Origin of the sequence: Legionella sainthelensi, assembly GCF_900637685.1 — a bacterium.
Classification (GTDB): domain Bacteria; phylum Pseudomonadota; class Gammaproteobacteria; order Legionellales; family Legionellaceae; genus Legionella; species Legionella sainthelensi.
In genome coordinates this window covers 1,415,858-1,473,528 of record NZ_LR134388.1, presented here as the reverse complement: position 1 = coordinate 1,473,528, position 57,671 = coordinate 1,415,858, and the positions used below count along the sequence as shown (strand labels likewise).

Below are 57,671 nucleotides of genomic sequence, written 5' to 3'. Positions count from 1 at the left end.
GGCTATCAAACAGGTGAATTTAGAAGATAAAAGTGATCATTGTTTGTCAAAATTATCCGGTGGACAGCAAAAGCGGGCTTGGATAGCTATGGCACTTGCTCAAAATAGTGATGTTTTGTTACTCGATGAACCTACCGCTTTTTTAGACATACGCCACCAATTAGAAACTTTGTTGCTGTTGCAAAAATTAAAAAAGGAGTTAGGGAAAACTATTGTGGTTGTCTTACATGATATCCCACAAGTCATTCAATTTGCTGATTATTTGATAATTATTGATCAAGGCAGACTGATGCATCAGAGCACAATTCAGTCTAACCTCGATCCCCAATTATTTGAAAAAGTGTTTGGCATTCAGGTAGAACTCAAACACAACCCATTTCAGGGAACATCATTAACCATACACGGAGTAGCAGAAACCCAAGGCAGTTAAAAACCGTCTCTATTCAGAAATGGTCAAAACTAACTGTCACACTTAAGTACGATTGAGAGTCTATAAATATGTTGCAATTATCAAGCTATTCTACCAAACAATTATTTGCTGTAGTTATTATTGGTACCATGATGATGATGGAAAGCATTGATACCAATATTTTAAATGTAGCAATCCCGGCCATGGCGCAATCATTAGGTGTCCCCACTCTGAGCTTAAAACTCCCTATTACGAGTTATTTAATTAGTTTGTCTGTTTTTATTCCCATTAGCGGCTATTTAGCAGATAAATTTGGTACTAAAATCATTTTGATGATTGCAATTTTTTCCTTTGGCTTATTTTCTTTATTATGTGGTTGGGCAACTTCTTTACTCCAACTTACTTGCTTTCGTGCTTTACAGGGCATTGCAGGAGCCTTATTGGTCCCTGTAGGCCGGTTATTGATGTTACGAGTATTTTCCAAACAAGAATTAGTCAAAGTTTATATGTTCATTTCTATGCCTTTGCTATTAGGCCCTTTATTAGCCCCTTATATTGGAGGATTATTAGTCTCTCATTTAAGCTGGCGCTTTATTTTTTATGTCAATATTCCCTTTGCACTTTTGATGTTGTTTGCAACCTTGCGCTTTGTTGACAATTACACTCAATCAACGCAGCCCTTCAATTGGCCTTCTTTTATTCCATTAGCTCTATTTTTGGCAATTACAGCTTATTGGTTAGATACTACCTCCGAAATCAACAGCATCCGTGATCAGTTGATAATGATCATACTTATCCTAATCAGTTTTATTATTTATCTGCTTATCGAACGCAAATCAACACATCAGATAATCCATTTTAAATTATTTAAAATTAGAACTTATAGGCTGTGTTTTTTTAGTAGTGCTATAAGCCGCATTACTTTGGGCGCACGGGCATTTATCATGGTATTGTATTTCCAGCTTGCATTGACCATGTCACCAACTGAAAGCGGATTATTAATTTCCTCTATGGCTATCGGATACCTATTTAGCCGAATTTTTATTGCGCGATACCTAAAAAGATTTGGCTTTAAAAAAACACTCCTTTGGTCTAACTTTGGAACATGTCTTGCTACTGTGCTGTTATGCTTCATTGAACAAGCGAATGTGTTTGCATGGTCGATAATGATTTCACTAGGATTTTTTTCTGCCATTATTCTATTATTACTCAACGTATTATGTTTTTCAGACATTGAAAACGAAAAATATGCTGCGGCAACCAGTTTAAACAGCACGACCCAACAACTATTCGTGTCGCTTGGAATTTCTATCGCTGCTTGGAGCATGCATTTATTTAATTATTCATTTGGCTCTTTTACTATGACTTCCTTTCACGTAACGTTTATCTGTATCGCGGTGATTAGTTTAATTGGGCAAATTCCTTTTTTAAAATTACAAAACTCCGATGGGAATAATTTACTTTGAGGTATCCAAAAAGAACTGCAAGTACCGCAACTCAAACAAACTGAGGTATCTCCTGAATGAGGCATAGCCACTGTGCCACAAATTATGCTTTCTTAAAAATTGTTTTAGCAAATTGTTGTTTTTCGTAGAACATAACGAATTACTAAGGCGCCAAACTGGCAAAAACCACCATTCTTCAATGTTCATACCCGAAAAACACTTTTTTATTCTAAACTTTGAATAATAAGCTGTGATTAAGAAGAGAAGAATGTCTGCAATTACAAAAAATTTACAAACACAATTAACCATTGATCAACAAACTATAGAATCAATCGAAAACGCTTTAAAAGCAAAAAAAATTAAATGTCTAGTACAGGCTTATTTCTCCGAGTTGGATACAATTCGCCTTCAAAAACATGTCAGCGATAATGAAAAACAAGAAATTGGTCGTGCTAAAAAAGTCGAAATAATTGCTCAAATTATGGAGCTCGCAAGTCAGGGCAATGAAATTACCAAACTTTTCGGTGAGATTGCTGATAACGCCCATACACTCATTCACATTCCTGAAGAAGCATCTAAGTTATTGATCCATGGTGGTGGAATTGGCGCATTGGTAACAGGGATACTTGGGTTTACCACTATTCCTCTTTTATGTGCTTTAGAAAAGCGAAAACCTAAACCTAACGAGGCCATACTTATGGGTCTTTCTGTTGCCACTATTGTGCTTGGCTCATTAGCCATTGCTGCAGTAGGAGGACCTGTAGGAGTAGGTGCTTTTGTATTAGCAATTACTACTATAGGCTTAGGTAGAACCGCATTTAATTATTTTCATGAATGGCGGGAAAGAAAAGCGTTGGAAAAAGAAGTCCATCAATTAGAACAACAACTAAATGATTTAGAAAACTCACTTGATCAGGATGTCAATAAGATTTCAAAGCTCAAAAAGAAACTCATGCATGAGCTCGATCAGCCTCCCTTAACAATTGATCCTAAAAAAATTGAAAGCCTAAAAACAGAACTCAAAAAAACATCGGAACATTTAGAGTCTGTAATTAAAGAGTTAGACAATAAAAGCATTGTTTTTGCCAATAAGAGCTCTAAACTTTTAGAACTCCAAGAAAAACGAACCAGTCGATGGGAACTTGCAAGAAAAGGAATATATGTTAGCGCGGGTATTCTAGCCGTAGTAGGTGCAATTTTAATGTTAACTCCTGCCGCCCCCATAGGAGCAACATTGATGTTGGCGGCGAGCGCTATCACTGTCACTACACTTGTCAGCTCATTTGCAGTCAACCGAATTAAAAATTATCAAGCCCAAAAATCTCAGGCTAATGCGAAACAGTCTTTACATCAAGCACAAAATATTGACACCAACGTAGGACATAGTTCTGAATATATTATTGCTCAATCTCTCACTCCCGAAGGTGAAAAGGTTCAACACACATTACAAAAGGAAATCGAAAATGCATCTAATTTGCATGAGATTAGCAAAGAAGATAAAGATTCTAGTCTCTTAAAATTGAAGCAAGAAAAGACGTCAATTCCCAAAAAAGCTCCTCAAATTGAAGCATCTGAGGATAGCTTTTTGGAGAAAAGCAAAGCAACTCATCAAGATGGAATTAAAACACCTAAAACTCCCGAAGATGAAGACAGTGAAAGCTCTAGAGATGGAGTCTCACCTGGCTAAAGAATAGATCCACCCTTGCCTTGCAGTAGACAAAATTAACTCACAAAGAGTTATTTATGCTCCCCTCTGCTCGTTTGGCAATAACCCGTTTATCCATAATCCGTCGCCATAAAGGAGGGAAAAGTGCTAGAATCATCATTCCTAAATACCCGGAAGGCAATTGCGGACTTGAATCAATATGCCTTAATATCTGATAAGGACGAGCACCATAGGTATGGTGGTCAGAATGTCTCTGCAAATGAAAAAGAAGCATATTACTGAGCCAGTGATTCGCATTCCATGAATGTTGCGGAGAAACTTTCTCATAGTACCCATTTGCTAGTTTCTTACGCTCTAACCCATAATGCTCAACATAGTTAATGATCTCCAGCAGTAAAATCGCTGTCACCGCTTGAAGAACAAAGAAAAAAAGAGCGCGCCAACCCCCGTAACAAAAAATAGCCAACGCCAAAATAATTGGGGTACTAATTATCCACCAGAATTGATTCTTTAAATGATAATTTGGATATCCTAAACGTTCCAAACGTTTCCGTTCAATTAACAAAGAAGATTTAAATGAACCAACAAGTGTTCGTGGCAAAAACTGGTATAAACTTTCGCCTAATCGCGATGTTGCTGGATCTTTAGGGGTAGCAACATGAACATGATGCCCACGTACATGCTCAATAAAAAAATGGCCATAGCCTACAGTTACTAATAAAATTTTACTTAGCGTTTGATCAATGATCGAATTTTTATGCATCAGTTCATGGGCAAGAGTAATTCCTATTCCCCCAGTCAAAAGACCTATTGACACACTAAAACCAATCAGCTCAATAAAACTTAAAGTATAATGAACAACAAGATAAACTGAAAAAATCAAAACGCAGCATTGCAAGGGAACGTAGAACCACGTAAGAAGTTTGAAATAGCGTTCTTGTTGCAATTCTTGTTCTTCAGTAGTGCTTGGATTACTTGGATCAACGAACCAATAATCAATGGCAGGAACCACTGTAAATAATACAAAAAAAGGAAGAAATGTATAAAAATTACCGTAATAAAAACCAATAAAAGGCAGTAGTACCAGTAAATAAGCTAACATAAAACACAATTTTTTAGATAATTTCATGGATCAACACCTTCTAGATCTTCTCTATAAAATAGAGAGAATACCCATAATAAAATAATAGCAACAGTAAAGCCAAGTATAAAGGTTTACAATCTTAACAAAAAGATTTTATAACAATCATTTGGCTGTTCTCAAATAAAACTGAAAAACGAATACCCCTGATTATTCACAAGAGATTGTCACATCATCCAATAATACAATTACCAGTGCTGATGCACACGTAACCTTAAAAATAACACTATAATTTATATCAATGAACTATTTAAAGCGATAATCGCTCTTCAAAGGATGGAATCAAATGGCTACAAAAGGTCTTGTAAAAAAAAATACATCAACCGATAAACAACCTGTTTTCCAAACAAATGTAGTGAATACCGAAAGTTATTCTGAGTATATGAATAAAATTGATGATTTTTTTTATTACATTAATAAATTATATCAGGCAAATCTAGGCAAGATTACCATGGGGATGAGTCCAGCAGTAATAGGAACCTCTCATTGTGCTTGGCTTTTGCAATTAGCTCAATCACCAGGACATCTCTTAGGGCTAAATTTTTATCCAATAATGCATACCCCAGAATTTTTGACTCATTTAATTTATGACAGACAACCCGCGCAAGGAAAAGATGTTCGGTTTCATAAGGAAAATTGGCAATTATTGCCCTGGCGTTTCTATGCTGAAGTTTTTCTCCATATTGAAGATTGGTGGCAACATGCTACAACAAAAGTACCTGGACTATCTAATCGTTCGGAGCGCACCGTTTCCTTTTATATCCGTCAATTACTTGATGCTTTATCACCCTCAAATTTTGTCATGACTAATCCAGATCTTTTTAATGAAACACTTCGCTCAGGCGGTGTAAATTTGATTCGTGGTACTCAAATTGCATTTGAACATTTGTTGAGAAGATTAGCTGGTTTACCTCCACCAGGAGCTGAAAAATTCAAACCAGGGAAAAATGTTGCAATTACCTCAGGCAAAGTGGTATTCACAAATCACCTGATTGAATTAATTCAATATAAGCCACAAACTAACACGGTATTTAAAGAGCCAATTTTAATAGTCCCAGCCTGGATTATGAAATATTACATTTTAGATTTATCTTCAAAAAACTCATTAGTTAAATGGCTTGTTGAACAAGGACATACTGTATTTATTATTTCATGGCGTAATCCAGATGAAAATGACCGAGACTTAGGAATGGATGAGTACTACCGTCAAGGTGCAATGGCAGCAATTGATACGGTTAACGCTATTTTACCTAAAACAAAAATTCATTTAATGGGATATTGCCTTGGCGGAACACTCGCTATGATTGTGGCTGCGGCCATGGCAAGAAATCATGATAATCGCCTTAAAAGCCTTTCTTTACTAGCAGCACAAGGAGATTTTACGAAAGCTGGTGAGCTCATGCTGTTTATCAACGAGAGCGAAATAAATTTTCTCAAAAATATGATGTGGGAGAAAGGCTATCTGGATCCCAAACAGATGGCAGGTTCTTTTCAGATGTTACGTACCTACGATCTGATATGGTCAAAAATGATTGATGATTATATGACAGGGACAAACCGAGGAATGATTGATCTACTTGCCTGGAATGCTGATGCAACCCGGATGCCCTATAAAATGCATACAGAATACCTTGATAAGCTATTCCTTCATAACGAATTTGCAGAAGGGCATTTTCGTGTAGAAGATGAAATAGTGGCACCTAGTAATATTCATTTGCCCATTTTTGCAGTAAGTCCTGAAAAAGATCATATCGCGCCTTGGGAATCTGTATATAAAATACATTTAATGATACATACTGATATCACCTTTGTACTAACAAATGGCGGCCACAATGCAGGAATTGTTAGTGAGCCTAATCATCCTAGACGCATTTATTTTATTCATGAAAACAAAAAGAATATGCCGTATATTGGCCCCAAAAAGTGGTTGAATAAAGCAAAAAAAAGAGAAGGTTCGTGGTGGATAGCATGGCATGATTGGTTAGTACATAACAGTTCCCATAAACGCGTCTCACCACCAGATCTAGACCCCTCTCTTCCTGAGGCGCCAGGAAGATATGTGCATCAAAAATAAATTAATTTTTTAATTGTTGCCTCACTACTGACAACTTACTCGCTTTAGAAGCTGAGGTACAATGACCAGAGGCAAAATAAACATGAGCCAATCTGCATTATTCAAATGATTATGAAAAACGAAAATTTCTAACCAAAAAGTAGCTCATATTACACTAACTAATAAGAGCTACTCGTATTATTTAAAAAGAGGGAAGTAAGCTTTTACCTGTTACTGGTGGAGTATAGACTCCGCTCTCATATTGTTGCCAGTTCGCGGCGGGTTTAATACCACACTTTTTTGAAACCATGTGCCATCCCGGTTGATTCTTATAACATGCTGCTTGGGTAGGTCCTACTGCTAGAATCATAGCAGTAGCGATTAGTAATCCAGCTGCAGATGATTTGATCTTCATTTAAATCTCCTTATCACTTGCCACATTAAAAGACTCAATGTGAGTCAATATGATTATATTATGTACAATGAAGATGTGCAAATTAGTTCCGCTTATTATCATACTATCCTAAATAACCATTTTTAGACTTATGCGGCATCGATAGACGCAGAGTCTCGCTTTAAGATGGTTACCACGCTCGGTTATAAAGATTGTATTATGCTCTCCTTCTCTGGCGTTACGGTATGCAGAGAAGTTCGTACCTTTTTAAGGTATTTTTTTAATTTTTTAACATAAAAATAAGCTGAATTACTGCTAATATCAACAAGCATATAAACACCCGCAATGCCACAAGGCGTCACAGATGTTGGGATATAATTAGGATGATTACCCAAAGCAAAATAATAAGACCATGCTGAAAAAACGGTACCTAGAAACTCTAAATAATAAGTGACAGCAAACATAGTTAAATAAAATAAAGGTTTTTTTCGTTGCCTAAGAATACCAAGAAAAAACAAATAACCTAAAAAACCAGCGACATCATTTAATAAAATTAGGGACATAAAACAGACAATAAATGCAAATTTGCGCAAAAAATTCTCAAAATCCACATGATACTTCCATATAAATGGTTGACGAGATATTTGAAATACGATGGCATACGTGACTGCATGTCCTAGAGGAATAAAAGGAGGAATATTATCCAAATGATACCGATATAGAGTTAATATTTTTGATCCAATTACTTCTGCGCAAAAGCTCGCAACGATCATAATTAACATCAACCAATGTAATCTGCGACCAGCAAAATAGAATATCCAACCATACATAAGGAACATAATTACATTATTTATATCTTGTCCCACAAAAAAATGATTTGCAAACCAAGGGCTGTCCAAAAATACAAAAATAGGAGCACCCAACAAAACTGCAATAATTTGCATTTGAATGATGATATTTTTATTCAAAATTTGAAAACCCCTCGTATGAACAGTACAAATTCAAACTCACTTCACGGTGAAAAAATATCCTATTATTACTAGGCGCACAATACAAATCAAAAGTGGAACAACTCAATTTGTCCTGTATCATGCATCAATCTCCAGAGAACATACAGTCAAGTATAGAACACCACTTGTATTGAATAAAGCAAGAGAGCTACTTCGATAAAGATTAGATTGTCAATAGATACCATTATTGTTAAATTAACGTGAGCTTTGTATAAGAGAACGTGGTTTTACTTTTAACCATTAGGGCTAAACAGCACTGCGCTTAACTTAAGAGTTTCGTTATTTTCATGAAAGCGGAAATCCATTTTTTGGGAGCATTGAGCCTCCATCAACTTGGATACCGCTTTTATGAGGACGACTACAAGCCCATTGAGTCAATCGCAGTGCTGCTTAGCCCAATAGTTCGAGATGGAGACTGGATCTGAATAGATTCTTTAGCCGAAACTCACGTAAAATTAATAACATTAGAATGTATGGGATTTCTAGCTATCATGAATATGAGCATTGAAAATGGTTTTCTATTTCTTCTAAATCTTTTAAAAAATCCTAATTTATATGTTGCAGCCGTCGTAGGCTCCGTTCCAGGAGGGATTACAGGGGGTGCCGTTGGTGCTTTATCCGGTGCTTTTATTACCCCTCTTTTTGGATTGTTTACCGGATATAAAGATTTTCAGTTTGGCATTGATGTAAATTTCATTGTTGGGAGCGCTTTTGGTTTTATTATTGGAATGTTCCTTGGAGGCGCGCTAACCGGAAGCATAGCAATTTTTAAAATCTATAAAAACAAAAGTGAAATTGAGACCCTTTCTAAAGACAATATTGCCGATATTTTCCTTCCTGCACTTGGAATTAGCATTGAACTATCCATTGGCATGGCTGTAGGCGCAGTAATTGGTAGCTTAAAGTTGCTTGGTATAGGAACTGCTGTTGGGGCAGCCATAGGTACTGTCTTGATACTTATTACAACAGAAATAATAAAGATGAATGAAAAGAGAAAATTAAGAAAGCATTGAGTGGAAATTACATTTTCCAAGAAAGCATCACGTTTGTGATTATAAATTTTTGCATTCCATACAGCACGATATTTTATTGTTAATAAGCCAAGTCTAATTAGTAAGTTGTTCACATTTCTCAAAATGTCATCACTCTAATTATATTTTAAATGGAAGATACATGGTTAAGAGAGTATTCGTTGTAATTAAACGTTCACTCAGTACTTTTGCGACATTATAAGAAATCAATAATGCATCCAGTTCCTTTGAGTAAATACGTATCCTAAAGTCTTCTCCTTCAATTTTTAATAGTCGAGAATCGACCAACGCGCGAACTGATGCGGAACGTTTTTGTTGACCAAATACACATAGTTCCCCGATTAAAGCCCCCCTTTCACGCGTGCCAATCACTTGCGGTTTCTGGGAGTCCGATTTTACTATGCCTTGATCCAATACAACTTCTAATTCACCCTGTTCCACAATATACATTGCATCGCCAATTTCATTTTGATGAAAAAGAAACTCACCTTGAGGAAGTTCAACAAGCTCACAACCTGCCAAAAATTCATCAATATATTTTTCATCTACTCCTCTAAATAAGGAACAATTGTGTAAATCAAATTCTTCCATGCGACAATCCTTAATCTCTTGCTAATCCATCATTGACCGATTTTCAATGGGATTTAAAATTGATAATATGTGCCGAATGCAATCGTTTTGTTGTAAGGTAAACAATAAAACTGAATATCAGGTACAGCATTACGTATCATGAGAGAAAATAAATGTTTCTGCCATAAGCACATACCTCTTAGTCTTTCTCTTGTCATTTCGACAAAAACAATCTCTATAAAATAAAGTAATTTATTTTTACTGATTTCAAAAGGTAAGTGAACTCTTTGAAACATTTCGTCTAGGATATTAGGTAAATTAATATTTTCAGTAAATCCAAAATGAATATGGATGAGATAAAATCCTTTTGCTTTCGTAATGAGTTCAAATTTATTTTCCAGCGGAATATAAGGTTTATTTTCAATTTTGATACTTAAAAAAACCATATTCTCTGAAAAAATACGGTTAAGTCGCAAATGGTGTAAAAGACTTTCTCCTTCATAATCATAAGGATCAATAATATAGAACCCTGTTCCGGGCTGTCTTGAAATTTTATTTTGGTTTAATTCATCAATGATAAATGCATCCATTAAAGCATCTCTATGATGTAATTCACGTAGCTTCTCAAAACCGCAATGCCAAGTATACATCACAATAATACCAATTAATGCGATAAAAATGGGAATCCAACCTCCGGTTAAAAACTTAGAGCTGTTTCCGGCCAAAAACCCAAGTTCAATAATCAAAATTAAAGGGAAAATGGTTAATTTGAGCACATTCCAATGCCAACAGCGATACGCGATAATACCTACTAATACAGTCGTGAGCAGCATATCTAAATTAACAGCAATTCCGTAAGCATCTGCAAGGCTTGATGAGGATCTAAAAGTTATCACCAGCGCACATGTACCCAAAGCTAAAATAAAATTTATAAAAGGCAAATACACTTGGCCTTTTTCAATTTTGGATGTATATACAATCTTAAGCCTTGGAATGAGGTTAAGTAATGCTGTTTGCTTTAAAATAGAAAATGCCGCAGAAATAATTGCTTGTGAAGCAACAATCGTTGCGGCCGTAGCCAAAATCACCATTATGGGCAAAAACCAATGGGGGGACAAACTGTAAAATGGATAGCTAATATCTTCAGGATGCATTAATACAAGAGCACCCTGGCCAAAGTAACATAAAAACAATCCAGGAAGAACTATAGAAAACCATCCTATTCGAATAGATTTTTTGCCAAAATGACCTAAATCAGCGAATAATGCTTCCCCCCCAGTCATCACTAAAAATATTCCACCCAACATAAAAAAAGCAAACTGCTTATGTAATATAAAAAAATGGATTGCATAATAAGGATTAACTGCCATAAGTACTTCAGGGTTCTGAATAATTTGTAAAAAACCCAAAGTGCCTATTGTGATAAACCAAATCAACATAATAGGGGCAAAAAAAACGCCAATCATCCCAGTGCCTACTCGTTGCAACTTAAATAGCAGCACTAAAATAATTAAAGTAACAGGTAGAATGTACTTGGCTAAATGAGGAGATAATGGTTCGAGTCCCTCTACCGCACTTAATATGGATATTGCTGGAGTTAATATTCCATCCCCTATAATAAGCCCTATTCCAATAAGGGTAATAAATAACAGCCAAGCCCCTGTTTTTTTCATTTTCTGCCTTAGGATGCCCGCTAAGGCCATAATTCCGCCTTCGCCATCATTATCTGCACGAAAAACAATCAGGAGATATTTAAAACTGATTATGATGAGCAAAGACCAAAAAATGAGTGATAAAATCCCATAAACATTATAATCGCTAATTGGTAAATACGTGATTACTTGGCTAAATGCATAAAGAGGGCTTGTCCCTATATCACCAAAAACTACTCCCAGGGCCGCAAATGATAAGTTGAATTGATTTGTTTTCTCTGGTGAGGACTCATCCATCATTTAGGCCTACTCCAATTTCAATACCAGATCCTTTGTTATTAAATTGAGTATAGTACTATCTAAGATAAAAAAGTAAATTTTCTCAAGATATCATATACCTAGTGAGTGATTTATTAATTTCTATGTGTCACTAAGGTTTGCACTCGGTGTTTGCTCACAGGGAACAGACTCTCTATCCGCTTTTTTCATTTTGATTAAAGCTAATGTACTTAAACACAGCATAGGTATAGCAAGAATCAATGGATCAGGAGTCCATTGAGTAATCAGAATACCCACTAAACCCGAAAGGCCAAACTGACAAGCACCCAACAAAGCGGTGGCAATACCCGCTTGTTGTTTGTAATCTTTTAACGCAAGAGCAGTTGCAGCCCCCATACTAAGGCCAATACCAAAAGTCAAAGAAAGCATAGGCATCATGAAACGAACTGTACTGAATTCATGAAAATTAAGAACTATCATCAAAAAGGATGAAATAATTATCAAAACGAGGCCACAATATACTGTTTTTTCTAAAGGAAACGAATAAGTGAGTCGGGCAGCAAGAAGGTTTGTAAAAAATACGGTCATTGCATTTAGGCCAAACCATAAACCATATTCAGTCGCGCTAAGATGAAGCTGGGTCATGAGAATACCCGAAGAAAGGGCACAAAATAAATACAGACCAAGCAAGTTTACTGAGGCAATAAAGGTGTAAAGCCGAAAACCAGGATGTTTAAAGATATTTTTTGTACTATTAACCAGCGAAAAGTTAGATAAATTCTGCTTACAGTACTCATAATCAGGAATATAACGGAATGCAATCAGACACATAAAAAGGCCAAGTATGATTAAAAAATAAAACTCACTATGCCAATCATGAGTCTGATCCAGTAACAGCCCACCAATGACCGGAGCAGAACTTGCAATTAATGAATTGGTTCCACACAAAACACTAAAGAGGCGTGCACAAACCGTAGTTGAGTAATTATCTCTTACTATAATAAAGCAAAGCAAATAGGTGCCACAGGCTCCTGCTGCCTGAATCATTCGTGCAATAATGAGTAAGTGTATTGATAAGGCAAACACCGCAAGAACGGAACCGATTAAAAAAAGAAATGCAGAATATAAAGCGATTCGTCGTCGTCCAAAACGATCTGCTAACGGCCCTACCAACAATTGCCCAAAAGCGACTGTCAGCATAAATACATAAAGACTAGCCTGCATCACAGCGCTATTCGCTTTAAAAAAATAACTCATTTCCGGAATTGCAGGAACAAAAACATCCATAGCAAAAGAGATACTAATAATCAACGGAAATAAGTGCAAAAGACATTGTCTTTCTGTCCAACGAATTACATTCAATTAATGATATTCCTGTACGATACTGTTTAATAACAAAATAGGAACAAATAGAATTTAATTATAACAGATCAACTCAAAATCTAAATACTCATTCAGTGAGTCATTTAAAAATCAAAATTTTATGGTTGTTTCATTTTTGACATAAAAAGCGTAAAATTTAACCATACTGATTCATGTGATGATGTACTATGCCATCAAATATTAAAAAATTTACTTTAACTTATAATTTAATTCCTAAAGTATTTTCTTTACCTGAGCAACTTTATCTAAACTACGAAAAAATAGCTTCCTCAACTCCCGCAAATGTTTTGGAACAAACCGCAGAGCAAAAAGAATATATAGCTTCGACGATAAAACAAATCGATCTGGATGCAGACAGAACATGTTATGTTGACTTCACAGGTCTTAAAGTATCTCAATTAAAAGCAGAATGGTTAACAAGAAACCTTGCTGATGAAGTAAGAATAACCCCGGGAGTTTTCCCAACATTCACTCAAGGAGATAACACGAGTGCGTGCATTAGCGAAATTCTCCATACCATACAAGTGATATCACCACTTTCCACACAAAAGAGCGACTCCCTAGTACAATTAATGACGTCTACTAAAAGAATTTGTTTTGCTTATCGAACTGATAATGGAGAATCCGCTGGTTTTTCATTAATTGCTTCTCCAAGTGGTGATGCGGATGGGAACCATAAAGGTTGGATCATCTCCACAATTCAAAATACCACCGGTCAGTACAACAAAAGAAAGATCACTGTGTTGGCATCCTCTAATTATGTGGGCACCAAAACAGCTATGATGATTGCCATGGACAATCCTACGAGTATCGAGACTGAGTTAAAAGATGCAATACATAATGATAAAGTAGTTAAATTAATCAAGCGCATTTTTAATCCAGATGGCTCGCTCAATGAAATAGAGATGAAGCGATTAAAATCCAGAATTCACTCATCCATCAATATTGACGATCGCAATAGAAAAGAAGCTCAATTCAATTGCTTACATGAATGGTTACAACAAAGAAGCAATACTGACTTACAAGTTGATATCGCCACGGAAGATATTGATTTTTTTCAAGATGGAATATATGAGTTTCATTTAAAGAAAAAATTAGGCACTCTTGCTGCTGTATTGCACCAAAATTCAAATATAACCAAAACGATTAGCGAACTGACACTCATTCTAAACAACATCTCTGCACGTGTTGCTCATTTTGAAATGCTTGCTGAAGAATCTTATAGAAACATAGAATTGGCTAACACGTATAAAGCACTTGCAAAACGTATTAAATTAGAAACAGCAAGCGTGACATTTGATGGGACTCAAGCAGATGAAAATAAAATAACATGGCTCAGCCAACTGGATATTACTCAATTAGATAAAAAAATAAAAAAATTTTATGCCACTAATCCGACCGTAAAAAAATATTACGAACATAAAAAACTATCAAATCAAAAAGTACAAGAAAAACTTACCCAAATTCCTAATCCTGAGAATAATAGTTTCCTTAGCCGAAACAGTTTCTCGCTAGGATTTGGCGCGTCAAGTGGTTTATTCACTGCAGCTGCACTAGGATTTATACTCTTTGAGCTATTTCCTCCATTAACACTTGCTCTAATACTTGTCGGAACAGCAATAGTTATTGGTGGCGTCTTATCTGCTGTTGATATTTACATCAATGAAAAAGAACATGCCGAAAAAACCATTGAATATCAGGATAAAGTTTCTAAAATCACATTAGAACATAATCAACAATTACAGATTGCAGAACAAAACCTTCAAAAAAGAATAAACCTTGACGAATTATGGGAGCCTGACAAGCCTGAGTTTTTATCCACCTTAAGGACTTCAAAAAGAAAACCGCTAACTCCTGAAAAAGTAGCCCATGCTTTATGGTTAAATGATAAAGATGCAAAAACCACGTCAATAGCAAAAAATAAATTTGCCTTATGGGCTGCAACACATGAAGAACTTGGTTTTGGAATTGTAGAGGTCAACCATGTGATTCAGAGTCAATATGAAATGCACTCTTAAATCAATATAATCTAAATAGTAAATCTCATTGAATGTTTTACTTCGATTGCTGCTTGATATAGCCCAATATCATCATTTTCCGAGAAGACAACGTGGTTACATGCTTCAAATGCAACTCCACTTTTTCAGGCATAACCAGGAACTTCGCGCCCAATTAGATTGAATTATTATCTTTTTGATGATATAATGTTCAGCTCGTGCGCTCGTATGTTTTTCCAAGGAGACAGTAATGTGGTTTACTTTTGCAATTTTTGCTGCCATTTTATGGGGATTCAATTACGCATTAGCTGAAAAAGTATTACGTAGTATATCACCCGTGACTTTATTAGCATTGGAAATGATCATTGGCGCTTTATTATTTACCGGTATTTCTTTTTTTACTACGATGAAAAAAGATGTTCAGATTTTAGCCTCTGACTCAGGTCTTTTATGGTTAACGATTGCAGAAATTGCTGTTCTACTTCTTGCAAGCTTTTTCATTGCGACATCAATTAACCTAAAAAATGCCACAATTGCAGGTATATTGGAATTGATCTATCCTTTATTCACCATCATTTTTACTTGGTTTTTGTTTAATGAAACCCATGTGAATTCTTCAGTCATTATTGGTGGCTTTTTAATTTTCGCGGGTGTAATCGTAATAAGCCTGGCCTAAAAATGGGATACGCTATCGGTCGTATAGTCAGCGAGACCCTGGTTGATGAAAGCCCAATGCGACTATAGATAGAAATGGATTTCCGCTTCGCAAAAATGTTACATTGTGTTGAAGCTTCGAAACTGGGTACGCGCATCTAAATATAACTCTTTGCTTAAGATCTAAAACAACATCCACCGAATAGGCAAAGACTTTAATCTAGTCAGGCTGGGGAATGCTACTTACCGCCTCTAGTTGCCTCACCGGCTTATGCGAAAAAAAAGAGCCTAAATAACTCAAAACTGACGAACGATTAGAGCTTGTTTCGTCTTTCTTTTCAACTTCTGTTGTTTCCAATGGAGGATACACACTCTCCTGTACCATTTTAAATCCTGAAAAAATACTTTTCAAAACCAGAGGCAAAAGGCTCAACATAATCAACATGCTGGTTAAATTGGTCGACTCATTAAAAAGAGCATAATTCGCCAATGATTGAAAAACAGCTATAGTCAAGGCAATTGCCATGGTATTGGAAATCAGCCTTGAGGCATTTATATTGCGATTATCCATAGGTAAATCAGCACTTTCATTAATTTCATAAAATGAAATCCACAACCATAGTAAATCAAAGACAACACTATACCAATGCTGCTGATTCATTTCGGTAACATGTGCGCCTACAGTTTTGGCTAAATCAAAAGTCATTTTTCCACTTTTAAGAGCCAAAGCCATTGTTGGTTTTTCTTGTGAATTTGCTAAAGGAGCAAATTGTTGTACAAACAAACTTTTTGGAAGATTAATATCAAAAAGCTCATAGAAAGTTTTCTGTGAACCAAACAATCTTCTTAACTGTTCTTCACTTATATTCGACAAAGAATCGACCCCCGGAGCAAAAGCACCATCATCTGAATGATGTGCTATAACCATGTTTGAATTTTTCATCATCATTACATCATTGGTGCCATCGCCATTGGCAACAACAAAATAATGATGGTCTTTAAGATAGCGAGCGAGTATCCCTTTACCCTCTGTACTCATTTCTGCAAAAATAATTACGGGACGCTTCGTAGGTTCTCTATCCATCAGTTTCTGAAATCGCGCCAGGATTGCTTCATTAACTCCTGAAAATATGACCGTCGAATCTGCTGGATAATTTTCCGCAGTTAAAAACTCAAGGGGATTTTCTTTTACTTGCTTTGCACGAATAGTAAGAATCTTCTTTGCATTTTTCGGGCATAATACCTTGGCAATATTTTCGGCTGCCTTAGCGGTATCGCCAGTGGCAACAAATACAGGAATGGATACTTCTCGACATTGAGCAATAAATTTTTCCGCACCTTTTTTTATGGGATTATCAATAATAAAAGTACCGTAATACATCATATTTTTAAGTAATGCAGGTCTTTTTAAAATAAAATGTTCGATTTGCTCTTTATCATCCTTATCCATTAACTCGCGTAAAGCAATAAACTCATCGCCATGGAGTTTACTTCTAGCAATACACCAATCACGGGATAATACCTCAGTACGGCTTTGCATCATGGTATAGGCCTGCAACACGGGAGTTTCTTTAAATGAATCTTGATTAGGAACCCCGCAAAAGACTAGAAAATACTCATTACCCTCCTTTACCAAGGTTAAACGTCCACCAAAGGTGCGATATAACCCCAAATGAAATGTCTCCATTTCTTTCTTCTTGTCTTTAATAGTAAGTACTTTTTTAAAATGATTAGTACCATAAGTAGTCACATCCAAGCATTGTTGATTGTTCAACAAAGACTCGAATAGATCCAAGATAGCGTGTTCTTCAGGTTCCAATTCTTTTTTATTGTTGGTATACGCTTCGCAAAATACCTCAAGAGACTTAAGCCATTGTGCTTCTTGCGGTAAAAGCAAACCATCCTTCTCTTTCAATATCTGTTGCACATCAGGAGCCATATCAGTAGTCCATAAACCCAATACGTCCATTCCAGTAGTAGTAAGCGTTCCTGTCTTATCTGAAATTACAGCGACACCATTTGGAAAGCGATCATGATAATATCCACCTAATGCATTGCATAAATCCACTACACGAAGCGCATCTATAGTCTCTAAAGGTTGATCTCCTAAATTACTATTTAATGCTTTCATCAAGCGACTATTTACCGTTTCTCTTAAAAAAGCTTCAGAAAAAGGAATCATTGTTTGGAAAAGAGTGAACATAAGTTTTATTGTTTCCGCAGGCATTAAAGTAATATCTCTTTGTAAAAATGCCGCCATGATGATAGAACCTAGAATAGAATATAAAACACTTCTTTGCTTACGTTCTGCAATAACTTCATTGATCACAGACTTTTTCTCATAATTACTACTTAATAAAAGCTCTTTTTCAGGTTTAATTTGAATAAAAATATTATCATTGCCATATAAATTTAATTTATCTCCGACCAACACCCCTGCCTGTTTCCCCTCTCTAACCGCATACAAATCTATTTTTTTATAGTTTGAAGTAAAATTAGGTTTTGTCTGATGTTCGATCCAAACATCTTCACCATTTTGTGCTTTAAGATTTACACTAAATTTTTTCTCTTCTACTACCTGAGTGAAATTTCCTTTCCCATCTTGTTTTAAAGCAACGAGCTCACCAGATACAGGCACACAAGCCAAATCAATGCTGTTGTCACAATAAACCAAATCACCCGTACGTAATTGATATCTAGGAACACTAACAAACATTGATCCATTTGATGTAAATTTCAAAACTTGGTGTAACTTATGGTTATACTCATAATCATGGTCAAGTTTTTCTTGCTGCACACTCATTTTTTTTAAGGTAGATGGAGCCAAATCAGCTAATAATGCCGGCAAGTTACGAAATTTCTGGATTATTTTATCGGCATGGCGAATATTGTGAGAAATCAGCCCCAGTTGAAAGGTACGAGAACTCACCATAAGCTCATTCGCAATAAAATGATTGATTTGGAAATACAAATTCGATATTGGAGTAAGTCCCCCAGAAATCAGTGCTGTATCTGAGCGTTGAGCGCCACGGCTGTATTGAAATCGAATAAGAAACTCTTGTGCTTTTTGTGCAAGAAAAGAAATTCCACTTGGAACAACCAATGCGCTCGTTCCGAGTGATGCTATTAATGAATATTCATCAGATACCGTATTATTTAATAAGAAAGTAGTTCCTTTAAATACTGAACTATACATATAAGTTATTGCCATAACCTCACTAGCTACCGCTAGAGACAATTCTGCCTGAGATGTAAATTTTTTATCGGTAATACGATTCAAAGCACAATAACCCAAGATAGCTGCACCAAAAAGAAATTTATAAATAAAATCATATTCTGGACTTCCCATTTGATATTCACTCAGATTCTGAGTGAGATAATGACCAAGAACTAAAGCAGCCCCAGAAGAAATCGTAGGCCAAATATATTTTTTAAAACTACTCCAATCCATAGAGTCTAAGGAAAACGTCATCGCTAGAGTGTGATACAGTTCTTTCACTCGTGTGGAAAAAAAATTTCCTATTCCTTCCACAGTGCTTCTTAAATAAAAAGTGCGATCCGGCTCAATATTTTGCACCAATTGAAGTGGCAAGGCTCTATTGCCTTTTGGATTTGTTTCTTGTGGATTTTGTGAGGTGGATTTTAATTTCTTCATGTCGTCAATCCCTTTGATCGCCCATAAAATTTTATTAGAGAGTGTAATTTCTCAATAATCCGGGTAAAAGAGATCTTCTACTCACAATCGGACGTAGGAAGCAAGTATTTGTCCGGACTTATTGAGAAATTGCTGGATATTTAGATATCATCTTGATAAATAACTTATCCGTATAAAAGGTTCAAGAGGATTTGAAAAAATATTATACTTAGGATGAAATAATTACATGAAAAAATTTAGATTATTTGCTTTATATCTCCTTATTTTTTGGCTATTAGGCAGTGTGCTTTGGCTCATTATCTTTGGTTATAGGGAAGCTGTTTCTACGCTTATCGCACCCTACTCAATGCTCAGTGGCACTTTAATTTTTCTTTCTACCTTTATTGCCACAGCATTGTTGTTTGTATTCAAAAGTCAAACACTTGCAGATCTACCCTATCCCTACTTTATTTTAGGATTTCATATAGGTAACCTTTCATTATTAATATTATTTATATTAGATGCGTTGATTCGCCAATTGATTGTGTGGAGGTTCCCCGAGTTCTTCCTTATTTTCTTAGCACCTTTTATTGAGCTAGTTTTCTCTTATTTATTTGGTTTTGCTTTCTTGGCAATAATTCCAGCAATTGCCAGTGCATTCATTCTCTACTGGACTCGAAAAAAACAACCTAAGCCCTGCCAATAGCTAAAATCAGAAAACATTTCAGATTGGAAACAACAACTCTAACTTTTCATGCACAACAAGTATTTTATAAAACTCAATATGTATCCAATACGGACACTTTAGGTGAAGTATAATCTTTAATTGGTTTAAACACGTTTTAATTTGGAGAAATGATGAATAAAGATCTCATTAATTTAGCCCGGAGCATCCTTGAATTTAACAGAACAACAAATGCGGTAATTCAATCCGCAAAATCGATTAGCACTTGGGTAAAACATGAAAAGGTACAACAACATATCAATCAACTCCCTGAGCCTTTTAAAATGCTCGTGGAACTCCAAATAACACAATACAACAAAATTGCAGAATGCACTCCAATTACCCTAGAGTTTAACGAAGAATACCTAAGTCGTTGCGAAAAAGAAGACGAATTGTTAGACAAAATCAATTCATTCATTGAACATTTTGCAACGAGAGTCAACGCAGAGTTTGGCATATTGTTTCTTGAACCAAGTAAAATGGTCGGCGTTTATTACGAATCAACCATGAGGTTATTTCAACCATCGCTGCATGAATTTAAAAAATCAATACAATATAGCTCACTATTAGACGGACTGATTCACCCCATGCAACATTTACTTAAAATGCCCTTGCTGATCAAAGAATGGAAAAAAATTAACCACCAAGATTTACATATACAAAAAATTCAGCAATTAGATAGAGAAGTGAAAAAATATGCAGAAGAGGCTGATAAGAGCACCACATTCTTCCACTCAATTTGTACTCATATTCTTGAGGAAATATTTATCCATAGACTTCATGAAGTTTGTTTTACGCTAAGCAAATCACTACAAAAAAAGGAGGTGTGCCTTCAACAGGTATTACCAAAGCTGGATTAATTATCGAAGGCAAAACCATTAAAAATTCAAATCAATTGATTGAAGTACTTAACACAATTATTAACAATGATGAAACTGTAGGCAATAAAGTAAATGAGGTATGTGTTTTACTATTAAAAGTGATAAATAAGTTATCGAAACGCATCACATTACTCCATCCGAGCCATACCTTAATCGAGACAAAAAACGCCCTGGAGAGTTTAATCAAAAAAATAAATGAAGACATTAAAAATATAGCGACCCTGGATCCCTTATTTACTGAGTGTTCTCTTACATTAGAACCAGTAAAAATATTCGCGCTTATTGGATTGGAGCAACTCACCAATAAACTTCAACAAAATACCATGTCAACACCACTCGAGAGCATCTTCCCACGATATTAGGCAAGTCCCTAGAGTTTTAATTTATATTTTGCTGTTAACGAGTGTGACATTTCTTTGATTGATAAAAGGACTTTTCAATTTTAAATCAAATAATTTTTTTGATGTTGACTCTTTTTTCCAAGAAAGAACTTTATTTTTGCCAAAACTCCAAAATTATCAGTTATAATTATGAATAATAAGGACAGTAGGAATCATAAGCATGGGCAGAAAAATTAAAGAAGAAGCATCATCAAAACATCATAAAGGCCCTTTATGCCGTATCAATAAACCTACCACCGCTTTAAAAAATACCAAACAAACTTACGAAAGAATTGCCTGTGTATTTCAGGGAGGCGGTGCATTAGGAGCTTATCAGGTCGGGGCATTTTGCGCTATCCACAAAAAAGGCTACAATCCTGATTTTCTAGCAGGAGTTTCGATAGGCTCCATTAACAGTGCGATTATTGCTGGTAATCCAAGAAACAAGCAAATTGAAAAATTAACCACGTTTTGGGATACAATTGTACCCAAAATATGGACAGATATATTTTATGATGGAGAAATTCCAAATTTTTTACATCATATGCACAATCAAATGGGTGCTATGCATGCAGTGCTCTATGGCCTAGATGGTTTTTTTAAACCACGGGTTATTCCGCCAACCCCTATAACTTATGATACGCCTGATAAGCTTAGTTATTATGATACCTCTATTCTCAAAAAGACATTAGAGGATTTAATTGATTTTGATCGCATTAATGATAAAAAATTACCCTATGTCTCGGAGCAGTCAATTTATCATCCGGTGAAATGGAGTTTTTTAATAATCAAAAAATGACCATTACGGCAGAGCATGTGATGGCAAGCGGAGCTCTTCCTCCAGGCTTCCCTGCAATTAAAATTGGTGATGATTATTATTGGGACGGTGGTATTTATGCGAATACGCCCCTTGTAACCGTGCTGGATGCCTTACCAGAACTGGACACATTATGTTTTGTAGTCGATTGTTTCAGTCTACGCGGACGATTACCGCAAACCATGGATGAGCTTGAGGAAAGACAAAAAGATATTCGTTATGCAAGTCATTCTAGACGACTTACAAATGTTTACACCAGTCGCCAAAACTTACAGGCAGCCATACAGTTTTTAGGTGAAAAATTAAGCCCAGAAGTAAAAAAAGATCCTGAAGTAAAAAAATACTGGAATTAGGACATAGCAAACACTTCAGCGTGGTACATATCATTTATCGCGGAACCCCTTTTGCCCATTCGTTCAAAGATTACAACTTTGTTCGCTCAGCAATCAATTATCGTATGAAAACAGGTTATGATAATGCGATGGATGTTTTAAAAAATCCTGATTGGGAGAACAAATCCAGTAAAGCCCTGGCTTGTTCCATTTATGGTGTGCCACCCGATTATTTTGAACAACATTAGGACCTATTGACAATTTATATTCCAACTCCACCTATTCGGTCTCGGACATAGAGCTGAATATTATAATTTGTCCATAAATCCTAAATTCATTACAAATTCACTAAAGAACTACTTGCTTGCATGCAAGTATCATAAATTTACAAAACATATTTTTTAGACTAATACTAAATAACATAGGCAACGGAATACAGTTAAATCATAATGAAAAAATGGATTGGATTTCCCATATCTCTAGTAGTACTCGTACTTATTACTTATGATCTCATGGGTCTTATGGTGCAAAGCACCCTAAATAAAGTCATCAATAAAATCCCCCAGAACTCCATAATGAATCTTCAGATTGATAAATTTCAACATGGTTGGTTCTCATCTGAGGCTTTATGGGTCTTCAAACTGCATATCCCCGCACAAACGATTACGGATAAAAATGGCGTCTCCCAAACAGAACCTCCGCTTGATTTTGAAATGACGCTACCTATTACTATCAAACATGGGCCTGTTTTTTTTACAAGTAATGGAATACGTTTTGGAATTGGGGCAGTTACAACGCAACCAGAAACTCATTATGGAGCATTCATCAATTATTTAAACCAAATCATTATAAAATACAACCTCCCATCTTTTGGGATGCATGTTAAGGAAGCATCCAATAATGAAGAATTTCAATTTAATTGGATGGGATTAAGTGCTTTACTTAGTCTTTCTTCAAATATAGATAACTTAGATAGCTATTTAAAACTCTATGGAATGGATGGTTATGGCAATAATTCTGTCTTTAAAATAGGCGCAATAACATATTCATTTAATTCTAAACGCATACAAGAGTGGCTATGGATTGGGAAGTCCTATTTTAATATTTCTTCTATTTCCTTAACCTCAAACAACCAAAATATATTAGACATGCAAGAACTCGACTTCATTTTAAGTTCTGACATCAAAAATGAAACACTAAATTTTGATTGTAAACTTTCATTGCAAAAATTATTGGCTAACAATCAAAATTACAGTCCAGCCATGTTGAAATTGAGTCTAAAAAACTTAGATCCAGAAGTTATGGCGAAACTGAATAAACAAACATTTAGTATGTTGCAAACCGATGCTTCTCATCTTGTGGCATTAGACCTGGCTACTCAATTACCGAAGCTTCTTAGCAAAGGTCCTGTATTAGAACTTTCTGAAATGACTATCAATTTACCTGAAGGAAAAATTGTAGGTAATTTTAAAATATCACTTCCAAAAACAGAAATAAATGACTTATCCAAAGCGATGCAACAAGCTCAAGGCCAAGGTTATTTTAAAGCACCAATTACGATAGTAAAAGAGCTGATAACCTCATCAATCAGGAGTGACTTAAGCAGTCGCCAAGAAACGGAACCGACTTCTCAAACCCAAGACGCATCCGCTCAATCTCCTGCGAATCCAACATCAAGAACACCCGATTTAGATGAAGAAGCAAAAAATCAAACCAATCAGATATTACAAAATTTGGTCGAAAAAGGCTTTTTAAAAATTAAAGACAACGATTATATCCTTCAATTTAAATTAGAAAACCAACAGATTATTGTGAATGGAAAATTATTTACTCCAGAGATGTTGCGATAAGCTTCCTTTGTTTCTCGAACAACTTCTGTAAGCGCTTTGAATTAAATTTCTAAGCTATAATTGATAAAAGACATGCTTCAAGGAAGCAGCAATGAATATTACTCGAGACATCATTAATAAAGCTGTTGAAGCACAGATCATAACCCAAAAGCAATCAGAAGAGCTTATCGAATTCGTTAGAAAACAACCTGGTCAAAACAAAGGATTTGGGTTAACTAATGTTCTCTATTATTTAGGAGGATTAATTGCAATTGGTGCAATGAGCCTATTTATGACTCTAGGATGGGAGCTTTTTGGGGGTTGGGGTATATTATTTCTCTGCATCTGTTATGCCATATTAGGATTATCCTTATCCGATATTTTTAACAAAAAAGGATTTATTGTTCCCGCTGAAATATGCGCCACATTTGTTGTATGCCTCACACCATTGGCGATTTATGGTTTACAAAAAGGAATGGGATGGTGGCCTCCTGATGATACTGTTTTTCGTGAGTATAATTACTATATAAAATGGCATTGGATATTCATGGAACTGGGTACCCTTGCTGTTGGCATTATTATGGCATGGATTTACCGCTATCCGTATATGATCATGCCAATAGCAGTTACATTATGGTATATGTCGATGGATCTTACCGCCATGCTTACTGGCGGAGAAAGCGCTTTTGATCTAAGTGAGAAAGTGTCTATGTATTTTGGATTAATTATGCTACTCATTGGATTTTGGGTTGATTTTCGATCCAGGCAATCCGAAGATTATGCTTACTGGTTGTATCTATTTGGTGTACTTACATTTTGGGGCGGATTAAGCGCACAACATTCAGACTATGAATTGTCTAAATTTATTTACTTATGTATCAATCTATTACTTATTTTAATCGGAATAATTCTGAGTAGAAAAGTATTTACTGTTTTTGGTGGCATCGGCGTTTGCTTTTATTTAGGGCATCTTGCTTATGATATATTTAAAGACAGTTATCTTTTTCCCATAATTCTTACGGCTATTGGGTTAGGTATCATTTATTTAGGCATCCTTTGGCAGAAACACGAACAAAAGATGACCGCTGAAATACGCAAAATATTACCTAAATCCCTGCAAGAACTTTTGCAAGCACGGGATCAATTAATCTAATATCCAACAAAGACTGAATAAAAATAATTCGAAGATATTTATTGTCATTAATTCCGAAAAATAAATTTTTCTGAGAACGATAGCTTTTTTCAAATGAGCAGTTTACATTAGAAATATATTTATCATTCTGGAGAATCATTTATCATGATTTCAATGACTACATATTGGCAACAATTCAAAGAGTGTATTGAGAATCTTCAAGTTTCGACTCAAGACATAGAATACTCAAGACAAATTTCTACAGCTAAAAATTTGATTGAAACTGGCTTAATTATAGAAAAGCTTGGGCTCTTGGAAATTCAACAAGTGTCAGAACAATTACATGAAAAAGCAAAATTTTTTCAAAATGAAATTTGCTATACCACGAATAACCACGAACATACATTTTATTTACCCAAGATAACCAGTCCACAAAGCTTTATTTTTGCCCTCATCTATTATCAACATTTACTCAATTATCAGAATGTAAGTTATCAAGGAACTATCAATTGGTTTCGAAGCAAAGTAATTGATGGTATTAATCAAAAAAAATCACCACCGCCATCCAAGCACAAGCGCTACTGCAAGAAATTCGCCAATATTACCTGAAACAAAATTTAAATGTTGATGAGTCCTTATTTTTAAAACAAGAGGAGGAATCAATAATCGAGTATACTTCAAGACTCATAAAAACATTTGATTGCCAGGCTGAGCCTCCTAAGAATGAAATAAAAGTCCAGCTACCACCACGAGATGAGATAACAACTCTCGAAAAGTCACTTGAATTGTTAAACCATAAATGGAATCAGTTAAAAATTAAAGCCGACTTAATTGATCAAAAATTATCTGCTTTTAAACAAGCAAAACAAGATTATTTTCAATTAAACAAAGAATGGAAAAATAAATGGTTTTTTACTAAGGCATTTTATTGGCTCATGTCTATATTTATTGAAGTATCAGAGATCAAAAATCTAAAAACGGCTCATAAACACCTCACTCAGACCCAAAATGATTTGAAGCAAGAACTGCAGAATAATACCTCAAAATCCTATTGCACCAAATTACAAAGACAGCTGCGAAAATTAGAGCATGAGCAAAGCAACCTTAAAAGTGAAATAGCCCTTAAGAAAGAAATACAACAGCAAAAAGAACAGACGCAAAAGTTTAAATTACTTACCGATGCAAAAATAGAAAAAAATATCGGATTTCAATCAGTGTCTAAAAAGAGAGAAGTATCCTCTTATTTAGAAACTTCGTCTAACAATGATTATTATGGATTTTTTAAAAATAATCTACCCAGCAGATATACTCTACAAGCTGTTGCTGTGGGTGTTGCCGCAATTGCAATTCAGAATTTATTATAAGGTCGCGTTATTCACTAAGTTTCAAATAAGACGCAAGAATAGAAAGTGAGGGAGAGTACAAAAGTAGAGGATTTATCCGAAGGAGCTTCCAATAATGTAGAGAGCCTAAAGTGGGGCGCTACGTAAAAGAGTTAACAGTTTGTTGGCTCTAACCTGGTTTTCATTTTTTATGTACCATGCTGACATGCAGCATATGGTACATAAATTTTTATAAAACACTCTCGTTACAGACTAAACTAAGAATTCTTTTTTTACATACAACGCGATTGCCTAGGATATCCTAACAACATATTATCAGAAGGAGTATCAGATGAAGAGGTACAAGAAGTCCCATTTGTTTTCATAACGCCATTAAGAATACCTACTAAAAAATTCATCTTATCTGACGAAGAAAGATCGCTTGTTAGTATTTCTTTAGTAATTCCCGCAAACGCATCGGACAAAACAGATGCATTGTTTGGTGTCTTGTTTCCATTTGAATAGGTATTGATAATTGCTTTACCTATTCCTTCAAGAGCGGAGCCAAGCATTAATACATTCTGATTAGAAAACGACATATCCATTGTTACTGTTTCTTCCCTTGGGGTATCAAGCACACCAACTTTAGCTTTTTTTCTTGGTGATGAAGGAGAAAAAAAGCTCATTTTTTTCTCTAAAGGCGTAGATGGTTTTTCTACAGAACTCAATGACTTATCCACTGAATGGGTATGGCTTTCTACGGAAACTACAGGCTGTTTTGGTGGATGACTTCTTTTAAAATTAACTTCTAACCAATTTACTAAGCGAGTGGGATCATCGGTATGAAGGCTATATTCATTATGCTCACACTCCTCTAGGATATTCTTTCCTTGTGAAATTCGCGGAACATGTTTTGGTACAACAAAGAACTCTTTTGTTGCTTCAAAAGGAGGTAAAATCTCACCAGGATAGATTATAAAATTGTATCCTAAAGAGGCTGCCAACCACATCACCGCCGGGCTTTCTTCAGTTAAATAGTCATGGGAACGAAGTCTCCATAACTCCTCATCACCGTCTTTGCCATGCCGCTTAACAAAATCATTTTGTGTCTTACTAACCGATTCTTTAAGCCCTTCCACCGAATCATAAAAATTCATCAGTTTATTGATTTTTTCTTGGCCTTCATTTTGAGCAACCCAAGTTTTCCAACGAACAATTTCGAAGTTTTTTCCTTGTTCCTCAGCCAGTTGATTAATAATGGTAATCATTTCATTAACCGATTGATCAGGATATTTTTCATTGAATTGCTCGATAGTCATATTCAATGGAGTTAAAAAAGACTTTAAATTGGTTAAAAAATAATCATCACCTATCGTTATAGCCTCCTGCTTCAATCGCTCAACTTCTGGTTCGCTAGAGATCAACTGCTTGATATTATGCCAATAAATTTCATCAGCAATTAAGAAAGTTGTTTTTCCTTTCACACCAGAATGATCTACAGGTGTTTGATGAGTAGCAACAGCTTGCTGCACAATGGCTCCTAGATAGTCACCTGTGCAATATTCATTTCCTCGAATGCTCAACAAAACTAAATCTTTTGTAGTCTTTAAAGAAGGAAAAAGACTTTTTTCTTTTCCATCAAAACTAGCGGTAATCACTTTACCGTCTCTAGGGCCTCTAACTTTTGGCATTGTATAATCCTCTGCACTTTTAATTAGCTACTCATAATTTATATTCAATCAATTTATTATCTATTTGCTCGTATTGAATAAATACAAAACTCTAAGCAGGTATAAAATTTTTATCAAGATTATTGCATAGTATAAGTCAAATTGCAAAAAATATAGACATTCTTCTCATAAATTAGTTTATAATCACTGATATCTAAAAATTAGGAGCCAAGAATTTTTAACTTCTCTTGACTATAATCAATACGTAGGGTGTTCATTAATATGTTATTTGCTCTTAATATGAGGCACTATTTACTTATAATGCGATACTCTAAAATGCACTCCCTAACATCGAGCACGGTGAAAAATGGATTCAAAAGAAATAAATGAATTACAAAAAATTATTGATGAAAAAAATAATGAAATTCATCAACTCACTCTAAGCCTAGAGGGTGAACGATCAAAATTTAAAAATGAATTACAAGCTATTCATGAGTATTACGATAATATCATTGCATTAATGCCAGGACATGTTTATTGGCTAGATAAAAATAATGTTTTTTTAGGATGTAATGATTTGCAAGCTAAAAATGCCCAATTAAAGTCAAGAAAAGATATTATAGGAAAAACAAACTTTGATATGCCGTGGAAAGATCAGGCTGAAGAATTAAACAAAGTTAATAAATTAGTAATGGAGACAGGTATACCTCATACTGCAGAAGAGTATGCCGTAATGGCGAATGGAATGGGTATTTACTACTCACAAAAAGTCCCTTTACGTAATCAAAAAAATGAAGTTATCGGTGTTTTAGGAATTTCGCTGGACATAACTGAACGTAAAAAAATGGAAGTTGCGTTGCGTCGTGCCAAAGAAAATGCAGAAGTTGCCAACCAAGCAAAAAATGAGTTTATCTCCAACATGAGCCATGATATTCACACTCCATTGAGTGGGATTGTAGGAATGTCAAAGCTTTTAGAAGAAAAGGAGCAGAATCCAGAAAGAAAGCAATACGCACGTTGGATTCATGAAAGTGGTGAGCAATTACTCCAATTACTCAATGGTGTTATGGAAATCGTAGCTACAGATAATTTAAGAGAAGATGATGTCCATGAAGAACTATTCGAGTTACGCAAAAATATTCAAGATATAGCTCATCTTGTACAACCCACGTTGCAAATGAAGAAAATTAAATTAAATATTGAAATTGATGAGACCGTGCCTAACACCGTAATCACTGATGCTACAAAAATCCATAGGGTCTTATTAAATCTGGTAGGCAATGCCATCAAGTTTACTGATAATGGTGTCGTCACCATAAAAGTGGAAGCACTTTCACTCGAAAATAATTATACCCAGCTTCGCTTTAGCGTGATTGATACGGGCATTGGCATACCTCCGGAATTACAAAGTAAAATTTTTGATCGTTTTTTTCGTGCTGTTCCTTCTTATAAAAGCACTCATAGCGGTTATGGTGTAGGTTTACATATCGCCCAAAAATATCTAAGTCTATTAGGCGGGGAAATTAATCTGGAAAGCGAAATTGGCAAAGGTTCCACTTTCTATTTTACACTGACGTTGAAGATTGGCTATAACGACAAGCCATCGTCCAATGATATTGCTGGATCAGATTCTCAGAAAGATACTGCCCACCTTTCACCTCTTGTTCTATTAGTTGAAGATAATATTCTTTCCTTGCATATGATGGAAAATGTGGTAGAACAAGCGGGTTATGAGTTTTATTCTGCAATAGATGGAGAACATGCTCTAGAATTAATAGAAACCAATGATTTTGACCTAATCATTACTGAAGCAGATTTATCAAATCTTTCAGGACAAAATCTTGCTCTTTGCATCCGTGAACTGGAAAATCAATTACATAAACAATCTATTCCGATTATTGGATTAACAACAAATACGTCAATCGAAGCGGAAAAAAAATATTCTCGCTTGGGTATCAATAAAGTACTCTCTAAGCCAATTCATTTAAAAGCACTTCAAGCAGTGGTTAATGACTTTTTTTCACCTAAAAACAAACAAAATTAATCTAGAGTAAGCAGCGTAATTTGTAATAGCGAATTCAGAAAATAAATTTATTGGGTCATGTAATGATCCAATAAATTTATTGAATAATTTTACTTGTCAATGTGTTCTTTTATCGACTTCGATTATTAAAATCAATCCATTACCCATATTATGGGGTTTCAAAATAGTTGTTATCAAAAGGATAACAAATCCAGGTCATAGTGGAACCTTTGTAATTTACGTCAATATATTTAGTATTTAATACAGATAAAGCGGGTTGCTTATCCATATAACAAACTTGTCTCGATCCATCCACCATAACATAGTAATAAGAGGTAGTTATTGTGTACCGGTTGGGCAAATAATAAACATTTCCTTGTTTTTGTAAAATAACAGGGCTACCAACAATAACAATTTTACTTGCATAGCAGGTACTAAAAGTTATAAACAAAGAAATTGCAAATAAAAGTTTTTTTTCATAATGCTTCACTCCTTGAAATAATTTGGCAACTATGACAAGTATAGAACAATTATTTTTAGGTTAATTACTTCATCTTAACTATGAGAAACATATGAATATTATAGATTGGCTGACAAAACTCATCGCTTTTGACACTACTTCTCGTAACTCGAATTTATCGCTTATAGAGTTTCTGGCTAATGCTTTGAATGATTATCAAATAAAACCTATTATAATTCATGACAGTAAAGAGTTAAAAGCAAATTTATTAGCGACTATTCCTGCTCATAATAATCGTTTTGATGGGGGAATTATCTTATCAGGACATACTGATGTTGTTCCTGTAGATGGACAAATTTGGGATAGCAATCCATTTCAAGCCACCATTAAAAATGAACGTATTTATGGCAGAGGTGCATGTGATATGAAAGGCTTTATCGCTGTAGTTATGAGCCTCATTCCTCAATTAAAAGCATTAAAACTTGAATTTCCTATACATCTTGCTTTTTCCTATGATGAAGAAATTGGTTGTCGTGGCGCACCACACCTCATTGATAAAATCAAAGTACTCAATTACCAACCTAAAGCATGTATTGTTGGTGAACCAACTTCCATGCAACCCGTTATTGGTCATAAAGGAATACACTCTTATCGTTGCAAAATTCATGGAGTTGCTGCTCATTCATCACTTACTTCTCAGGGATGTAATGCTATAGAACATGCCGCATCTTTGATCGGTTTTCTTCGTAATTTAGCAAACCAATTTAAATCGGAAGGACATAAAGACGAAGCATATGACGTGCCCTATACTACAGTATCGACGAATCTTATCCAAGGGGGAAATGCTTATAATACTATCCCAGGCCTATGCGAATTTATTTTCGAAATTAGAAACTTAGCAATAGATGATTCAGATAAGATTCATAGAAAAATAATGGATTACATCGAAAATGAATTACTTCCCAGTATGCATCAAGAGCAACCAAGTGCCCAAATAATTTTAGAAAACATTGCTAACGCACCTGGTCTTGAGACACTACCTTCCGAAGCAATTGTGCAAGGAGCACAAGCTATTTGCCAAAATCAAAAACAATCAAAAGTAGCCTACGCCACAGAAGCGGGACTATTCCAAAATGCCCAAATTCCTACTATTGTTTGTGGTCCTGGAAGCATTGAACAAGCGCATCGCGCCAATGAATTTGTCGATCTTGAGCAATTATATCGATGTGAACGATTTGTTATAGAAATGCTTAAATTGCCTTTTCTTAAATGATCTCAATGATAATGAAAAACACCAAATGAATAATAATTAGCTTTTTTTTGAAAAACAGGCGCACTAACTGTATAATCGCGCATCAAAGCTTTAATAAAGAATGTTTGTATGAAAATTTTATATATACCCTTCCATGAAGAAAACGATTTATGTATTGCTGCGACTCTGTGGAAAAGAAGGCTTAGTGAGGAAAATATACTTATTATACAACATGGTCAGCCAATTGATTATAATGTGCTAAAAAATGCAGCGGGAACAATCACTCTTTATGTACTTGCACACGGAATAGACAGCTGGAGCCAACCCTTTCATTTAGCAAGTCATTCTATTATTACCAGCAAAACAACTCAGCTTGATATTGAAAAAATTGCTGATCGCTTCAATTCTGATTTTGTATATTTACATCATAAAATAAATCATATTAAACTTTTTTTCTGTAACAATAAAGGAAGTCAAAAACTCATCGCTGAGCGATTCAATAAAAATTTAATATTATTTAGTTCACCCATCGATTATTATGCAGGCATCATAACCTCTCCATGGCAAGATAAAATAAAATATTCTCTTTTCCAGGGTACATGGTATAAAACATCCAAAGTTCGTAATACTTTATATCAAAAAAAAGACTCCATGGATGCGGACATTAGGCTTACTGTAAAAGAGCGGTCTATGCGTGAATTTTTAGCAAATGCAAAACAAAAACGCATTGACAAGGTACTCCAAAGACAAAGCAAAGCCCGACAAGAACGACTCATAAAAAATAGAGGGTACTGCACGGAACAACACAAATTATCTCTTGAAGATGCAGCTAATGAACCATCAAATCTCACCCTTAACCATATCGGATAAAGAAATAAAAAACTAAACAGAGAATGTGCATTTTTGGAAACAATATTTATTTTTTCCTTCTTAATATTTCCTTAATAAATTTTATTTACCATTCGACAAAAAATTAGTAGAGGTATTTACCATGCAAGAAAAAACAGAAAATAACTCAGGTAATCCAGGATTGACTTTCTCGCCAACACCTTATTTTTTGGCAAACTTAGGGGTTAAAACAGCAGCAATTTCTTTTTCTGTCTCAATGCTCACACAACCTTTTCAATCGATACTCACTCGACTTCAGGTAAATTCTCCAAGTGGATTTAATGGAGGACTTTTTCGCAGCATGTATCGTGGTTTTGTACCTTATGCTATTGCTGGTCAAAAAAGAGGAGCAGTATCCGTAACAGCAAAGCAAGCAAATAAAGAAGTAATTGAAGAAGAAGAAATAGAAATACCTGGTCGTCAACGCTGGATGGGAACATTCCTTTTTTCGCAAGCAGATCTTCTCATAAGTAATGCATTAGGTGGAAAATCAAAATTGGAAAATGCTGGTATTATTACTAAAACAAATTTCAAATGGTCTTTTGAAAATTATCGGAAATTAACCGGTGTTAATTGGGGATCGCGTTCTTTTGCAGGCTTCGTTAACTTTTCTGCTTTGGGTTTTGTAGGCGATTATATTAGCTCCTTTTATAAATTCGATAACGACTTTTATAACAAGTTAGCTGGTGGTGCAACTGCAGGTGTAGTCGCAACAGTATTTACAACGATTCCTAACTCGTATGCTGACCGAAAAGTTCTAGCAACAAAAATTGAAAATGGCCATCTATTGACTGTATCTCCTTTCACAATGTTTAGCCAAGCGAAAGCTCATGTCAAATCAGTTGGTAAGAAAGAAGCCCTTTCTCACTTTATGAAAGTCAACTTTTTAAAAGAAGTTGTGGTACGAAGCCCTATGTCAGCTTTAACCTTCGGCATTATTTTCGGCCTAGATGATTTAATGGGACCTGAACCATTGAAAAAAGTTTGGCCCAGAGTTGAAGAAAATGACACTGAAAAGTCAGTAAATAATCCATCAAAAAGAATGTAATCAACAAAAACAAGGATGTTGTTTGAAAACTTAATGCTTTGTATCTCTCTATTATTTTCTTTAACTTCTATATAAATATCGATACATTCTAATGAGTTATAGTTGCATTCGCAAAAATTTCATTTAGAATCAATGATTGATATTTAATAGGATTAATTAATTATTAAACAGGACGGATATATGATGTCATTATTCTTCAAAAGTGGATACAATGTAATTCAAACTGCTACGAAAAGATCATTAATCGATGCAACTAGAAGTATGTCAACAGCAGGAATCATATTTGGGGGCTATTATATGTACAACAAAGCAGCCTCTTTATTCTCCCAATATCACTTTTTTAAAAATCATTCTAATAAAATAGATGTAAAAGAGATTTGTGAGTGCAATAATAAATCCTCATTTTCAGGCTCATAAAAAGGGAGTGATCTCCTTTGCCCTAAGTGCGGTAAACTACTGCAAGAAGTCTTGACTAACTTGCTCTATTTATTTCAAGCTTCCTTCTTATTGAATGTGTCTCAAAATCTTATGCTTTAAAAATATAAATTCTTTTAATGTAGTTGTTTTAGATTAAGTCGTGTTGACGATCCCCCTCTACCTGCCGCAACTTGTTCCTGAGAGATCCTCACAAAATATAATCACATCATAGGATCTCCAAGTTGTGCTTGAAAAACACATTGATAAAGCATCATTAATAAATTCTGAAAGCTCTCTTTAGTCAAAAAAAGAGGTTTTTCAACACGTGTTTTCCGAGTAACACGATGGATAAACCGGAAGTGGATTTAGCCGAATGCGCTTGAAAATCAGAAGCGTTACCTATTGATTCTCTGCAGCACTAGATCAAATACATTAATTGTTCAAATTGAACTTATATGATATAATTTAAGCACCACATTAAAGGGGCCTTATTATTTCATGTAATAAGGAATTTCTAGACTGGGAAAAATAAAAAGAACGAAGGAAAGTATGAACTGAGAGATATTAGAGTGGAAAGCAAATTTGACGAGAGCATAAAGCCGTTTAGCCAAAAATTAAAATTACCAAAGAAACAATTAATCGTCTTAATCAATCCTAATAAAAATCAAGATATGGATAACAGATTAAGTTTATTTCTAGGACATGCTGTTGCCCGTGGCGGCAAAGCTCATATGTCAGCGTTAGCCCTTGTTCAAGGTCCAGCTCAAATACAAGCAATAGATGTGAAAGAAGAGCCATCCAAAGCATTCAAGGGTGAAAAAGTTAAATCATATAACTTTTTTGAAAAGAGAATCAAGAAAATTAAACCTATTGAAGATTCAAATTCTTTTGATAGTATTCTAATTATAGGTGCAGGAGTTCCGAATTCTCAAAGAACTGCCTATAAAAGTATTAACGGCATTAATAAAGTTCAAAGTTTGATTGAGCCAATAGAAGATATCCTTTCTTCCTATTTAAAAGACAATGGCCATATTAGAGTGCAGATTTGTCATTCCAATACATGTAAAGATCTCGATAAAACCACTACTTTTGCTCAAAGAATTACAGCAAAAGCAATTAATAAAAAAAATGCCACTTTAAGTGCTCCTGAATCTTTTAGTATCATATCTACAAACGATGCCAGGGTATTTGATGTAACAACTCAAAATAATGCTTTTATGAAAATGCGTGGCCCTTGCAAAAATATCTTAAATAATAAGAAAGATGATTTAGAGATTCAAAATGAGTTTATGCGGTACCTGAATCAAGCCGGAAAAGACGATAAAGTTATATTTAAAAACGTTTTGCAAAGTGTCAAATTAGTTAATCATGATATTGATACTCCTTTTAATCAAGAAGATATAAGAAATGCTCTCGCTGAAGAAGAGTTTTTAACAACCCGTACAATCATGGATATGGAAGAAGAAAAGATGGAAATGGAGAAACCGTCGGGACTTTCGTTATCTTACTCTACAGGAATCATTCGAAGTATGAAAGCAGGAAGCACCTACGATGCATCATTTTTCACTACAAAAGAGACAGACCTGGTCCTGGAGCAGAAAACGTCAGGGCTTAACGAAAAAGTAACCCCAAAAGATACAACGGATAAGGTAACCATAGAAGAAGATGTATCGGATTTAGAAAATATCTTCAATATATAGATTGATCTTATTTTTTCTCGGGGCGTAAAGCCCCCTGCTGTGAATAAGATTGGTTACCATATAACCAATTTTCGAGTCCTGAATTCATGACAACTAACTTATCTTTTAAAAAGTGCATTTTTTACGAGAAAGAATTACATCATCATAAATTAAGAAATTCCTCATTTGTATTTCCAATGACAAGACAACTAAAAATTCAAGATTGATATTGTCCATAAAAAATATTTAAAGATCGAATAGTTGACAGTATTTTTGGTTTTATTTATAGTAGCAGTTATTTTATATGACAAATTATGTTATCTCGCACCGAAAATCCGATCCCCCCCAAAAAACAGCTAATCATTTTAATTAATCCCACTAAAAATGATGCGATGGGTAGCAAATTAGGCCTTTTTCTAAATCATACTTTGGCTCGTGGCAAATCTCTAAATGCGACTAACTCAGCAGTCATGCTCATTAAAAAAGAAGGAGCCAAAGAAGTTGAAGCATTAGATGTAAAAAATTATAATTTTGTTGACTCTGAACTATTTTCTAAAGACTCTCTTAGAGAAAAAAAGCTCTTAATCGACTTTCAAGATAAAATGCATCCATTAGAAGAAGCAGCTTCTTATGATGAAATTGTTATTATAGGTTCGGGGGTTCCATTAAAAGGGAGTAATACTTATGCTTCTATCAATGGATTAAGAAAAAATTTTTTCCCTTCATTAGTTACTTGTATTAAAAATACAATAAGTCTTCATCTAAAAGATAATGGTCATGTAAGAGTCCAAATATGTCACGCTGCGACTAAATCTCCTGTAGTATCATCAGATGAAGTTATACAGGAACAAAGACCTCTTTCTGAATGTATTCAAGTTGAGAAAAAAAAATTCACAACTCATGCGCCATCAAGTTATAGCGTTATTTCTCCTAATGATGGAAGAGCCATAGATGTTGAATTTCAGGGAACTTCAAACCAATTTGATGAGTTTGCCAAACATGTTAAAAAGTTTTTAAATTATAAAAATAGTAACGATTATATTACAAAAATGACCCAAATATTTGTATTGGAACATGAAGAGAAATATCATTATACTAAAATCATTAAAAATTTGAGTGTAGTAAATCCCCAACAAGAAGAATTTTTAATTGAAACTGCAGAGGATAAAATTTCTTTTAAGAAAAATAAATTTGGATTATTTGCCAAAAACGCATCTTGTAAAAAATCCATTCCAGAAGAGGCAGAAGATGCGCATTCAGCTTCAGAAGAAATGTCACTTTCCAATTTCTTTGGTAATTGAAAGCTCGATAAGAGAAATGGCTGAGGTTCAAACCAGCCATTCTCCATCAGCGCTTTAGCACACAATATACTATAAAGAACGTTGCCAAAACGCTTAATTAAAAACGGAGAACACTACCATTAATATGTTTTTATCTGAGTGTATTCATTTGAATTTTTGGTATTCAATGAAAGCTTATTGATTTAGGAGTTTTAAAAATCAGTAATTATAAGTTCAGGAATGAATAGGGGCAGACTCGATTGAAACTTCGGCCCATTGTGGGACATATCCAAAAAAATTTAAACCGGCCACTGGTCTAACGATTCGGCAAATTCTAACTAGAAGTGCGACAGACAAAAATGCTGTATATTCAAGTTGTTGAATACAAGAATATCAAAGCAAAGGAGTCTGTCACATGAGGGATTATACTCATTTAACAAAGAGTGATCGACAACGTTTATATACCTATCTAGATATGGGTCTATCGATAAGAGCGATATCCAAAAAATTATCACGCCATCCATCCACACTATATAGAGATTAGTCGTAATAAAGAGCAGTATATTTGCCTAGTATAGCCCATCAAAAAGCACTATTAAGAGCATCCAATGGTCGTCGCAGTAAACTAGATAAGGATGGCTATTTACGAGACTATGTATGCAGAAGTTTAAAGAAGGGCTGAAGTCCAGAGCAAATATCCGGAAGGATGAAATATCACAGGCTGACTATTTATGTCTGTCCAGAAACTATTTATCAATATGTATACAAGTCAAAAAATAAAGACCTTTATCATTGTTTACCTTATAAACAACCTAAACGATATAAACGTTACTCAAGAAAAGAACATCACTGTCGCTTTGGAGGTGATATACGCTTAATTACAGAAAGACCGGCTGATATTAATTCAAGAACCCGTTTTGGCCATTGGGAAGGAGATACAATTCAATTTATGGGTAACAAAAAACAAGTGATTACAACCTTAGTTGAGCGTAAATCGAGAATGGTTTTTCTTATTAAAAATAATAGCAAGCATTCCCAGGGTGTTATAGAGAAAATAAGTGCTAAGTTTCAAAACTTACCTCAACAAATGTTTAAGTCTATAACCTTCGACCAAGGGGCTGAGTTCGCTAATTATAGGTATCTTGACGATACTATGAGGTGCCATGTTTACTACTGTGAAACTCATTCACCTTGGCAGAAGGAAAGTAATGAAAACATGAACGGTTGGTTAAGACGATATTTACCAAAAACGGCTACAATTGATCATGTAGCACAAAAAGAACTTGATTTATTAGCTGATAAAATGAACCTATTCCCAAGAAAATGTTTGGGATTTAAAATGCCTAAGGAACTGTTTATACAGCAGTATAAAAATCATTGTCGCACTTGGAGCTAGAATGCACCCTTCTATAAAAACTATACTCTATTGATTTCATTGATTAGGCCGTATAGGGTTCGAACCTATGACCAAGAGATTAAGAGTCTCCTGCTCTACCAGCTGAGCTAACGGCCCATATTTGAGTAAACAACATATCGATTACATATTTAATAATAACTTATTAAAACAAACCTTGTCATCTTCTAACTTAAAAAATCCTATTAAATCATAATAAATCTATTCCTTAAACTCATCTCTGAGATAAGGAAATGTGTGGACGACTATTATGTTTATAATTATTTTATCAAAATAATGTTCTAATATCTAAAAATCACATGCTGATTGAATATTGGATAATGCTGGGGCAACCTTATCATTAAGTTTTTTAGTAATAACTACGTGATCTATATTTTGAGTTTGTTTCTACTTTGCAGGAATAGATCCAACAGCCCCCTGCTTACGCAGAGGGTGGCGTTTTCCCTTACATCACCTTCCTCTCAACAGGCATCCACAACAGAGGAGGGCCTAAAAAAGCACCAAACCTATAGAAACTTCACATCACTGCATGTCATCAATAGTCCACCAGCGGATGCTAAGGTTAGTGCTTTTGGTAGGAGGTATTTTATTTTAATATTAAAAATCAATCTAAGCTTCGCTTAGACGCTCTTTCATTGCTGATGTTCTTGCCCCAAATTTGTCCTGATACGCCAAGACAAGTATACCTGTAGCACCTAGAGCTAATGTTATTGGAATAACTCCTATTCCGTAAATAAAAGCACTTGCATCACGAATCCCGCCATGGGCATTAATGACCATACCAATAACTGTATGAAAACCATAGCCAAAAATCATAATGATCATATTCGCAATGGCAGTAGTCAAACCAGCAAGATGATCAGGAACATACGTAGACACTTTATAAATAGCCAAAATCTGATAAGCACAACACATACCTACTAATATAAAGCATATTGTTATACTTGATACAGTTAATACACCTGCGACAAGTGCAACAAAAACCAAGCACATCGTTATTCCTGCAGTAATGATCGTGCCTAGGTAATATCCTGTTTTTTCTGCAATCAAACTTAACACAGGCGATCCAAAGCACATACCAATGAAAATCATTGAAGGTAAGTAATTAGCTACCGAAGGCTCTAAACCATATACATGTTTTAAAAAACCTGAACCCCATACATCCGAAAAGCCTTCTAAAGGTCCTAGCATTAACCCCGCAAAAAAACAAAGCAAGATGACTTTTTTATTGGAAAAAACGGTTTTCACATTAGTAAAGACTGAGGAATGGTAAGTTGGTTTTTCTTCTGGAACAATCAAATAGGTAATACATGCAAGTATTAACCCTAGAACAATAAAAATTTCAACAACCACTTTATAACCTAAAGTATGAGAAAGATAGCTTACAGGCCCTCCTCCATAGACAGCTCCGATTAGGCCAATCATAACTGAAAAGCTTAGCATACGAGAAAAATATTGTTCTTTAAACGACATTCTTATTATTTTAAACGTGCCCAAAATCGCAGCAGAAGATCCTATACCGATCAAAGCCCTGCCTATAAGGGGATAGATCCAGTTGTCCGCGAAAATAAGTGGTAACAAACCAATAACAGGAAGCAAAATACATACTGTCATCACTTTCCTGGGCCCAAATCTATCGAGCATAATACCAATAGGTAAATGCATTAAAGAATAACCTAAATAATAAATACCAGAAAATTGCCCGAATACTGTTGCATCAATGTGAAATTGAGAAGTTATATCATCCATCATAATATTGGGCATAACTCTTAAGACATATTGATAAGCATAAAAAATCGAGGCAACAACCCAAACAAACCAGGCTACAACGCGGGAAGTAGACATAATATCCTCAAAAACAAGAAAACAATATTTTGTGTTCACGATGTACAATTAACCATCACCAACATATTTTAATTCAAAACCTTTGAAATTAAATTGCAAAATGATGTTTGAAAATTGATTTTTTTAATTTTTTATTTTAAAAAAATACTATTTATTAAAATAATATTCTATAATGTCAAATATTTATATAATTTTTTATTTTTTATGGATCGTATTGACAAAAAATACTTGATATTCTTCAAGCAAACTGCAAAATCAACAATCAAGAATTGGCAGAAATGGTGGCACTATCTCCTTCTCCTTGTCTTCGCAGAGTGAAACTACTTGAGGATCATGGCTATATTAAAAAAGAAGTTGCTCTTCTTGATCCAGAAAAAATAGGATTAAAACTATCAGTGATTGTTTTAGTTGGATTAGACAATCATCAACCCAACGTGATGAGCCATTTTGAAGAAGAGATTCGCTTTCTTCCTGAGGTGATTCAATGTTATATGATTACCGGACAATCCGCAGATTATTTATTAAAAGTCATAGTACCGGATCTGAACACTTACCAAACATTTTTATTAGATAAACTTACTCGGATCAATGGTGTATCAAGCGTTCAATCGAGTTTTATATTAAGAACTATTTGCGAAACAACGTCCTTACCTCTAAATCATCTTGATTAAAAAGACTAACTCAATAAATAGGAATAAATATAGTCTTCACCACCTTTAATAATTTACAATATCAAAAATAATGTTCAAATAATGAATTATTCATGCTAAAAAGGATTTCCATCTTCTTATTATTGATTGGAATAGTAACTGGCTGCCATAGAAATGTTGAGCAACACGTTTCTACACCCCTTCAAAAATTTCCTTCCAGTACAAAAGCATATAAACCAGTAAATAACCTGCCTTATACCGCTTGGTGGCAGCAGTTTCATGATTTAGAATTAAATCACTTAATTGAAACTGGCTTAAAGAATAATATGGATGTTCATATCGCCATCGGAAATGTCCAACAAGCTCAAGGAGAATTACAGCAAATCAAGCTCGGTTGGATTCCAACCTTAAAATTATTTGCTGGTTATTCCACTAACCCGGCCTTAGGTGTTCCTGGTGCTTTTTATGGCGCATGGCCTTACTATGTTTTAAATATTATGCAACTTTATACTCAGCAAAAGCAGGCTACGTATAATCTCCAAGTATATCAAGCCGCTGTTGATGGAGTGCGCTTAGCTTTAATTGGTCAAATTACCTCAGCCTATTTCACTTTAATTGCTCAAATGGAACAATTAAGATTGCTGCAGCAACTTGATAAAGATTTAAAATCCTTGATTGCATTGAGTCAACAAGATATCAAGATTGGCTTAGTTAATGAAATTGATTTAGCTCAGTTGCAATCTGATGAACAAATAATTGCAGCGCAAATAAAACCCATTTTGCATAATATTGTATTTAGTGAAAACGCTCTTCGCTTTTTAATTAACGAAATTCCCGGAAGAGTAAAAAATAAGAATAATTTTGCCTCATTAAACTTTACTCGCTTTAAACCAGGAAGCCTACCTGCCACAGTCTTAAATAATCGACCGGATATGAAAATGGCAGAATATGCGTTAAAAGAATCACACATAAAAATCTCTGTTACATACAGTAATTTTTTTCCAGCCTTACAATTAGATGACTTTCTTGGTGACGTTAGCTTACCTCACAATTCTTTTGCACAATCAGTAGATACTTATGTAAATTGGACAATAACACCGAGTGTTTTAGGCAATGTCGCCGCGAGCAAAGGCGCCTATCATGCAAAAGTCGCTGAATTTGAGAAAACAGTAAAACGCATTTTAAAAGAGGTCGATACTGATTATTCTGCTAATAAACGAATGAATGAACAATTTACTGCATATTTACAGGCAGAAGAAGATTATCGCCGCAAATATAAATTACAACAAGGTTTGTTAAAAACAGGATTAATTTCTTATAAAGATTTATTACAAAGTAAGATATATTTGGATAACTTGGCGCTTACAACCAATCAAGCCAAATTAGAACTTGCAATGTCTTTAGTTGCTTTATATCAGGATTTGGCTGGGGGTTATGCTTATCACTCAAAGCCCAAAAAATGACAAACTAAATAATGATCATAAGGATCAGGACTCCTCTTTTGAGGAGAAAAAAAATTTAAACTCATTTGTTTTTATGAAAAATTACATTCAATTGCGTACAAAAATCAAAAAAAAGTATACTCGCTTAAAGCGTTCGGTTACCTTAGTTAATGCAATTATTTTTATAGGTATTTTAACGACTTTTGTTTATATTTTTTCTTATTTATTTCCTTTCACCGATAATGCATTTATTGTTAACAATGTACGACCCGTCGCTGCTCTCACTAATGGCTATATTACTGACCTTTACGTCCAAAATGGTGATGTTGTTAAAAAAGGACAAAAGCTTTTTACCGTGTTTCAAAAGCCCTATATCTATGCAGTTGAGCAACTTACAGCGGATTTAGCCAGCGCTCAAGCACAATTGGCTGTATTAAAAACCACTTATGAGCGCGATCTTAAGCTCAGTGAAAACGAGCAAAGAAATTACATTAAGCTTGATCAAGATGATCAAAAATACCGTCAAGGTTATAGAATAAAATCCGTATCTTTAATGACTCTCCAAAATTCGCAACAAGAAACACAAGCAGCAAAAGACAAATGGCAAGCGGCTCTAAAGCAATTAGAAATTGATAAAAATCAAATAGAAGCTCAAGAAAATGAAATTAAATCCATTGCTGCACGATTAAAAAATGCAAAAGTCAATTTAGAGTTGACGAATGTCTATGCGCAAGGGAATGGAATTATCCAAAATTTGTTTTTCACTATTGGAACCCCAGTAAATATTAATCAACCACTTTTTTCTTTAGTAGATACCGATAATGTTTACATACAGGCAAATTTTAATGAAACAGATTTACGGGATGTACGTAAAGGATCAAAAGTTTTAATATTCCCCAGGATGTATCTAAGTAGAAAAATGTTTCATGGGGTAGTGGAATCTGATTATTGGTCTGCTAATCGACAATTAGTAGACAATCGGACTCAATTACAAAATGTCATTAATGAAAATCAATGGATTTTGTTACCACAACGACTTCCGGTCATTATTCGAATCACCGATCCTGATCCTCATTACCCACTTCGCGTTGGAACCAGTGCTTATGTCTATATTAAAGTTTAAACAATGGCTCGATGAAGTTGATCCGTACGCCCTTCAACGCATTACACTTTATAAATGTCTGTTTGTTGCAACTGTGGAAGTATATGTTTATTGGTTATTTCAACCTGTAAGCTTTATTGCTTTTTTTATGCCATTTCTATTAACATCGCTTTATGAAGCGCCCGTCCTTTCTACTTTCAAAGAAAAAGAACAATTACTGATTTTTATTACCATAGGCATAATTCTCATCAGTATCACCTTCTATCTCGTATATCCCTTTCGCGTGATTTTTTTCTTTTTTTCTGTTTTTGTTCTTTCAGTCACTTATTTTTGCGTATTAAAGTATTTTTACACGCTAAAAAATTTAACGATGTTACTTATTTCATCAGGCGCACTGGTTTTAAGTATCGACCCTCCGGCCAATCTTGAGGTTGCATATGGTTTTATTTCGTCCATTGCATTATCCATGACGTTTATTTTCATTTGTTTAAGAATTTTTCCGAATATGTATTTAATTGTCTGGAACAGAGCATTATATAAATTCATCCAATACCTCGAAAAAGATATTGATTACACTATAAATAAAAATGATAAAAAACCGACTTGGGAAGAGATTATGCATTTAGGAATGGTTAGAAATTACACAAAAATGCTTCCCAAAAAATATATGATGCCTGCCTATCGTATCTCAGTAAACATTCGTAATATTCAACATTCTTTAGATAATCTTTATTATGAGACAATGAATGAATCATTTTGGTATGGAATTAAAAATAATCTACTCTGGCTTAGGCTGCAGATGCACGCTTATTCCCAATGCGGTTTGCCTCAACTTCCTATAGAACCTAAAACAAAGTTACAACACCATGTTGCCCTTTGCCTCGAACGTTCTTTTCGTAGCTGGAATAAATTATGCTTACTCAAAATGCATTAAAAAGAAAGCTTGATTACGCGCGATTTGTTCATTTAGCAATTATGTTTATGGTTGCTATGTTGATTTACTTATTTTCGAATATTCCTCATAAATGGTGGGTTTTGCTCACTGTCATCGTCATCAGCGCCGGAATAGAGCCCGGTTTAATTGTTAAAAGAGCCATTTTTCGCATTGGTGGTACTTTTGCTGCTTTGTTGATTTTAATTCCATTGCTTTATTTAACACAGTTTAACTATCGATTAATCCCGGTTATATTCATTGTAGCGGTGATTGGATTTTCTGTATCTTCAATTAATACAAATCGTTATGATATTAGCGTTTTCTTTATTACCCTCATCGTGTTCTTTTTATTAGCCCAGACCACTGAAATAAATTCTCCTGAAGGTCCATTTGTGATGATGTTAAATCGAGGGATATGTACCTTGCTTGGTGTATCTATAGTTTTAATTGGGGATTATTTTTTATTTCAGACCTATCATTATTCACAAAAACTTTATTTATTTCACCAGATGATGGTTTACAATTTTTTTAATGAGGTGGTACAACAAATCACTCAAACCCGTACCCACCAAATTAACTCTTCTATTTTTGTCGCAAAATTACGTACCGAAGTTATAAAAACCTGCTCCCCCATAGCCGTTAGTTCGCAAAATTTAAAATTAGAAGCGAGAGTAAGTCCGCAAACTATAAAGCGAATTGATGTCTTTCAAGAAACAATTTGGGAAATACGCAGGGTCCTTTTTGCATTATCTGTTTCTGAATTTGTATTGCATTCGCCTACAACAACCCAGAAACATTTACAACGCTTCAATACCTTAATGAACAAGGCAAAAAGCAATTTTATTTATACTTAAATAAAATTATTTTACCCGTTATTTGGAGTATTCTCGAACTAGTTGAGATGACCTGATTAATTGTTCTTTCTCCTGAATAATACTATTAAGAATTTTTAATTCAGAAATAGCTCCTGATTTCTTTTTTGTTAAATCGTCAAGCCTCTTTGTCAGATGTTCAATCATTAAATTTGATTGATACATAGGAGTGCTAATGTCTGATAATTTTTGGTTGTAAAGCTCCATTGGAGAGATACCAATCGATTTTCTTGCAAGAAACCGTTCTGAATGATCAGTAATGTCATTTAACGATTCAAGGCTTAACCTAAAACCCTGCTCGCTTTCTACCACAGAATCATAAGTGAGTTCATGGTTGTTTTTTTGTTCTTGTAAGATATGCCTATGTCTGATTTCGGTGACTAAAGCCTGATTGCATTCATCAAGCTTATCTTCTAAATTCTCAAAATGCTGACCATAGAAACAATTCTGCTCATTCAATTGCTCTAAGCTCAATTTTTTAAAATACTGACGAAGCTCATGGTGAGTTTTATTTGGAAATCTTGACATGATTACAGCCTGTTTAATTAAAAAAAGAATATTATCATCTTATTTTAAACAAATGAAATAGTTGTTTCCGAGTATAATAAGAGTACCTTGATATTTTTTAATATCTCTAGCCCGATGCCATAAACACAATATTTAGAGGAGCATATTGCTATTTTATCGTTTTGAGTATATTACTTTAATATCCTGATGCTAGCGAGATAGGCAATGTTTTTTAATCCTCTTGATAATCGGTATCTTTATAATATCTATGATTTTAATATGCGTTTATTGCAACCCTATTCCGATTATTGTGAAAATTTGGCAAGGCGTTTTCGTAGAGTTTCCGATAACATTAATTTGCCCTATAAAATTCCTTATACCTCCGATGATACGCAAAACTCTTTCCGTAAAATATTAGAAGCAACTTCAAGTCATTATCGTAGAGTAGCAGGTTATGCGTATGTTTTTCATATGATTACTAATGTTTATGACAAGCCTAAATTTGATATTAATCAAATTAAAATTGACGATGAGTATTATGACATTCAAGAAGAAATTATTGACAAGCAAAGCTTCTGTAACCTGATTCGTTTTAAAAAAACATATGCAGACCATTTGAATTTACCTAAAATGCTCCTAGTTGCCCCCATGTCTGGGCATTATGCTACCCTGCTTCGTGATACAGTAATAAACTTACTACCTTTATATGATGTGTATATTACCGATTGGAAAAATGCCCGTGATGTTCCCTTAACTGAAGGATCATTTGATTTAGATGATTATATAGAATATATGATCTCCTATTTTAATTTGTTGGGGCCTAATTTAAATGTAATGGCAGTTTGCCAACCTACAGTCCCTGTTTTAGCTGCAGTTGCATTAATGTCAACTAATCATTCAGCTAACTTACCAAGAACAGCAATATTGCTAGGTGGGCCAATTGATACAAGCCAATCCCCTACTACAGTAAATGATCTAGCTGCATCACGAGGAGATGATTGGTTTCAGCAAAATGTAATTTCCATCGTGCCATCTCGTTTTCCTGGGGCAATGCGACTTGTATACCCTGGGTTTATGCAACTTGCTGGATTTATGAGCATGAATTTGCAACGACATATGGAGTCCCTACAAAGAGCGGTCGACAGATATGCGGAAAATCAAAAAGAAGCTGCATTCAAAATAATCAAATTTTATCTTGAGTATTTTTCAACCATGGACTTGACGGCTGAATTTTACATGCAAACCATTAACACTGTCTTTCAAGAAAAATTATTAACAACAGGCCGCTATAAATCCAGAGGCCATAATGTACGTTTACAAGACATACAAAAAACAGCCATCTTAGCTATTGAAGGTGAGCGAGATGATATAACAGGAGTTGGACAAACAAAATCAGTAATCAGTCTATGTAAAAACTTACCTGACTCCATGAAGAAATATTTTCTTGCTGAAGAAGTTGGACATTACGGACTATTCAATGGCAAAAAATTCCGCAATATTATTATTCCAGAAATTCATGAATTTACTCAAACATACGCTGACTCATAAATAAGACAATAGGCTGGTCCTATCAAAAAACAAATATATCGGACAACTCAGACACAATGCTAAAATAAAGATGGATTTCTACTTTCACTTGCGCAAAACGGCAAAACCATTGAGTTCATTGCAGTGTCCTGAGTTTAACGTTAATTCGAAACTACCCTAGTTTAGTAATTCACTCAATTCTTACACAAATTTTAGAATAATTTTTGTGCATCTATTTTTATACCACTTAAGATTTTTTTAAGACTCGTGGTGTAATATTTGCGCACCGTGAACTATTTTTACAATTACATGTTATCTAAATACGTATTTGATAATGCTTTAATTAAAACTTTATTCAAGCCAATTTTAACTAAAAATGAAGAAATTCCTTCAGCTGAGACTTTTTCTACTACTAATCCATTGCAGTTAGCCGATGACGAAGCACTTTCTCATGAACACTTGGCACCTATAGGACCAGGAACTACCAATACATGGGATAAAAAGGAACTGATTTTAAGTGAAAAAACTCGACTTAAATACAATGTAGCGACGTGCACTGCAGTAAATATTAATGAAACAGGTGCAAAGTGCTTAACCGATGCCTATCATGAGATTCATGGTTTACCTGGATTTGTTCATCGTTTTTTACAGGGTAGACCTTCGTTGGAAAGAGCTTTATTTGTACAAGCTCCAGAAATGTATCCAATTTTTGATACACCTTATGATGAATCAAAAACCATATTAATGACCAATCCTGCATACCTTGACATCAAGAAATTTTTATCTGACTGTGAAAAAGTATCCACTAGCTATGCATTGAAACAATTAAAAAACTCAGAAAATGGTTTGGCTTTAGTTACCTGGTATATTCATCCTGAAGCATTACCTGCTAAGTTTCGCTCTACACTACCAGCCCACAAAGTTCTAGAATTTCATAGAACTCAATTAATGCGTGAAGCAGAAAGAGCTTGTGATGTTAAAAAAGAAAAACAACCGTTTGACTATTATCGCTATGGGCAAGAAATGACTCCTTTGCAGTTGCATGGAAGTTTTTCAAAATTACCCCGAACTTTAAGTCAGGAATCAATTACTTCGTTAGAATCAAAAAGTGACAGTGTTTATTTGGCCTGCTTATTTGATTTAGATCAAAATAAAACACAATCACTGATTTATTTAAAATCACTTAGGGACAATATTTTAGCAAATCTTGCAGCAGTGTATGGTGTTACTCCAGAGGATAAAATAAAAATATATCTCCATATGCCTTACCTGGAAGCGACAACAACACTCCATGTCCATATTCGAGTAAACCAAGCAGATCATGGCCTCGAAGATGCTAAAAGCTTCGGACTCAATGAAATTATCACCACCTTAGAAAATGGTGGCTCAGTCACTGAGATGATTCTTAGCCGTGGAACCATTTACTGCTCAGAATATCCAATTGGTGAACATGTAGAAGGTGTTTGCGTAAAAACAGTGCCAAACATCCAAAGAGATTGGAAAGATATCTTCAATTTGTTACAAGCAGATAAATTAACAATTGATTATTTACTACAAGCGCTTAAACACAATGACGTAAAAAGTCGAATGCAATTGCTTGACATTAATCAAATTGGAAAATTATTAAAAATAATTGAAGAAGCTGATGAGTTTCCAATCATTGAGGAATTAATCAATATAATCAAAAAAATGGAAATCAATGCAGAATTGAAAAAACTTGGATGGTCATTGGAAACAGGTACATGTACTGAACACGAGACTCCTATAAACTCTATCAGGGCTTTATAGTTTATTTCATTAAAGCAAAGTGTCTGCAAAAACGCAGACACTTATCTTGAAGCTGGATTTCCAAGCTAGAAATAGTTCCTTTCGAGAAATCATTTTAATGTTTCAATAAACTCTTGAACAATTTGAACAAATTTTTCTGGATATTCTAATTGAGGTAAATGGCCGCACTCAGTAAAACAATAATACCGTGCCCCAGGAATATTATCAGCAAGATATTTAGAATCTCGATCCCTAATAATGATATCTTGATCACCAGTCACGACTAAAACAGGTACCTTTATTTGTCCTATCCAATTTTGTGAATCAAATTGTTGAAGAGCACTATATTGCCCTTCATGTCCTTTAATCGTAAATGGAAAAGGATTATCCAAACCAATCTGTATGAGCTGTTCAAGCACTCCAGGGTGAGAAAGAAATTGATATGAAAAACACCAACTGCATGAAGCTTTAATGAGTGATTTAAGAGGCGCATCAGCTTTCATCAGTTCAAGTTGTGCCTGAAGATAAATATTAAAAGTGGTGTGTATTTTTGCGCCAGAATTTCCTATTACTGCAGATTTAACAAGGCTGGGATAGCGATACGCTAATGATTGCAGTATAAACCCTCCCATTGAACTACTTACGAAATGGGCTTGTTGGATATTGAGTGCTGTACATAGATCAGCTACGTCATTTGCCATTTGATCGATACTATAAAGGCCATCCGGAATATCTGTCTGACCAATACCACGATTATCAAATAGAATCACCTGGTATTTTTCTTTAAAGTACTCAACAATTGCAGCCCAAGCTAGATGATCAGCACTAAATCCAGCGATAAAAACAATAGGCTCTCCTTGACCATGACGTTCATAATACATAGAAATATCATTCACTTTAATACGGGGCATAATATTCTTCACCTTCCATTAACTATAAAAAAAATATACCACTTTCTTCTGTAGACGACAATTTTCATGGGACACTTGATTGTAAAACCTTATTTAGTTGCATTGTCCTCGGATGATTGGAGCCAGGCTCTGTAGTTTTTGTTTATTAGGATGCAGACAGCTTAGCTGATTTTGGATGGTTCTTAATTCTGAGGTTTCACTTGTTTCAGCTTGTATATTCTTTTTTAACTTATTATATTTTTCTACTCGCCTAGAGAACTCCTCTTTTATTGCTCTACTAATATGAAAAACTCTTCTGCTCCAGAAAGAGAACGTTGAATCCTATCATTTACTTGTTTCATCTTTTTTCCTAGAGCCATAGCTTTTTCTTTCATTTTACAAAAAATGGATCACTATATTATCATTATAGCTAAATCTAAGATCACTAAAGTTATTGTTACTTAGTCCATATCCTTGCCACTCAAAGTCTTATGACTCGCTGTATTTGAAGAGATCAAACATACATTATGCTATTCTTATTTTAAGGATGAACTTTGGATATTCGATGTATGCACTATAAAGTTTCAGAACAATTTGCTCGTGGCGAAGAAAAAGCAATTGCTGAATTTAAAGAATTAAATGATGCAAAAATTTTTATTGCCCAAAAACAAGAAAACACCAGAATTGAGAAGCAAAAAATTATTTTTAGACTTTACGATGACTGTGATTTATTGCATGAATTCAATGAATATAATAGTACGGTTGCTTATGCAAAATATGCTGATGGTAATGGAGATTTCAATATTATTAAATTTCCTTATCACGTCATGATAAAAGCACCGCATGCTACAGATAAAAAGTGTATTGCAAACTTTATTCATAAAATTAATGCTAATTTATTCGTGATTAGCAAATGCAACCGTGATGCTCTGCTTAATGAAAATGATCTTTTTTTTATTTTCAAAGAACAAAATCTGATTGATACCTTAAATAAAATCATCTGTACTCATCGGAAAACTAAATCTGAGCGCACCGATGACAATGGAAAAGGAGCAAAGTTTCATCCCTCGCCATTACCCAAACGACCAATACCTCCAGGAGGTCCAAGCGATTGTTGGATTGAAGAAAATAATGAAGATGAATCATAGTATGATCCGATCCACTATGTCATTGCTTCATTCAAGCTCAAAATATGAAAACTCTTTCTCATTCGATCAACTTAATTTTTGCCAATCAGATTGAAGGAACAAAATATGCCAAATCCCATTCAAAAAAAACTTCAAGAAATTTTAAATAACCCCGAGGGAAATAAAACTTATCAACGACTCTCTGAAAATTTAAAAGAAAATCTAGGTGCTATTTTAGATTTTTTATTAAATACGCAACTGGTCCATAAATACATTCAGAAGTTTGCTTCTGATTACGAAAAAATTAATGCCCCGAATAATAAAAAAACTTTTCGTTTCTTCTTTACTCAATGGGGCGCTGAAAATGGTTTTAATCTAGGAGACACCCGAAAAAACACCCAAGGTCCATTGAGATATCAACATTCCGGCGACATTTACAAACTAAGTAAGTTCCATTTGCCTAAAGAAATACCTTACTTAGTAGGCATACTTCCATCTTCTCTCTTTACCCGTGTTTTTTTGGGGTTTGGTTATTTGATTTGTGATCCTGGTTCCGGAGTTGCTCATGGAAAATGGACTCATAGTTTGCAATTATTTATGCTTGAGGAGGCGCGCAAGAATAAGGAGCTAAAGCTGATCAATTGTGATTCTATAGTCAATCTTATGAAAGAAATCAGTTGCCATGAATCTAAGGGTGATAAAATATTTGCGCCCCTTTTTGACTCTCAAACACGAACTGATTACACAAGACCAGAAACCTTGATGAAAGCTATTCATGATAAAAATTTGATTAAAAGTGACGAGATGGCAACTCTTCGTGATAAATTGTTCAAGCATCAGAAAAAAATCGAACAGCTAGATGGAAAAGAAAAAGAATACGAACAAAAATTTGCCAAAAATGCCACACATTATTATGGCTTTCAAACAGAAGAAAAAACTGTAGGTTTTTTTTGGGGTAAATCAAAAACAAATACTACCAATTTAATAGCACCTGTTATTGAAAAGCAAAGCAATGTTGAAGGCTTTCAGCTTTTCGCCAATAAATTTTTATCCAATTAGAGAATTTGTTTATAAATAAAAAATATCAAACACTTATTAAAATCACTTAAGACCAGGCAAAATCCGTGAACAATTTAAGATGCGGTAGTGTGTACAAAAACTTCAGAGACGTTGCCCAGAGTTCACTATACGAACTTTAAAAAAGGTTTTGCACTATAATTGTATATATGATGAGAAATCAGAGAGAGTCATGGGCTCATCGAATGAAAAAGATACCTATGAAGCCAGAATTGTAATAAAAAATAAAATTATCTTTAAAACTACTGGAAAAGACCTTGATAATTTGAAAATATGTTTAAGCGAAAATTGTGATCAGGAGCACTCAGGAGCAGAAGGAGTAATTGTGGAGCTTGCTAGACTCAATAATATATAGATGTCATAAACAAACAATTATCGATCAATAAGTCCATGCTTTTAGAATCAAGACCATGGAAAGAATCCAAAATGAACATTTATCTTATGGCCTATCCATTAGGTAAAACATCCGGATTAAGGCAAGCGAGTAGAGATCGAGCATCAAACTTGAAACTTTATTAAGGGAGTAATTGTTGAAACACAGCATTCGTTATCATAACCAATAATATTTATTGCAAATATATTGCAAGTGCGCAAGGCTCATGTATTATTTAATTTTATCGGCAAGGAAGTCTTATGTATAAACAGATTATGATTGCTGTTGATGGGAGTAAAGCTTCCTCTTTAGCATTAAAAGAGGCGATTCAACTTGCTAAAAACCAAAATTCTAAACTTTGTGTGATTCACATCGTAGACACCTTATATGAGGGGGATGTAGATCGCGAGGCGTTCGTTGAGTTAATAAGAAAACAAGGACAAGAAGTTTTAAATTCAATAAAGAAAAAACTAAGCCGCGTAAAAATTGAGTTTGAAATGAAACTCGCGGAACTCACTCCTTCTAAAGCACAAATTGCTGAAAAGCTTGTTGATGAAGCATCAGCCTGGTCTGCCGATTTAATCATTATTGGTACTCATGGTCGGCGTGGCATTCAGCATATACTGACCGGGAGTGTTGCTGAAGAAGTAATTCGCATCGCCAAAATCCCCGTATTGTTAGTAAAAAAATAGAACATACGTTTTTAATTCCCTTGTTAGTAGCAAAAAACCAATTAACAACATTAGTGTTGCATCATATATCCTTAAGCAAAATATGATATAAGTTTTATCCAAAAAAACAACTATGACACATAATGACACAAATATACACAAACAAATGCGTTGATTTTGATCTCATCAATAAGAATGAACTTCCAGGATATGAATATCAGCGTACACTACGTGGCGCAATAGAACTGTCTGCTACAAGCTATTCAAAACAACAATCAAGAAGTGGTTTTATATATCAATGGGATAATATTGCGCCAGAAATTGCCCTTGTCATTTTGCAAGATGCAAAAAAAATTGGCATCGATATTCAAGATGAAGTGCGTCAAACAATGGGTGCCGAAGCATTTCACCAAGAATGTCTAAAATCAGCTCTAGAAAAATTACAAAATAATCCTCATTATTCCTTATTCTTACAAAAACTTGCATTACATATTACCCATAAAAAATCTCAAGAATTAACATTTGAGCATTTAAAGTCATTATCAATTAATACCATTGATCAATTTAATGAAGTCTTTATCCATTTTTTATCAATGCAAAGCAAACTAGCCAATAGTTTTCCTGATTTTAACAAGATCAGAGAAGAAGATGATTATGAGCAATTCATAACGTTTATGACTCATGAACCATTATACGAATCATTTCTGTTATCATTTACTCAATATTTAGCTACTGAATTTAATCAAGGAAGAATAAAAAGCGAGCAGGTAGAAGCACCTAAAGAAATTGATAACAACTCATTACTTAAGTTTTTCAGTGCAATTAGCTATGACTTGTGTCTCAAAATTCCAAACAAAGATTTGCTGAAAAAAAACACTTTATATGTAGATTTATCCGAGAGCCAACTGAACTATAGCGTAATTGATCCCTACGGAAAAGAAATCAATGCAACAATTAACTTTAGTGAACTTGATTTTGCTTTAGATAAAACCATTTCTGAGGAAGACTTAAAAAAGCATTTGCCAGCTATTTTGCAAATTACATCACAATGCGGACATACTGGAGATATTTCCCTTCATAGTACCGCATCACTGAGAGATAAAGGAATTGCCTTTTTAGACAGTGATTTGGGTGCACGTTTATTTCTATCACATTTACCTGCAGTTGACTTGGTTAAAGATGAAGGAATTAAATTTAGCCTCTATCAATGGTTAAATCATGGTAATTTACCGCGATTTAAAGATCTATTAGCAGCAGGAGCATGCCAACACTATAACCAAGAAATCGATATCCAGATAAAACAAATAAAAGAAATTGTTGGTGCCGACGAAATATTCGAAAATGAAATTGAAACTGTAGGCCTCTTAATGAAGGAAATGGTTATTTTAGTCGCTGCATTAGAAGAGGATCCCCACGCAAAAGATGAAGAACTGGATAATAAAATAATACAGCTTATTATGCATTTAAAAAGTATTAACGAATTCTATAAAAGTACTCCACTGTGGAAACTAGATGAAACGTATCCATCCACTACAGGGAATTTCGAAAACTTCATCAAAAAAGTCATCTTTAATTCTACAAATGACAAAATTACCCAATATGTACCAGACAGCAAAGATAAAGAAAAAATATGGAAACTTAATTTAGTAGATTTAGTTATCGGCTTGGTGAACGATACACATTTTGTTTCCGTACGCGATGTTGAAAATAAAAAAGAGCATTCCTTTTTAACAGATGAATCAAGCTTAGTAATTCCACCCTCCATTGTGTTTCGAGAACAGCTTAAAGATAAACTAACATCATCCCTAAAAAATGATGTCCATCACTATCATACAGTACGTAGTTATAAAAATGACAAATTACATCTCACTCAAGCTCCACTTGTTTTTCGTGGGGGGCATTTAACTGATTCATTTCCTAAAACCCAATTTTTTGCTAAAAAAGTGACTCGTATTGGAGAATATCCTACCGATAGTCATTTACTATCAGGACAAGAAAATAACCTAAAAAAGCATGAAGTTCGATCAGGAACTGCTACTTCATTAACTGCTACTGGCGTAGGCACCCACACTGTGACTGATAAATTTGACATAGCTCTTAAATTTGGTGGTATGAATGATATTAAGATTCTCTACATTGTTCGCGGAAAAGAGGCATTTCAGGCACAGACTTTTGCAGAAATAATGGGCAAAACCGAATTGGCTGAAATGGCTTATACACATCTAAAACCTCAAGATTATGTCATGGCGATTATCTATAATCACAATCATGAAATACTTGATGTCATTCCTGGCAACCTAAACGGTGAGATTCAAGGAATTGGCAATCAAGCCAAAGAGATTCTTGCCGCAGGTATTGATTTTTATAATAAACATCATGATCACTCTTTGCTTTATAAACCCTCAGTAAAATTACCTCATTTTCAAGCACAAACACAGAAACTAACAAATCCATTACCTAAAAAGAAATCCTTATTTGATCTCTTGCATATGCATCAAATGGAATCAGAGTCCTTAGTGAAGAAAGTACCCTCCTCAAACTCTCAAGGCAGTGTAAGAATTAGTCGTAGCACACGCAATGGCTATAAAATTTTAGCTATGGACCTATTGAGTCCAGAAGTAAAAGAGGTTCAACCATTAAGTAAGGATTTGGTTCTTCCTGAACAACCATTCCCAAAACCATTAAATCGATTAAGCGAGGTTAGAGAAACAGCCCTTGCCTATTTTAATATGAGGCATATTTTAACTCTAAAAGGTTTGAGTCGATGGAATACTCAAGAAAGGAAATTACACGAAACTTATAATCGCATATTCCAGCCTAATTTTATGGAAGGTGATCTTCAGGATCAGTTAATGCACGCCAATATAGCTCATGAAGAATGGCTAACTGATGTCTTGGTTCCTAAAATGCAAACGACTTTGATGCTTCATCTTGCCACGAGACTAATTACTGATTATCGAGTAGACATCGAAGACGTCAATGAATTAGCACAACAATTATTTCATAATATTCTAAAATCAAATACAAAGTTCCATAAACTTTTAGACGCTTGGTCAGAAATATACATATCACTCAAAGAGACAAACACAGAACAACTCTGCAGTAAAAAAGCTCATGAACGCATGGAAAAACTATATCCTAATCTCAATCAAGGGAGCATTGCCTATCAATCCAGATTTAATTCATGCTTCATCATGGAAATGAATAAGATACAAAAAAAACTGGTTAATCAAACTATGGCTGAATTTTTAGATAAAAACTTAGATGAGTTTACTAAAGAAATAATGCTTGAGGAAAAACCCGTGTATCCACTAATCGATAATCATGATTTTGTATTTTTAGGACCAGCAGCCAGCGGTAAAAGTACTATTTCTAGCAGATACATAAAAAAGAAGATAAAAAAGACTACGTGTCACTTGCAACAGATGATTATCGAGGCATCTTTATGCCTTTTACTGAAGAATTTGAAAAAGAGGAAACAGAACAAGTATATATTCGTACTCAAGATAGTGCCTATTTAATCAGTGAACTTGTTGAAGAACGCATGCAAGCAAAAAAAGAAAAACGGCCCAATATCATTATTGACGGAGTAACTTATAAACCCTCACAAAAAGCTTTAGTTGCAAAAAATAATAATTCTTTAATCATTTGTGCTTGTCTGGATGATATGTCAGAAGTTGTCAAACGTTCTTATGAAAGAGCAAGACAAGAAGAAAGCAGCTCAGCCGATAAGGGGCGTTATGTAAATACCACAAGTTTGATTCATATGCATAAAATGGCAAGTCTTAGCCTATTAATTCATTGTGATCCCAATACAACAATTGAATTTTACAACACCAATGTCCCTCGCAACACAACACCTCCTTTAATTGCCACTGTGGATACCCATGGAGAAAAAACAGTAACAATTAGTCATGATAAAGGCTCCTTGATGTGCCTTGCATCTTTTTTTAATAAAGCTCGAGTAAATACTGGCGCCAAAAGTGACAAGCATCTTTTTTTGAAGCGCTTAAAACAGCCT

General features: G+C 34.6%; 46 protein-coding genes, 1 tRNA gene and 2 pseudogenes (2 of these 49 running past the window's edge). 36 read left to right on the top strand and 13 right to left on the bottom strand.

From position 1 onward, the window contains the following. The 3 genes from EL220_RS06575 to EL220_RS06565 form a co-directional block, all read left to right on the top strand. Window positions 1–430, top strand: partial view of an ABC transporter ATP-binding protein gene (locus EL220_RS06575; RefSeq protein WP_027271111.1) — the 3' portion only. 362 nt of this gene lie to the left of the window's left edge; only the last 430 of its 792 coding nucleotides appear in the window; its start codon lies beyond the left edge, outside the window; its stop codon occupies window positions 428–430. Between the two features lie 68 nt (window positions 431–498). Beyond that, window positions 499–1,875, top strand: a complete 1,377-nt coding sequence (locus EL220_RS06570; RefSeq protein WP_027271112.1) for an MFS transporter — start codon at window positions 499–501, stop codon at window positions 1,873–1,875. A gap of 247 nt (window positions 1,876–2,122) precedes the next feature. Continuing rightward, window positions 2,123–3,541: a hypothetical protein gene (locus EL220_RS06565; protein ID WP_027271113.1), complete on the top strand. Its 1,419-nt coding sequence runs from the start codon at window positions 2,123–2,125 to the stop codon at window positions 3,539–3,541. Between the two features lie 40 nt (window positions 3,542–3,581). On the opposite strand, the gene EL220_RS06560 is transcribed toward EL220_RS06565, so the two are convergent. Further along, window positions 3,582–4,649, bottom strand: a complete 1,068-nt coding sequence (locus EL220_RS06560; protein WP_027271114.1) for an alkane 1-monooxygenase — start codon at window positions 4,647–4,649, stop codon at window positions 3,582–3,584. 298 nt (window positions 4,650–4,947) lie between these two features. Here EL220_RS06560 and EL220_RS06555 point away from each other — a divergent pair, with 298 nt between their 5' ends. Further along, window positions 4,948–6,735, top strand: coding sequence for an alpha/beta fold hydrolase (locus EL220_RS06555; RefSeq protein WP_027271115.1), 1,788 nt, complete (start codon window positions 4,948–4,950; stop codon window positions 6,733–6,735). Window positions 6,736–6,916: 181 nt separating this feature from the next. Here the strand turns inward: EL220_RS06555 and EL220_RS06550 are convergent, their stop codons facing one another. Together EL220_RS06550 and EL220_RS06545 are read right to left on the bottom strand one after the other, a co-directional pair. Beyond that, window positions 6,917–7,129: a hypothetical protein gene (locus tag EL220_RS06550; protein ID WP_027271116.1), complete on the bottom strand. Its 213-nt coding sequence runs from the start codon at window positions 7,127–7,129 to the stop codon at window positions 6,917–6,919. A gap of 182 nt (window positions 7,130–7,311) precedes the next feature. Continuing rightward, the gene (locus tag EL220_RS06545; protein WP_027271117.1) at window positions 7,312–8,076 is read right to left on the bottom strand and encodes a hypothetical protein; all 765 of its coding nucleotides are present in this window, start codon (window positions 8,074–8,076) and stop codon (window positions 7,312–7,314) included. A gap of 533 nt (window positions 8,077–8,609) precedes the next feature. On the opposite strand from EL220_RS06545, the gene EL220_RS06540 reads away from it, so the two are divergent. Continuing rightward, window positions 8,610–9,131: a hypothetical protein gene (locus EL220_RS06540; RefSeq protein WP_051544732.1), complete on the top strand. Its 522-nt coding sequence runs from the start codon at window positions 8,610–8,612 to the stop codon at window positions 9,129–9,131. A gap of 138 nt (window positions 9,132–9,269) precedes the next feature. Here EL220_RS06540 and EL220_RS06535 read toward each other — a convergent pair whose 3' ends face one another. The 3 genes from EL220_RS06535 to EL220_RS06525 all read right to left on the bottom strand — a co-directional run bounded on the left by EL220_RS06535 (window position 9,270) and on the right by EL220_RS06525 (window position 13,012). After that, on the bottom strand, window positions 9,270–9,740 hold the full coding sequence (locus tag EL220_RS06535) for a cyclic nucleotide-binding domain-containing protein (protein WP_027271118.1): 471 nt from the start codon (window positions 9,738–9,740) through the stop codon (window positions 9,270–9,272). A gap of 53 nt (window positions 9,741–9,793) precedes the next feature. After that, on the bottom strand, window positions 9,794–11,671 hold the full coding sequence (locus EL220_RS06530; protein WP_027271119.1) for a potassium transporter Kup: 1,878 nt from the start codon (window positions 11,669–11,671) through the stop codon (window positions 9,794–9,796). Between the two features lie 120 nt (window positions 11,672–11,791). After that, window positions 11,792–13,012 carry a multidrug effflux MFS transporter gene (locus EL220_RS06525; RefSeq protein ID WP_027271120.1) on the bottom strand — a complete coding sequence of 407 codons (1,221 nt, stop codon included), beginning with the start codon at window positions 13,010–13,012 and terminating at the stop codon, window positions 11,792–11,794. Between the two features lie 188 nt (window positions 13,013–13,200). Here EL220_RS06525 and EL220_RS06520 point away from each other — a divergent pair, with 188 nt between their 5' ends. Both EL220_RS06520 and EL220_RS06515 read left to right on the top strand, forming a co-directional pair. Then, the gene (locus EL220_RS06520) at window positions 13,201–15,051 is read left to right on the top strand and encodes a hypothetical protein (protein WP_027271121.1); all 1,851 of its coding nucleotides are present in this window, start codon (window positions 13,201–13,203) and stop codon (window positions 15,049–15,051) included. 229 nt (window positions 15,052–15,280) lie between these two features. Next, window positions 15,281–15,706, top strand: a complete 426-nt coding sequence (locus tag EL220_RS06515) for a DMT family transporter (protein WP_027271122.1) — start codon at window positions 15,281–15,283, stop codon at window positions 15,704–15,706. Between the two features lie 198 nt (window positions 15,707–15,904). On the opposite strand, the gene EL220_RS06510 is transcribed toward EL220_RS06515, so the two are convergent. Continuing rightward, entirely contained in the window at window positions 15,905–19,339 is a 3,435-nt protein-coding gene (locus tag EL220_RS06510; protein ID WP_027271123.1) for an HAD family hydrolase, read from the bottom strand. A 226-nt stretch (window positions 19,340–19,565) separates the two neighbouring features. Here EL220_RS06510 and EL220_RS06505 point away from each other — a divergent pair, with 226 nt between their 5' ends. The 9 genes and pseudogenes from EL220_RS06505 (at window position 19,566) to EL220_RS18720 (ending at window position 26,777) form a co-directional block, all read left to right on the top strand. After that, window positions 19,566–20,024 (top strand): hypothetical protein, encoded by a 459-nt coding sequence (locus tag EL220_RS06505; RefSeq protein ID WP_027271124.1) that lies wholly within the window; start codon window positions 19,566–19,568, stop codon window positions 20,022–20,024. A gap of 149 nt (window positions 20,025–20,173) precedes the next feature. Next, window positions 20,174–20,902, top strand: coding sequence for a hypothetical protein (locus tag EL220_RS06500; RefSeq protein ID WP_232002672.1), 729 nt, complete (start codon window positions 20,174–20,176; stop codon window positions 20,900–20,902). Continuing rightward, on the top strand, window positions 20,869–21,285 hold the full coding sequence (locus EL220_RS18745; protein WP_232002671.1) for a hypothetical protein: 417 nt from the start codon (window positions 20,869–20,871) through the stop codon (window positions 21,283–21,285). Before EL220_RS06500 ends, EL220_RS18745 begins: the two co-directional genes overlap by 34 nt. A gap of 199 nt (window positions 21,286–21,484) precedes the next feature. After that, entirely contained in the window at window positions 21,485–22,102 is a 618-nt protein-coding gene (locus tag EL220_RS18740) for a patatin-like phospholipase family protein (RefSeq protein WP_232002670.1), read from the top strand. Beyond that, a pseudogene (locus EL220_RS19770) lies at window positions 22,075–22,700 on the top strand (DUF3734 domain-containing protein). Before EL220_RS18740 ends, EL220_RS19770 begins: the two are co-directional and overlap by 28 nt. Before the next feature lie 201 nt (window positions 22,701–22,901). Continuing rightward, window positions 22,902–24,302 (top strand): DUF945 family protein, encoded by a 1,401-nt coding sequence (locus EL220_RS06485; protein ID WP_027271127.1) that lies wholly within the window; start codon window positions 22,902–22,904, stop codon window positions 24,300–24,302. Window positions 24,303–24,393: 91 nt separating this feature from the next. Beyond that, entirely contained in the window at window positions 24,394–25,434 is a 1,041-nt protein-coding gene (locus EL220_RS06480) for a hypothetical protein (protein WP_027271128.1), read from the top strand. A gap of 153 nt (window positions 25,435–25,587) precedes the next feature. Continuing rightward, window positions 25,588–26,022, top strand: a complete 435-nt coding sequence (locus EL220_RS18725) for a hypothetical protein (RefSeq protein WP_232002667.1) — start codon at window positions 25,588–25,590, stop codon at window positions 26,020–26,022. Window positions 26,023–26,198: 176 nt separating this feature from the next. Then, the gene (locus tag EL220_RS18720; RefSeq protein WP_232002666.1) at window positions 26,199–26,777 is read left to right on the top strand and encodes a DUF4407 domain-containing protein; all 579 of its coding nucleotides are present in this window, start codon (window positions 26,199–26,201) and stop codon (window positions 26,775–26,777) included. A 251-nt stretch (window positions 26,778–27,028) separates the two neighbouring features. Here the strand turns inward: EL220_RS18720 and EL220_RS06470 are convergent, their stop codons facing one another. Next, window positions 27,029–28,426, bottom strand: a complete 1,398-nt coding sequence (locus EL220_RS06470) for a hypothetical protein (RefSeq protein ID WP_027271130.1) — start codon at window positions 28,424–28,426, stop codon at window positions 27,029–27,031. A 346-nt stretch (window positions 28,427–28,772) separates the two neighbouring features. Between EL220_RS06470 and EL220_RS06465 the strand changes: the two genes are divergently transcribed. Further along, on the top strand, window positions 28,773–30,449 hold the full coding sequence (locus tag EL220_RS06465; RefSeq protein ID WP_027271131.1) for an ATP-binding protein: 1,677 nt from the start codon (window positions 28,773–28,775) through the stop codon (window positions 30,447–30,449). A 148-nt stretch (window positions 30,450–30,597) separates the two neighbouring features. Here the strand turns inward: EL220_RS06465 and EL220_RS06460 are convergent, their stop codons facing one another. Continuing rightward, complete coding sequence (locus EL220_RS06460) at window positions 30,598–30,918, bottom strand: hypothetical protein (protein WP_128130845.1); 321 nt, start codon at window positions 30,916–30,918, stop codon at window positions 30,598–30,600. Window positions 30,919–31,000: 82 nt separating this feature from the next. Between EL220_RS06460 and argE the strand changes: the two genes are divergently transcribed. The 6 genes and pseudogenes from argE to EL220_RS06420 all read left to right on the top strand — a co-directional run bounded on the left by argE (window position 31,001) and on the right by EL220_RS06420 (window position 38,848). After that, the gene (gene argE / locus EL220_RS06455) at window positions 31,001–32,161 is read left to right on the top strand and encodes an acetylornithine deacetylase (RefSeq protein WP_027271133.1); all 1,161 of its coding nucleotides are present in this window, start codon (window positions 31,001–31,003) and stop codon (window positions 32,159–32,161) included. 108 nt (window positions 32,162–32,269) lie between these two features. Continuing rightward, the gene (locus EL220_RS06450) at window positions 32,270–33,010 is read left to right on the top strand and encodes a hypothetical protein (RefSeq protein ID WP_027271134.1); all 741 of its coding nucleotides are present in this window, start codon (window positions 32,270–32,272) and stop codon (window positions 33,008–33,010) included. A gap of 121 nt (window positions 33,011–33,131) precedes the next feature. Further along, window positions 33,132–34,076: a hypothetical protein gene (locus tag EL220_RS06445; RefSeq protein ID WP_027271135.1), complete on the top strand. Its 945-nt coding sequence runs from the start codon at window positions 33,132–33,134 to the stop codon at window positions 34,074–34,076. A 986-nt stretch (window positions 34,077–35,062) separates the two neighbouring features. Continuing rightward, complete coding sequence (locus tag EL220_RS06430; RefSeq protein ID WP_232002665.1) at window positions 35,063–36,193, top strand: hypothetical protein; 1,131 nt, start codon at window positions 35,063–35,065, stop codon at window positions 36,191–36,193. A gap of 371 nt (window positions 36,194–36,564) precedes the next feature. Continuing rightward, on the top strand, window positions 36,565–37,473 hold the full coding sequence (locus EL220_RS06425; protein WP_232002664.1) for a hypothetical protein: 909 nt from the start codon (window positions 36,565–36,567) through the stop codon (window positions 37,471–37,473). 394 nt (window positions 37,474–37,867) lie between these two features. After that, window positions 37,868–38,848: pseudogene (locus EL220_RS06420) on the top strand (IS30 family transposase). Window positions 38,849–38,892: 44 nt separating this feature from the next. On the opposite strand, the gene EL220_RS06415 reads toward EL220_RS06420, so the two are convergent. Beyond that, window positions 38,893–38,965, bottom strand: a tRNA-Lys gene (locus EL220_RS06415). A 510-nt stretch (window positions 38,966–39,475) separates the two neighbouring features. After that, the gene (locus tag EL220_RS06410; RefSeq protein WP_027271138.1) at window positions 39,476–40,711 is read right to left on the bottom strand and encodes an MFS transporter; all 1,236 of its coding nucleotides are present in this window, start codon (window positions 40,709–40,711) and stop codon (window positions 39,476–39,478) included. Between the two features lie 224 nt (window positions 40,712–40,935). Between EL220_RS06410 and EL220_RS06405 the strand changes: the two genes are divergently transcribed. The 5 genes from EL220_RS06405 (at window position 40,936) to EL220_RS06385 (ending at window position 45,693) form a co-directional block, all read left to right on the top strand. Then, window positions 40,936–41,382 carry an Lrp/AsnC family transcriptional regulator gene (locus EL220_RS06405; protein WP_232002735.1) on the top strand — a complete coding sequence of 149 codons (447 nt, stop codon included), beginning with the start codon at window positions 40,936–40,938 and terminating at the stop codon, window positions 41,380–41,382. A gap of 92 nt (window positions 41,383–41,474) precedes the next feature. Further along, the gene (locus EL220_RS06400; RefSeq protein WP_027271140.1) at window positions 41,475–42,824 is read left to right on the top strand and encodes a TolC family protein; all 1,350 of its coding nucleotides are present in this window, start codon (window positions 41,475–41,477) and stop codon (window positions 42,822–42,824) included. Window positions 42,825–42,897: 73 nt separating this feature from the next. After that, window positions 42,898–43,926 carry an HlyD family secretion protein gene (locus tag EL220_RS06395; RefSeq protein ID WP_027271141.1) on the top strand — a complete coding sequence of 343 codons (1,029 nt, stop codon included), beginning with the start codon at window positions 42,898–42,900 and terminating at the stop codon, window positions 43,924–43,926. Then, on the top strand, window positions 43,907–44,839 hold the full coding sequence (locus EL220_RS06390; protein WP_027271142.1) for a hypothetical protein: 933 nt from the start codon (window positions 43,907–43,909) through the stop codon (window positions 44,837–44,839). The genes EL220_RS06395 and EL220_RS06390 overlap by 20 nt, the downstream gene beginning before the upstream one ends. Beyond that, window positions 44,818–45,693 (top strand): FUSC family protein, encoded by an 876-nt coding sequence (locus EL220_RS06385; protein ID WP_027271143.1) that lies wholly within the window; start codon window positions 44,818–44,820, stop codon window positions 45,691–45,693. Before EL220_RS06390 ends, EL220_RS06385 begins: the two co-directional genes overlap by 22 nt. 18 nt (window positions 45,694–45,711) lie before the next feature. Here EL220_RS06385 and EL220_RS06380 read toward each other — a convergent pair whose 3' ends face one another. Continuing rightward, a complete protein-coding gene (locus EL220_RS06380; RefSeq protein WP_027271144.1) occupies window positions 45,712–46,239 on the bottom strand; it encodes a hypothetical protein in 528 nt (175 codons plus the stop codon). Between the two features lie 204 nt (window positions 46,240–46,443). Here EL220_RS06380 and phaZ point away from each other — a divergent pair, with 204 nt between their 5' ends. Further along, entirely contained in the window at window positions 46,444–47,766 is a 1,323-nt protein-coding gene (gene phaZ / locus EL220_RS06375; RefSeq protein ID WP_027271145.1) for a polyhydroxyalkanoate depolymerase, read from the top strand. 267 nt (window positions 47,767–48,033) lie between these two features. Continuing rightward, window positions 48,034–49,533 carry a hypothetical protein gene (locus EL220_RS06370; protein ID WP_232002734.1) on the top strand — a complete coding sequence of 500 codons (1,500 nt, stop codon included), beginning with the start codon at window positions 48,034–48,036 and terminating at the stop codon, window positions 49,531–49,533. A gap of 89 nt (window positions 49,534–49,622) precedes the next feature. Here EL220_RS06370 and EL220_RS06365 read toward each other — a convergent pair whose 3' ends face one another. After that, window positions 49,623–50,423, bottom strand: coding sequence for an alpha/beta fold hydrolase (locus tag EL220_RS06365; protein WP_027271147.1), 801 nt, complete (start codon window positions 50,421–50,423; stop codon window positions 49,623–49,625). A gap of 548 nt (window positions 50,424–50,971) precedes the next feature. On the opposite strand from EL220_RS06365, the gene EL220_RS06360 reads away from it, so the two are divergent. The 6 genes from EL220_RS06360 to EL220_RS18710 all read left to right on the top strand — a co-directional run. Then, a complete protein-coding gene (locus EL220_RS06360; protein WP_027271148.1) occupies window positions 50,972–51,550 on the top strand; it encodes a hypothetical protein in 579 nt (192 codons plus the stop codon). 105 nt (window positions 51,551–51,655) lie between these two features. Continuing rightward, entirely contained in the window at window positions 51,656–52,588 is a 933-nt protein-coding gene (locus EL220_RS06355) for a LirA/MavJ family T4SS effector (RefSeq protein ID WP_027271149.1), read from the top strand. Between the two features lie 190 nt (window positions 52,589–52,778). Next, window positions 52,779–52,961, top strand: coding sequence for a hypothetical protein (locus tag EL220_RS06350; RefSeq protein ID WP_232002662.1), 183 nt, complete (start codon window positions 52,779–52,781; stop codon window positions 52,959–52,961). 278 nt (window positions 52,962–53,239) lie between these two features. Further along, entirely contained in the window at window positions 53,240–53,671 is a 432-nt protein-coding gene (locus EL220_RS06345) for a universal stress protein (protein WP_027271150.1), read from the top strand. 122 nt (window positions 53,672–53,793) lie between these two features. Next, window positions 53,794–57,171, top strand: a complete 3,378-nt coding sequence (locus EL220_RS06340) for a hypothetical protein (protein WP_232002661.1) — start codon at window positions 53,794–53,796, stop codon at window positions 57,169–57,171. Next, a protein-coding gene (locus EL220_RS18710) for a hypothetical protein (protein ID WP_232002660.1) crosses the window boundary here: on the top strand, window positions 57,096–57,671 show its 5' portion. The gene runs 348 nt beyond the window's last position; the window shows 576 of its 924 coding nt (coding positions 1–576); it begins with the start codon at window positions 57,096–57,098; its stop codon lies off the right edge, out of view. The genes EL220_RS06340 and EL220_RS18710 overlap by 76 nt, the downstream gene beginning before the upstream one ends.

Bases quoted from the DNA above. Each gene is read 5' to 3' on its own strand.
- EL220_RS06570 (WP_027271112.1), top strand. From the start codon at position 499: ATGTTGCAATTATCAAGCTATTCTACCAAACAATTATTTGCTGTAGTT.
- EL220_RS06565 (WP_027271113.1), top strand. From the start codon at position 2,123: ATGTCTGCAATTACAAAAAATTTACAAACACAATTAACCATTGATCAA.
- EL220_RS06560 (WP_027271114.1), bottom strand. From the start codon at position 4,649: ATGAAATTATCTAAAAAATTGTGTTTTATGTTAGCTTATTTACTGGTA.
- EL220_RS06555 (WP_027271115.1), top strand. From the start codon at position 4,948: ATGGCTACAAAAGGTCTTGTAAAAAAAAATACATCAACCGATAAACAA.
- EL220_RS06550 (WP_027271116.1), bottom strand. From the start codon at position 7,129: ATGAAGATCAAATCATCTGCAGCTGGATTACTAATCGCTACTGCTATG.
- EL220_RS06540 (WP_051544732.1), top strand. From the start codon at position 8,610: ATGAATATGAGCATTGAAAATGGTTTTCTATTTCTTCTAAATCTTTTA.
- EL220_RS06535 (WP_027271118.1), bottom strand. From the start codon at position 9,740: ATGGAAGAATTTGATTTACACAATTGTTCCTTATTTAGAGGAGTAGAT.
- EL220_RS06530 (WP_027271119.1), bottom strand. From the start codon at position 11,671: ATGATGGATGAGTCCTCACCAGAGAAAACAAATCAATTCAACTTATCA.
- EL220_RS06520 (WP_027271121.1), top strand. From the start codon at position 13,201: ATGCCATCAAATATTAAAAAATTTACTTTAACTTATAATTTAATTCCT.
- EL220_RS06515 (WP_027271122.1), top strand. From the start codon at position 15,281: ATGTGGTTTACTTTTGCAATTTTTGCTGCCATTTTATGGGGATTCAAT.
- EL220_RS06510 (WP_027271123.1), bottom strand. From the start codon at position 19,339: ATGAAGAAATTAAAATCCACCTCACAAAATCCACAAGAAACAAATCCA.
- EL220_RS06505 (WP_027271124.1), top strand. From the start codon at position 19,566: ATGAAAAAATTTAGATTATTTGCTTTATATCTCCTTATTTTTTGGCTA.
- EL220_RS06500 (WP_232002672.1), top strand. From the start codon at position 20,174: ATGATGAATAAAGATCTCATTAATTTAGCCCGGAGCATCCTTGAATTT.
- EL220_RS18740 (WP_232002670.1), top strand. From the start codon at position 21,485: ATGGGCAGAAAAATTAAAGAAGAAGCATCATCAAAACATCATAAAGGC.
- EL220_RS06485 (WP_027271127.1), top strand. From the start codon at position 22,902: ATGAAAAAATGGATTGGATTTCCCATATCTCTAGTAGTACTCGTACTT.
- EL220_RS06480 (WP_027271128.1), top strand. From the start codon at position 24,394: ATGAATATTACTCGAGACATCATTAATAAAGCTGTTGAAGCACAGATC.
- EL220_RS18725 (WP_232002667.1), top strand. From the start codon at position 25,588: ATGACTACATATTGGCAACAATTCAAAGAGTGTATTGAGAATCTTCAA.
- EL220_RS06470 (WP_027271130.1), bottom strand. From the start codon at position 28,426: ATGCCAAAAGTTAGAGGCCCTAGAGACGGTAAAGTGATTACCGCTAGT.
- EL220_RS06465 (WP_027271131.1), top strand. From the start codon at position 28,773: ATGGATTCAAAAGAAATAAATGAATTACAAAAAATTATTGATGAAAAA.
- argE (WP_027271133.1), top strand. From the start codon at position 31,001: ATGAATATTATAGATTGGCTGACAAAACTCATCGCTTTTGACACTACT.
- EL220_RS06450 (WP_027271134.1), top strand. From the start codon at position 32,270: ATGAAAATTTTATATATACCCTTCCATGAAGAAAACGATTTATGTATT.
- EL220_RS06445 (WP_027271135.1), top strand. From the start codon at position 33,132: ATGCAAGAAAAAACAGAAAATAACTCAGGTAATCCAGGATTGACTTTC.
- EL220_RS06425 (WP_232002664.1), top strand. From the start codon at position 36,565: ATGGGTAGCAAATTAGGCCTTTTTCTAAATCATACTTTGGCTCGTGGC.
- EL220_RS06410 (WP_027271138.1), bottom strand. From the start codon at position 40,711: ATGTCTACTTCCCGCGTTGTAGCCTGGTTTGTTTGGGTTGTTGCCTCG.
- EL220_RS06400 (WP_027271140.1), top strand. From the start codon at position 41,475: ATGCTAAAAAGGATTTCCATCTTCTTATTATTGATTGGAATAGTAACT.
- EL220_RS06395 (WP_027271141.1), top strand. From the start codon at position 42,898: ATGAAAAATTACATTCAATTGCGTACAAAAATCAAAAAAAAGTATACT.
- EL220_RS06390 (WP_027271142.1), top strand. From the start codon at position 43,907: ATGTCTATATTAAAGTTTAAACAATGGCTCGATGAAGTTGATCCGTAC.
- EL220_RS06385 (WP_027271143.1), top strand. From the start codon at position 44,818: ATGCTTACTCAAAATGCATTAAAAAGAAAGCTTGATTACGCGCGATTT.
- EL220_RS06380 (WP_027271144.1), bottom strand. From the start codon at position 46,239: ATGTCAAGATTTCCAAATAAAACTCACCATGAGCTTCGTCAGTATTTT.
- phaZ (WP_027271145.1), top strand. From the start codon at position 46,444: ATGTTTTTTAATCCTCTTGATAATCGGTATCTTTATAATATCTATGAT.
- EL220_RS06365 (WP_027271147.1), bottom strand. From the start codon at position 50,423: ATGCCCCGTATTAAAGTGAATGATATTTCTATGTATTATGAACGTCAT.
- EL220_RS06360 (WP_027271148.1), top strand. From the start codon at position 50,972: ATGCACTATAAAGTTTCAGAACAATTTGCTCGTGGCGAAGAAAAAGCA.
- EL220_RS06355 (WP_027271149.1), top strand. From the start codon at position 51,656: ATGCCAAATCCCATTCAAAAAAAACTTCAAGAAATTTTAAATAACCCC.
- EL220_RS06350 (WP_232002662.1), top strand. From the start codon at position 52,779: ATGGGCTCATCGAATGAAAAAGATACCTATGAAGCCAGAATTGTAATA.
- EL220_RS06345 (WP_027271150.1), top strand. From the start codon at position 53,240: ATGTATAAACAGATTATGATTGCTGTTGATGGGAGTAAAGCTTCCTCT.
- EL220_RS06340 (WP_232002661.1), top strand. From the start codon at position 53,794: ATGACACAAATATACACAAACAAATGCGTTGATTTTGATCTCATCAAT.